The sequence below is a fragment of the Microcoleus sp. Pol12B4 genome, assembly GCF_036701385.1.
GTDB lineage: Bacteria > Cyanobacteriota > Cyanobacteriia > Cyanobacteriales > Microcoleaceae > Microcoleus.
Window position 1 is genome coordinate 1 of record NZ_JAUBQR010000029.1, and the last position, 41,340, is coordinate 41,340.

At 45.4% G+C, this 41,340-nt stretch carries 20 protein-coding genes; 7 read left to right on the forward strand and 13 right to left on the reverse strand.

Annotated elements, in window-relative coordinates; translation table 11 throughout:
- Positions 1-135: 135 nt before the first annotated feature.
- The 7 genes from QUA38_RS06390 to QUA38_RS06420 form a co-directional block, all read right to left on the reverse strand.
- Complete coding sequence (locus QUA38_RS06390) at positions 136-774, reverse strand: Uma2 family endonuclease (protein ID WP_333096424.1); 639 nt, start codon at positions 772-774, stop codon at positions 136-138.
- A 275-nt stretch (positions 775-1,049) separates the two neighbouring features.
- Complete coding sequence (locus QUA38_RS06395; RefSeq protein ID WP_445305031.1) at positions 1,050-7,622, reverse strand: CHAT domain-containing protein; 6,573 nt, start codon at positions 7,620-7,622, stop codon at positions 1,050-1,052.
- Between the two features lie 463 nt (positions 7,623-8,085).
- Positions 8,086-9,192 carry a hypothetical protein gene (locus QUA38_RS06400; RefSeq protein WP_333160207.1) on the reverse strand — a complete coding sequence of 369 codons (1,107 nt, stop codon included), beginning with the start codon at positions 9,190-9,192 and terminating at the stop codon, positions 8,086-8,088.
- A complete protein-coding gene (locus QUA38_RS06405; protein ID WP_333160209.1) occupies positions 9,189-11,042 on the reverse strand; it encodes a CHAT domain-containing protein in 1,854 nt (617 codons plus the stop codon). Before QUA38_RS06405 ends, QUA38_RS06400 begins: the two co-directional genes overlap by 4 nt.
- A gap of 31 nt (positions 11,043-11,073) precedes the next feature.
- Complete coding sequence (locus tag QUA38_RS06410) at positions 11,074-12,234, reverse strand: DUF1822 family protein (protein WP_333160211.1); 1,161 nt, start codon at positions 12,232-12,234, stop codon at positions 11,074-11,076.
- A gap of 18 nt (positions 12,235-12,252) precedes the next feature.
- Positions 12,253-13,044, reverse strand: coding sequence for a hypothetical protein (locus QUA38_RS06415; protein WP_333160213.1), 792 nt, complete (start codon positions 13,042-13,044; stop codon positions 12,253-12,255).
- A 159-nt stretch (positions 13,045-13,203) separates the two neighbouring features.
- A complete protein-coding gene (locus tag QUA38_RS06420) occupies positions 13,204-13,659 on the reverse strand; it encodes a hypothetical protein (RefSeq protein WP_333160215.1) in 456 nt (151 codons plus the stop codon).
- A 251-nt stretch (positions 13,660-13,910) separates the two neighbouring features.
- On the opposite strand from QUA38_RS06420, the gene QUA38_RS06425 reads away from it, so the two are divergent.
- Together QUA38_RS06425 and QUA38_RS06430 are read left to right on the forward strand one after the other, a co-directional pair.
- Positions 13,911-21,695, forward strand: a complete 7,785-nt coding sequence (locus QUA38_RS06425) for a hypothetical protein (RefSeq protein WP_333160217.1) — start codon at positions 13,911-13,913, stop codon at positions 21,693-21,695.
- A 343-nt stretch (positions 21,696-22,038) separates the two neighbouring features.
- Positions 22,039-23,148 (forward strand): hypothetical protein, encoded by a 1,110-nt coding sequence (locus QUA38_RS06430; RefSeq protein ID WP_333160219.1) that lies wholly within the window; start codon positions 22,039-22,041, stop codon positions 23,146-23,148.
- A 79-nt stretch (positions 23,149-23,227) separates the two neighbouring features.
- Here the strand turns inward: QUA38_RS06430 and QUA38_RS06435 are convergent, their stop codons facing one another.
- The 3 genes from QUA38_RS06435 to cobU form a co-directional block, all read right to left on the reverse strand.
- On the reverse strand, positions 23,228-25,297 hold the full coding sequence (locus QUA38_RS06435) for an AarF/ABC1/UbiB kinase family protein (RefSeq protein WP_333160221.1): 2,070 nt from the start codon (positions 25,295-25,297) through the stop codon (positions 23,228-23,230).
- A gap of 77 nt (positions 25,298-25,374) precedes the next feature.
- Complete coding sequence (locus QUA38_RS06440) at positions 25,375-25,797, reverse strand: hypothetical protein (protein ID WP_333160223.1); 423 nt, start codon at positions 25,795-25,797, stop codon at positions 25,375-25,377.
- A gap of 277 nt (positions 25,798-26,074) precedes the next feature.
- Positions 26,075-26,650: a bifunctional adenosylcobinamide kinase/adenosylcobinamide-phosphate guanylyltransferase gene (gene cobU / locus QUA38_RS06445; protein ID WP_333160225.1), complete on the reverse strand. Its 576-nt coding sequence runs from the start codon at positions 26,648-26,650 to the stop codon at positions 26,075-26,077.
- Positions 26,651-26,836: 186 nt separating this feature from the next.
- On the opposite strand from cobU, the gene QUA38_RS06450 reads away from it, so the two are divergent.
- Positions 26,837-27,808 (forward strand): glycosyltransferase family 2 protein, encoded by a 972-nt coding sequence (locus QUA38_RS06450; RefSeq protein WP_333160227.1) that lies wholly within the window; start codon positions 26,837-26,839, stop codon positions 27,806-27,808.
- A 101-nt stretch (positions 27,809-27,909) separates the two neighbouring features.
- Complete coding sequence (locus QUA38_RS06455) at positions 27,910-28,866, forward strand: glycosyltransferase family 2 protein (RefSeq protein WP_333160229.1); 957 nt, start codon at positions 27,910-27,912, stop codon at positions 28,864-28,866.
- An 88-nt stretch (positions 28,867-28,954) separates the two neighbouring features.
- On the opposite strand, the gene QUA38_RS06460 is transcribed toward QUA38_RS06455, so the two are convergent.
- Positions 28,955-29,752: a cation diffusion facilitator family transporter gene (locus QUA38_RS06460; protein ID WP_333160230.1), complete on the reverse strand. Its 798-nt coding sequence runs from the start codon at positions 29,750-29,752 to the stop codon at positions 28,955-28,957.
- Positions 29,753-29,807: 55 nt separating this feature from the next.
- Between QUA38_RS06460 and hpsU the strand changes: the two genes are divergently transcribed.
- Entirely contained in the window at positions 29,808-30,485 is a 678-nt protein-coding gene (hpsU, locus tag QUA38_RS06465; RefSeq protein WP_333160232.1) for a hormogonium polysaccharide biosynthesis acetyltransferase HpsU, read from the forward strand.
- Between the two features lie 19 nt (positions 30,486-30,504).
- Here the strand turns inward: hpsU and QUA38_RS06470 are convergent, their stop codons facing one another.
- Positions 30,505-31,833, reverse strand: a complete 1,329-nt coding sequence (locus QUA38_RS06470; RefSeq protein ID WP_333160234.1) for a response regulator — start codon at positions 31,831-31,833, stop codon at positions 30,505-30,507.
- Positions 31,834-31,838: 5 nt separating this feature from the next.
- Entirely contained in the window at positions 31,839-37,442 is a 5,604-nt protein-coding gene (locus QUA38_RS06475; RefSeq protein WP_333160236.1) for a PAS domain S-box protein, read from the reverse strand.
- A gap of 988 nt (positions 37,443-38,430) precedes the next feature.
- Here QUA38_RS06475 and QUA38_RS06480 point away from each other — a divergent pair.
- Entirely contained in the window at positions 38,431-39,942 is a 1,512-nt protein-coding gene (locus QUA38_RS06480; RefSeq protein WP_333160238.1) for a mechanosensitive ion channel domain-containing protein, read from the forward strand.
- Between the two features lie 10 nt (positions 39,943-39,952).
- Positions 39,953-41,101, forward strand: a complete 1,149-nt coding sequence (locus QUA38_RS06485) for a flagellar assembly protein H (protein WP_333160240.1) — start codon at positions 39,953-39,955, stop codon at positions 41,099-41,101.
- Positions 41,102-41,340 lie beyond the last annotated feature (239 nt).

The window sequence follows — 41,340 nt, forward strand, 5'->3', positions numbered from 1 at the left end:
TCGCATATCGGGTAGAATTGCTGGCACTACCAGCCTGTAATTGATATTTAAATTAGTTTATCATCTCTATTTTATCACAACAGAGTTTTTTTTAGTAGGTTAAAATTGTAAATTTTGTTTAATTTTATCCGCAACTCATAGGTTTGGCTTAATTTGGCTTTTTACCCAATTCCGAAATGCTTTTACTAATTCCAAATAATCTATTGTTTCTGCTTGTTCCAAAAATCTGACAATCTCTAATATCGGTAAGCTGGGAAATGCTAAACTGATATCGCCCTCAACGTATTCTCCATTTTCTAATCTGTTGATTCTGAGTCGCGATCCATTATAAATCCAAACTTCCGGCACTCCCAGAGCCGCATAAACCTGCAAGGTATTTTCTGAACGACTGGTAATATCAATTTCTACCACTAAATCCGGCGGCGGATCTTGATTCATGTCGATTCTTTTTTTGCCTTTAACGGCACTAATATTCTGGATGTAAAAACATTTATCTGGTTCTACACCGCTAAGTTCAGGACGTTTGAATGTGGTAGAACCAAGAGGTTCAATTCTCACCTCTAATTCTTCAGCTAAGGTTTCAACAAATCGACCCAATACTTCTTTGAAGCGTTCGTGTTCTGGAGAAGGTACCATAATTTCAAGATTGCCACGATTATATGTCAGCCGCAGTCGCCGCTGACTGAGTTCAGCCAGCAAAGTTTCGTAAGTTTGCCAACTGATACCCGATAGCTGGACAATTTGTTCCGGGGGGGAGAGAGTTTGAGCAGTCATCTGATTTTATATTTTAGATTTTAGATTTTAGATTTATCCCGCGAATAAATTAGGGGTCAGAAACCAAATTGTTTTGGATGATAGCGATTAAAAGGGCGGGTTTTTGAGATTGTCAATTATTGGCAGATATTTTTCGTGAACCCGCCCCTACCGTATTAGGGGTAATCCACCGGACATGATATAACACCAGTAAAAAAAGAATCCAAGTATAGGCCCGTGCTCCAAACCCATACATCCTCAGTCATTCCCAATTATAAAATCTAAAATGGTATAATCTACCAAGGACTGCCAATAATTGTGAATCCGGCCCAAAACTTCGGGTGAGAGAAATCTGCATTGGCTACTTGTGTGGCTTGATTAATGTCGATCGCGCCTTGAGTTCCCCGCAATTGACCGTCTTTTACTACAATTTGTTTGTGGATCATTGCCAGTTGAGCTTTTCTGAGCGCTTCCGCTTTAATGTTTTCTGATCGCAAATTGCCATAAAACTCGGTCATCAACGCCAAAGTGCCGATATCATTAACTTTCCACAAACTCGCCAAAGCTGATTTTACACCGCTGCGGACGGCCAGTCCAGCAAATCCCATTTCTGCTGTATTGTCCCCGATCGCAGTTTCGCACCCACTCAGCACTAATAACTCGACTGGTGGGCGATGGTACCACTTCGCCGATCTAAATTCATCCAGCGCCAAAGAGCGATCCCACAAATCAATCTCAGCTTCCTTGCGTCCGTTTTCGCCTTGAGGAAAACTGGCGTGAGTAGCTAAGTGAACGATTCCAAATGCCTGCTGTTCTCGCTGTTTTCTCAGGTTTTGCAGGGTAAATTCTTGATTGAGAAAAGAGCGGCCTTGCCACAAGGGAAATGCTGCTTGATTTTCCGTTTCTGTTCTCCTCCCCGCGATCGCAGATAATTCGATCGGCACCGCAGCCAAACGCTCTTTCTTGGTGTGTGGAAACTCTGAAGCACCCATTGCTAAAACTTGGGCATTCCGCAAACTTTGATAATTGGTGTTAGTCAAGCTGATGCTGGGAATTGAACCTAGACTGTATTTTTCTATTAAAAATTGGTTTCCGTCGTGCAAAGCTGCTATGGGCAATTGGCGCAAACCGGCATCAAATGCAAAAATGAGAGTGTCGATATTTAATGATTCTAAATTTTGAGAAATCGGTGCAACTAACCATTTGTAAAGTTCCTGGGCGCTTGGCAAATATCTTGTATCTTGTGAATCCAAAGGATTCCCTAAATAGTCCTGCAAAGATTTCACATTTTCCTTTAATTTTATTATTGTTGCGATGGCGACTTTTTTGATAATCGGAGGGCCATCGGGAACTACTAAAATTAGCCACAAGTCTCCTATACCGGCCACAACGTAAACAATTACAGCTTGCTTCCCGGTTTCCTCCTTAATTGTTTTAAGAGTTTCTCTCAGATATTGAACGTTGATTTTTTTATCCGTGAAATTTTCCCCATAATAATTTTCGTAGTCTTGTTCAAATAGCTGGTCAATTAGAGCAATAGCATCGTTAGCATTGCCTTGTTCTAAAGTTTGTTCGACGAGCGAGCGGCTAATTTGTGAGGGAAAGAAATTTGGGATATCTGCGGGTAAGGGATTTTCTGCGATCGGAGGGGGAATTGGCGCTGGTGCGGGAATTGGCGCTGGTGCAGGGGCAGGAGTTGGAGTTGGGGCTGGTGTTGGTGCGGGCGCTGGAGTTGGTGCTGGTGTTGGTGCTGGTACTGGATTAACGGGAGGTGATTCTATTTGCGGCAGAGAGATTTGGGGAATATTTGCCAACCAATTAGTAGGGTTTTCAGGAGGTTGTTCTGGAGGAGGCGTCTCGGCGGGAGCGGGATTTAAGACTATGTATCCCTCGGGTTGTTCGGTGGAAGAAGCGCCAAGCTGCGGCGGGTTTTCTGGAGGGTTTTCTGAAGCTGGGATAAAGGTAATATTGGGTGTTTCAACGGGCGGTATGTCGATCGATATTTGTCGATTATTGTCTAGTTGAAAGCCAACTCTGGTATTTCCAGTTTCAGGATTTAGCTCGAAAGAAGTTTCAGCACCCAATAAATCGCCAATTAAAAAAGCTAAATTTTGTTGGGGAGTTTGGCTTTGGCTGACAGCGGGCGCGGGTACGATCGCACTTGTAGGCACGGGTACGATCGAGCTTGCAGGTGCTGGCTGAGTCTGAGTTACAGGCTGGGTTACAGAGGCAATAGGGGCTGCGGGCGCGGGATTTGGTGCGTTTGAAGGTTGGGGGGCGATCGCAGGTTGAGCGCCGAGGGAGGAGGTGATTTGGGAAACAGAGGGAAGGGTAGGTCTCGAAGCTATGCGGGCAGCAGCGTTTGGGGTTGTGGGTGTTGAGGGCTGCGTGGGGCGCGCGCGCGGTGGCAGTACGAATGAATCGGGGATTGGTGGCAGTCGGATGTTGAGGGGAAAACCAGGTATCGGATCGGGTGTTGCCGAAGGTGCGATCGAAGTTTGGGGAATTGGGGCAGGTGGGATAAATATTTGGGGAATTGGGAAAGGTGCGATCGAGCTTTCGGGAATTGGGGCAGGTGCGATCGAAGTTTGGGGAATTGGGGCAGGTGCGACGGGTAAACGCGGTGGGAGTGGCGGGGAGGGTGTGCCTGCGGGCGCTGGAGTCGGTGTTGGAGAAGGCGCTGGAGTAGCTGCGGCTGTCGGTGCAGGCGATGCAGTATCTGCGGCCGTGGGTGCTGGCGTTGGAGTAGCTGCTGCTGTGGGTGCTGGCGTTGGAGTAGCTGCTGGTGTCGGTGCGGGTGTTGGAGTAGCTGCTGCTGTGGGTGCGGGTGTTGGAGTAGCTGCTGCTGTGGGTGCAACTATTGGCGGCGGTACGGAAATAATTTGAATGCGATCGACATCCTGTCTGTGGGTATAGAGATATTCGCGATCGGGCAAAATTGTTTGAATAGGATTAGAATTTCCCCTAGTAATTGCACCCGCCGTTCCATTTGTGGCAGAATCACCGACAATAAACGGCGTTAATCCTGCGCCTCCGTGGCGGATAATTATAGTACCGCCGCTGCTATCTCCAGGACTTCCAGCCGTAGAAATGCTAGCATTGATGCCGTTTCTGTCTGTGAAGGAATTGAGCGAGCGAAAAAACCTTCCCATCAGAATCTCCACATTTCCGCCGATACCGCTGCCCTGACTCTGAGCATCAATTTGATTCACAGTAATATTACCAGAAGTGCTGCGGTTATAAGCCGTGACATTCCCTGCATTCCCCTGCGCCGAAGAGTCAATTTTACCAACAGTAATACTTCCGGTAGCGTCGAGCAAGATACTGCCGCCATTACCAGCCGACGAGGTATTGATATCGCCCGCAGTAATATTAGTTCCAGCGCTCAAAGCGATATTGCCGCCATTGTTAGGAGAAGTCGCATCGAGATTTTTCGTTGTGATTTCTCCGTTCTCACTAAACAAAGAAATTCCGGCGGGTGAGGTAATTTTTTGAGCGGTAATATTATTCGTAGTAATAATGTTGATTGCACCGGAATTTTTGGTGATATCATCTTCAATATTGATGCTGTTGAGGGCAGTCGCTTTGCCAACATCCTTACCAAAATCCACACTTCCCGCCTGGGGTTCAACAGTAAGACTGTAAGGCCCGTCAACAGTAGACTTAAAAGTAATATCGCCAGTCTCTAAAATTTTGACCGAAAGGTCGTTACCTAATGTTACCGGAGCGTTAAAAGTAATGTTATTGCGGTTGGTTGCGATATTTCCCTTAGCAGTAATACTGTCCTTAGCCTGGACATCAATATTGCCACCAGTCACAGTAATACTGGGAGCGAAAGTGCGGGAATTAATATCAGATGTCGAAACAGTTCCGCCAGCATTTATGGTGATATCTCCGCCTTTACCCTTGGCCGCAGCGGTAATAATTGGGCCGGCAGTTGTGTCGATATTACCGCCGCTTTGAATGCGAAGATTCCCGCTATTGGCGTTGAACCCGCTTAACAATACAGCCGAGTTCCCAATTCCGGCTGTAGTGATATTGTTGGTGGCTTCTAGGGAAATATTGCCGCCGTTGTTGCCGCCCATTGCATTGATGATTCCGGCGGTAGTATCTATAGAACCGCCGCTCTTAAAGGTGATTGAGCCCCCGTCTTGAATGCCACTCGCTTCGATGTCACTGGTAGTAATGTTGCCCGTAGCATTTAAATTAACAGTGCCACCTTTTTTAGTTGTGAAATCGGGCGAAGAACTATTAAAACTTGTACTTAACAGACTTGTAGTGATATTGCCATTTTTATTCGTAAATTCAAGATTTCCACCCTGTAATCTTCCTCCTACTACCACCTCACCTATATTAATATCACCCTTGGTAGTAGATAAAGTAACGTTGCTGCCATTGCCATTCTCAGAAACACCTGTAATTGTAATTCCTACAGTCGATGTTTTGATGCCGCTGTCCGCTTGAAGCGTGACATTTCCAGCAGCGCGATCGCCCCTGACATCGATCGCTCCGACATCTATAGTACCGCCGCTCGTAAGTGCGATCGGGCCACCATCTAAACTCGCCAGTGCATTGAGATTGCCAGTCGTAATATTGCTGCCAGCATTTAAAGTAATTGAGCCACCATTCTCCGGGCGCAAAATATCCGCTCCAGACTGAAGACTGCTGCTTGAAATTAAGTCACCTGTAGTGATGCTGCCGTTAGTGGTAGTAAAGTTAATTATCCCCCCCTGTCCGCCCCGCAATGTGCCGTGGTTAGACACCTTACCTGTTTTAATATCACCATTGGCAGTAGATATTTTGATGTTGCCACCTCTATTACCGCTGTTAGAAGTAGCATCTATTTGGCCAGTATTAATAGTGCCATTTACACTTGTAATATTGATATTTGCACCATCTGCTTTCGATGCACCTATACTATTTGAGCCTATAATATCTAGATTAATGTTACGATTTGCCTGTAACGTTACAGAACCAGGATTGCCGGGGGAATCGTTGTTTCCAGTGCTTATATGTACTCCATTTGTAGGAAAAATAATAGCTCCCTGTTCGCTGATGATGGTAACATTACCACTACTGCCAGTAGGTATTACGCCCGGAACACCTCCTGCAAAACTCTCTATGCAAAAACTAGGGGAAGCACAGTCTAAAGTAATATCGTTTTTTGCTTTGAGAATAATATCACCCGCTCCACTGGGCCCGAAAGAATGTATATCGGCAGTAGTAATGCTGCCACCTGCATTCACAGTAATATCACCGCCACTGCCAAGGGCTTTTGTATTTATAGTAGTAAGTCTGCCTGTAGAAATGTTGCCCCCAGCAGTCAAAGATATATAACCAGCATCACCCCCAAAAGAGTCTGCCACAATCAGGCCCGTTTGAATGTTGCCTGTAGCTTGCATAATTACAGGACCTACGTTATTAGAATTACTTGCATAAGTATCAATTTTTCCTACTACTTGAATGTTACCACCCGATCGCAAAATTACCGATCGCGAACTTCCCAAGATAAATTCATCACCCGTAGTAGCACCAGCCAAAGTTGCATCTGGACTCGTAATTATGATATCTCCATTAAAAGTAATATTTCCAGTACCCGAAGTCGTATCTACCTTGATAGATGCACCCGTATATCCCCCAGAGGTATAGTCATTAGGCTGCATAATTGGATCGTACAAACTGGTAAAATTAGCAGGTTTGCCCGATCGATCGAGAATTGACATATTATTGCCACTGCGAAAGTGAGCATCTGTAGATATCATGCCATCACTCACTAAAGTCAGATTTCCACCGCTCACAAAAGGCGTTTGCGAAAGATGATTCAGCGCCAAAATATCGATACTTTGATTTCCCTGAATGTAGAGATTTCCGCCAGCATTCGCTACAAACGGATTGGCCACACTATCGCGCACCCGCACTGTATTGTCAGCCAGCAAATTCAAATCGCCAGTTGTACGCAACAGACTTTCAACTAATGTCAAATTGCGATTAGCTGACAGCGTTGCAGTTTCCGCAGTTACTTCTTTAGCAGTGACATCTCCATTCTCTACCTGCAAACCAGAACCAGTTAATTCTATTTGCCCTCCAGCGTTGACTGTCACCCCCGTTGCACTTTCCCCGCCACCCGTCAACAACTGCGGCAAAGATGCAACTGGCAACACCCAATTTTGAGGCAAACTGCCCGCTACAGATTGTGGCTGAATCTCCAAACTCAACAGATTTCCCGGTTGACTAATTCTGACTAAACTTTCACCCGGTACAGCCGCAACAGTAATATTTCCTCCCGGTGCAGAAAGTTGTCCCGTACTCAAAACCGTGCCGCCCAAGAAAGTTAAATTTTGCCCTTGTCCCACTGCCAAATTGCCTAAATTGACAATTCCTCCCGGTTGTGTATTTGTAAAAGCAAAAGTATTAGGATTTCCCACTAATTGAGTATAATTATTAGTACCAGCCACACTAAACCAGTTATTGCCAAAACCGATGCCCGTCGCAGTAGTCGCAGTGAAAGCAGCAGGCACGTTCAAACTGGCATTTGTGCCAAAAACAATCCCCGCCGGATTCATTAAAAATAAATTGGAATTGCCGCCAGTTATTTGAATTAATCCGTTAATCAGCGAAGCATCGCCGCCGACAACTCGCCCTAAAATATTGCGGATATTAGGATTTGATATAAAATTGGCAGTTTGCCCTTGAGTTAAACCAAATTCTTGGAAACTGTGAAACAGATTTGCACCGTCGCTGGATTGTTGGCCGCCGTTGATGTTGAATTGGTTGCCGCTGGGAGTAATTTGAGTATTAGTGCCGTCGGTTGCGGGGGTAATTTGGGCTGTGGCTGTTTGGGATGGGGCGAAAAGTCCTAATTCCCACATTGCTAAGGTGGTAAATGAGAGGAAGGTGAGGAAAAAGCGGGTTTTTTTGTGTGTTGATTTCATGGTTTTGTTAGTAGATGATATCTCGTACACTCTGATAATTGCGAAAGTCCGCCAGCGCCCTCTGACAGTCCCAAAGTCCGTCAATCCGCCAGGGATTTCAACCCCTGGCTAATAGCGAAAGTCCTCTGAAGAGGACTGTAGAAAAAGTTTAATGTCAGTCCACTTCAGTGGACTTTTGCTTTGAGGCAGGGAATGAATTCCCTGCCGGAATTAACGTCACATCCCGCGAGTCCGCCAGGGGTTTCAACTCCTGGCTAATAGCGAAAGTCCTCTGAAGAGGACTGTAGAAAAAAGTTTGATATCAGTCCACTTTAGTGGACTTTTGCTTTGAGGCAGGGAATGAATTCCCTGCCGGAATTAACGTCACAATTTGTGCCGGAATTAACGTCACAGCCCGTTACTATTTCCTGTCTTCCCTCCTTTGCAAATCCCGCAATTGTTTATCAATCTTTTCCGCCATTGGCAAATCTCCCAAAGTTGTATATCCATCTTTTGCCATTCGCAAATATTTCATAGCTTCCAGATTATTTCTCATGGCTGAATGAACTTGCCCCAATCCGTATCGAGCGGCTGTCAACTCCTCAATATCGTCAGGTTTCGCCGTATTAATTACCTTAGAATAGTAGACTTCAGCCTGGGGAACCAGTTGTAGCTTTTCTAGATACAAATCGCCCAATGTGCGATAAATGGGCGGTGTTTCCATGCCTATTTCTTGTAAGTTTTCTAAAATTTCTCTTGCTTCGGCAATCAAGTTTGTGTTAAGATAAACGCTAGAAATTGCTAATTTTTTAGCGTTTTCGTTAGGTACTTGTTTGTCGATCGCCCCAACCGCATCCTTAACAGCCTCAACTTGCTTCTCATCCAGCAAGCTAAACTCTGTATCTCCTTGTCCCACGGCACTTTCCGATGAAGCACCTGTATTTGCCTCCACAATCAACTTGTAGCTAGCGCCCGGTTTCAGCGCTGGTTCCCCCGGATAGACAGCCTCAGTACCGCTAACAGTCATTTCCCAGTTCAATTTCGCTCCATTTTCGCGGAGGCTCAACTTATAGCTAGTAGCACCAGCAACCGGATTCCACCGCAAAATTGGCTTGCTGTCGAGCAATTTTGTCCGCCGCGGACTGATAATATAAGGAATTGGCGCGCTATTCCAAGCAATTTTACCGTCGCCGCGATCGGGACATTTAATCAAGTCGGTGCTGCAATCAGATTTCGACTCTTGTTTGGCTAACAAACAGCTATTCAATAGATTTTCACCCGAGGCGATCGACTTAATTCCCCAATCTGCACATTGGATCGTGAGTTGGGCGTTTTGTGCTGTTCGCAATTTGTCTCCCGGATAAATCGGCGTACCGCTGGTAGGGCGGACAATTAGCCCGTTTTGGCGATCGATCGCAACTTCCCCGCTACTATGGATAATCAGTCCGTTGGATATTCTGTTACTCGCTGCTAGTGCGGTAGTTGCCATCGAGCTTAAAGCTATAAAAACTGCAATCCTGATTTTCACTTGATATTTCCTTTTGCTTGTAAACGTTGCTGGGCAATCTGGATACATTCATCTTGTTTCGGCACGCGGTAATCTGAATATTTAAGCGCCTGATTCCAGGCTTCTAAGGCTGCTTGCGGCTTACCTTTGATTTCGAGAACCTGTGCTAAAAGGCATTGAGCTTCAGGGCTATCGCCTCTGAATCCTATTGCTATTCTTAAATCTGCTTCAGCAGCGTCATATTGCTTTTGTTTAAACCGCGCCCAGCCGCGATTTTTAAAACAAGCGGCTTTTACTCCGTCGTATTCAGTATGTTCTAAACAGCGAGCGATAAATTTTAAAGCTTCTTGAGGTTGATTGTTGAGAATCAGCGATCGAGATAATTGAGAATTCGCCTCAGCAGAACCCCGCCGCGCTGCATCCTTCATTAATTTTTGCGCGTGCTCTTTTTCATTCAAGTCCTCATACAAACTAGCTAAGTTATAATGAGGGGTGGCATAATTTAAATTTAGTAAAGTTGCTAATTGGTAGTATTTTTCAGCAATAAATAGTTGACCCTCCTTATGGTTTTTCATACCAATTTGATTCGCAACTTGGGCAAGCATTGGGCCCATTAACATATAACCGATCGCGGTAATACCTAAACTTTTTGCCGCCCGCTGCATCCAATCTATGGGCCGAATTAACGATTGGTTGTTTGGTCGATCGCCCAAAACATCTCCTGCAGGAACCACAGGGCGATCGCACCCCAACTCTAGTAATTTTAATCCCTCAAAAGTTGGATGCTGACACAGCATTGGTATTCCGCTCGCCCCCGGAAATTGATGTTCATAGCGCAGCAAATCATCCTTAGCTTTTCGCACCGCCAAAAACAGAGGTTCTTTGAGTGCCAAATATCTAAACAAAGATTTCACAAATTCCTGAGCAATGAAATCCGGGATTGGCGCCCGCATCACAATTACTGACGGTAAATAAATGCCCTCACTAACCAAATCTGCTGCTATTCCCAGGCTCGAACAGGAATTGAAAATTAGTAACTGCAACCCTTTAAAAATAGCTTTTTTCAGGCCTTCTTTTAAATCCTCTAAACTAACAGTATTATTTTGAAGTTCTTGATTGATATATAGCAGTCCATTGGCAGCATTAATATCGCTATCACTATGTCCGGCATAAAATAAAACTTGCCAGCCTTTTTCATCAAACAACTGGTCGCGAAATTGTTGAGGTGTCGGTTCTTTAAGAAACGTTATTTCGCAGCGCTCGCCCAAATATTTTTTAAGCTCTTTTGTATCTTTTCCAACATCAATTCCCTTGCTGTTGCCTACAATACCTAAAATTCTACCTCGCGAAGGTAGAGGCATCCCCCCTATAGTTGCCTGTTGAGGAACTTTTCCATATTCTGGGGAACTGCCGATGATTTCCGAGTTGCGGTAGTCTTCGCGAAATTGCCACGCATCCCAAGGCAACTGCCAAATCAGAGAGTTATTACACTCTAGAAATATTTCAACGCATTCCGATGGATTGCTGATTTCTGTTCTGAGTTGCGCCTCAATTTTTCTGTAAAAGTCCTCAGCACTCAGCCACTTGTTCATCTCTTGCTTCAAACCTCGATATATAGCATCAGGCTTGTCTTCAGAAATATTTGTTGTACCTGCGGAATTGATTTTGAGCCGAGAACCGCTTCTGTTATATTGGGATGCGCCACAACTAGCGTTCCACCTTTTATGCAACTCCTGAATTTGAGGCGCTGGTGGCAAGCTTGCGAAACGTTGAGCTACAGTTTCTCCTTCTTTTTTTAACTCCGCTGTCACATGAGAAAAACCATTTTTTAAATCCCCATACCCCAAAGCAAAGATGACAGTCCAGCTCATAAATTGTATGCGATTGCAGTTAATCAAAGTATCATACCACAAAAGTTTCCGTTATGCTTAAATCATCTAAAGTTACTCGAATACTAAAGCTCTCGTCTGGCTCTACGTGAAAATCTTTCAGCAAAATGCACAAGTTCTGAACTGTTGCTTCTACCTCGTGTAGATTGTCTCCGGTGTCGGATATTAAGGAAAGTTTAATATTTGTTGGCAGGTAAGGTTCTCCGATCGCCGGATGCAGTTGGACGTGAACTCTCAGAGTGCGATCGTCCTCTTCAGCAATAGCAACCAACAAAGCAACACTCGTCCTTCCCAAACGCATTCCCAAGTCAATCAACTTTGCCCGCGTGACATCAGCTTCGGGAAACCTATTGATACTGCTTTGACTGCCTTGCAAGGCAGATTCGGCTCTCGAATTTCCACCTCCTCGGAAGGCAAAATTGGGGGTTTCGTCAGGAAAAAGTAGATCATCTAAATTTTGTTTACCTTGCTCAAATTGCTGCCAACCTGTTTCGGCAACATTCTTAAACCAATTGCCTAAATTAGATTTCACTGGGTTTTCAATTTCAGTAGGAGAAGTCTCCGGCTGCGGATTAAAGATTGATTCAACTGACTCCCACTCTGATGTAAATACATTCTCCAGCCACTGACGCAGATTGACTTGAGATTCAGATATATGTTCGAGGTGGAGCAAGAAGTCATCCAGGGAATGCAACTCGCTCAATACTAATTCCCCCGTACCGGCAGTTGGGGAAAATCCCAGCAATTTTGCTTCCTTTTCATCCTCCTCAATTTCTACTACCAGATAACCGATGCGTTCCTCCCTTACTTCGGGGGGAACGTGACAAGTAGGCGATAGGTTTTGCGGCGAATTGATGCGATTATTTTCTCCATGTTTCGGCAAAGTTATCAGCGGACGGCATTCAATTTTTCCTAGATTTTTGATATATAAATCAGCCACATTTTCCAATAAGCGAACAACTGGATTCCAGCTATCGCAGTTAGTTAAATCTGTTTCAATATCTAAAAGCGTCAAGTAATCGCGGACGGCCAACACAGCCAAAGTGTTGAGATAAACTTGTTCTTTTTTGTGGGGGTGACGCTGTTCGGAAGCAAATTGCCGTGCTGAACGAATTGTCTTTTGGGTAATTGGCAGTGCCAAGGATTGGTTTTCGATGCTGTTACTCTGTGCCATTGTTAACTCCTTTGATGATTAAAATTCGTAAATTTCGCGAAATCTTTGCAAGTGAGGGCGACATTGAACTCGGTGAAAGGCATACAGGGTAGGATACGAGCAAGAAAGCTCTGCTGCTAATACGGTGAAACTTTTGCCGGCTGATAAACCTTTTAATATAACTTGACAAGTTATATCTGGTCGCCCTCTAACGTGTTTACTCAACACCCGATCTGGATCGGTATCAATCCAGGCTTGAAGTTCTGTAAAAAGCTGAGCTGTTTCGAGAATGTGAGTTCGATCGCGATCGGGTAAGTCTTCGATTTTTTCGATTTGTTTTCCATCTTTGAAGATTTTTTTGCTACTGGATCTCCTGTTATTTTCTCTATCTACTCTCGAAGCCAAATTTTGCAGCCGTCGCTTGAAATAATAATTGAACCAAGTAATGACATTGCCGCGAGCGCGATCGTACTGAGTTCCAGTGCGGGATTCGCACAAATTGCTAGAGAAAAACTCCCACTGTTCTTGCAAAGCATCTTCATAGTAAGGTAGATTTTCCTTCCAGATCAGGCCGGAGTTTTTCATCTTAGTCAGAAGCTGGTGCAACAAACGGCTGCGCTTCAAACCGGGAGGATGCTGGCAAATTTGGGTGACAAGCCGATCGAGATCTTGATATAGAAGTTGTCTGTGGGATAATTTCGATTCTCCCTCACCCTCAACAGCATTGGTTTCGTTCTCGGATAATTTCGATTCTCCCTCACCCTCAACAGCATCGGTTTCGTTCTCGGATGGGCGGTCTTCCCCCTCGGAGGGGATGTACTCATCATTCATAGTTCAGTGCGGCCGCAACTTTGTTCCTACATTTACTTATCAGGGTAAGTTGGAGGAATTTATGCGAAATTCTGAAAGTTTTTTTGAGCGAATGGTTGAAAGTCTTGCTGTGCCGTGGATTGGGTCGTTCAATTAGATGTGAATTTTTGTTAAGACGCATCAAAACCTGCATAAACCGGGTTTTGGCGATTTATGCAGGTTTGTAAGGAAGTATTCTGCGAAAAACCCGGTTTCTGACCACCAGTGCGTAACATCGATCGCCCTTAAATCCCCAAAACAACCGTTGTTCCGTACTTTCACCCAGTGTTTGCCAAACTCGACAAAAAAAACTTGAGAGTTTTGCATAAAACTACTGAGCTCACCTCGATAAGTAAATAGGAACAACAAAAAGGCTTTAGGGGCGATCGCCCTTAAATCCCGAAAACACCCGTTGTTCCGTACTTTCACCAGTGTTTGCAAAACTTTATCAAAAAAAACTTGAGATTTTTGCAGAAAACCACTGAGCTCACCCTGATAGATATACAGAAGGAAAATTACGAAGTTCGATAGCACTTGTTGAGATTTATTCAAAAGTGCGATCGCCCGTAACTTCCCGATCGAAATCCGAACCAACATCCCAACGGATATTGGAAAGGGCTTCTTCCGATGTTGGTTTAATCTATTTCCACGGTTGCATTTATTGAGTTCATTTGAACTGGTAATTGCGACAACAGAGTTGAAGTGCGATCGCGCTTCGCGACACTTCAGTTTGGGTAAATGACGGATATACGACAGCTAGAGAGTGCAGAAGTGTGATCGGGCTTGTCGATAGAGTCGCTTTGTCAATTTTCAGAACACATTGTATCTACTACGCGAGGATAAAAATCATGGCTACTTCTAACAACTCTTTCAACACCGCGATCGAAACTTCTTTGCAACATGTTTACAGCATTTTGAATAATTTTGCCAATGGTGATGATTTTGTTGCCAAAGTTCAAAGTATTTTCGGCACAAATTTTGATGCTGGTAAGTTAGAAGAGATCCGCCAGCAGTGGGTTAACAGCAATTTTGCATCTCTGCCTGCGATCGAAATTCGCACTGGTTCTGAACTCCAAGGGGCTAATGCTGTTTATGCGGGTTCAAATAACACCATTTATGTTTCCGAAAACTTTTTGACCAAAAATACTGATAATCTTCAAGGGATTACCAGTGTTTTATTGGAAGAAATTGGTCATTCTGTGGATTGGAGTATTAACACTTATGATACTCCTGGGGATGAAGGTGCCATTTTTTCCGCAACAGTTTTAGGTCAACATTTAGATGCTTCTACTTTGGATGCAATTAAACAAGAGGATGACTCTAATCTTTTAACTCTCGACAATTCTATTATTGTTGTTGAACAGTCAATAACAACAGGAACTTATTCCGATGGTATCGACTTCGGCCGTTATGCTTTTAAGGCTGAGACAGCAGACTATATAGAAAAGTTTTCTGGAATACAAATTGAGAATTCTTATGACTATGACTCTGAGGATTCTTTGATTCTAAAGACAGGATACCCTGGGTTTGAGAAAACTTTTTTTGATGAAGGTGGCTTGAAGGCTGGAATCAAGCTAGGAGGTGGATCGTTTGGCGCAGGGTTTAAAGCATATGCAGGTATAAATTTAGGTGAAATAGATTTCGATCTTCCATTGCAAGCTCTTTTGAATGCAAGTGATTCTGGGAAAAAACTTCTGTTTGACTTCACCACTATCTTTGATGCAAAGCTTGGCTATACAATTCCTTCTGCTTATGCAGTTTTAGATGCTATCTTTGACTACAATATTGGTTCACTGAGTGCATCTGCAAGTATTGCTGGAGTGGGTACAGAGCAAACCATTTTTGGTGGTATAAGTGGAGATTTTACACACAGAATGGTTAACATCAATACGTTAAATAATCCAGTAATACAAGTGAACCTATTGCCAGGACAAGTTAATTTTCTAGCTCCTTCAATTAGTGTTAATACAATTCCCCTATTGGGTGGTTTGGCAACTTTTAAAGCAAGTCCCCTCCCCAACTTTAACTTTAGCTTGGAAAATTTATCTACAGAAGACCAGTTTTCTATCAAGGCTAGCAATCAAAGACCTCCCAATCCTGAAGATATTCCTCCTGGCGCACCTAATCCCGATCCATCTCTTCCAGATGAGTTGGCTCGCTTAACCCTAAATTTTGATAAACTTCTAGCAAAAATACCACAGTTAGCATTTCTCGCTCAGAGCATAGAAACTGGACCATTTAGTGTTGGATACAGGCTACTACCTATGGAGCTTACTGGTATAGTAAGTGCAATTTATGAACTTGAGGTAGGAATTAGAAATACTGAACCCAAAATAATTGGCGGTGAATTTCTAGATGTTACCACCCCATATTCTGAGCTTGATGAATTACTCGCCAAGGATCTAGACAATGATTCCAAGATGGATGTTAAATTTGAACTGAATCCAGATATTTTCTTCAAGCCAAACTTTGCATTAGATTTAGAAACACAGTTTAATGTAGATATCGGGAGGCTTACCGCAAAAGTAGACTTTAGTAGTACAGTCTTCAGCAATCCCTTGCTAAAAAATGTCAGTGCAAATGTTAACCTTATTGACCTACCTGAAATCGTTATTGATGGGTTGAGCCGTCGCATTGATATTTTCAAGTCAGATTTCAGCATACCTTTCAACGATCTTTATGCAAAGTTTAATGGGGGTGTGGCACCAGAATTTAACAAGATTTCTGTCCAAATACCATTTAATGCCATTTATCCAAATGTAGGAACGGCTGGAGATGACGTTTTAAATTTACCTGAATCTGCTGGTGATGAAAATCTATATGGTGAAGCAGGTAATGATGTCCTTTACGGCAATTCATCCGCCAATAGAATCATGGGTGCCGAAGACAATGATTCTATTTATGGAGGTGTTGGTAATGACAGTCTTCATGGCGAACAAGGAGATGATATCTTGCAAGGCGAACAAGGCAATGATTTCTTGAAAGGAGGAATTGGCACAGATACAATCAGTTACGCTAATTCAGTTAGTGGTGTTATTGTCAACATTGATGAAAGCACCAACTACGAACACGTACAAACAGCAGAAATATTTGACATTGAACCTAATTTTGCAATTGGTTCAGGAAAAGCATCAGATGGCTTTGGTTCAGCAGACAATATTGTTGAAGTTGAAAATATTGTTGGTTCTTCTTACGACGATATTTTAATCGGCAATGCTTTAGATAATGCCATTGAAGCAGGTGCTGGCAACGATCTTATTGTTAGCAGTGCTGGCAACGACCGAATAGAAGCAAATGGAGGAATTGACACTGTAAGTTTCCGTCGCGATCCTAGCGGTGTTTCCGTCAGCCTGAAAAATGGTATTGCTACAGATGGATTTGGCGGGCAAGATAATATTTCTGGTCTAGAAAATGTTGTCGGTTCTAGCTTTGGCGATCGCATTGAAGGTGACGATGGAGTTAATATAATCACCAGTGGTGCTGGCAATGATATTGTTTATGCCTTAGCTGGCGATGATATTGTTTATGCTGGCACAGATAACGACGAAGTACGTGGTGGCGACGGTAAAGACATCCTCTTCGGCGAAGCTGGCATCGACACTCTACAAGGAAATGAAGGTGAAGATATCCTCGACGGCGGGATTGATAGCGACCTTCTCTACGGCAACGCTGGCATCGACATTCTCTACGGCCGTGAAGGCGACGACATCATCGACGGTGGTAGCGAAAATGACCTACTTTACGGCGAACAAGGAAACGATAAACTCTACGGCCAATCCGGTAACGATATTATCCAAGGCAACCAAGGCGAAGACTACGCCGAAGGTGGCAGCGGCCGCGACAGCATCCAAGGCAACGAAGGCAACGACATCCTCTACGGACAAGATGGCAGCGACACCGTAGAAGGCAACGCCGACGACGATTTCATCGACGGTGGCAGTGGCCAAGACTCGCTTCTGGGCAATACCGGAGATGACATAATTTACGGACAAGCCGGCAACGATGTCATCCAAGGCAACGAAAACAATGACTGGCTAGAAGGCGACGACGGCCAAGACATCATTGATGGCGGGGCCGACGACGATGATATTTACGGACAAGCAGGGGAAGACAACCTTTTCGGCAGTCAAGGCCAAGACTACATCGATGGTGGTGACGGCAAAGATACCCTGTTTGGCGGCTTCGATGACGACGTACTTTTAGGCCAAGCCGGCGATGACACTCTCAACGGCAACGCAGGCAACGACGAATTATTTGGCGGTACTGGCAATGACTCGTTAATCGGAGAAATCGGCGATGACTTAATTGATGGAGGAGAAGGAGTCGATCTCGTTAATTACATCAATTCTCCCAGTGGCGTTATCGTTAATATTGACGAAAATAGCGACTACGATAACAACACCAACCAACGTTTCAAAGAATTCGTCACCGCAGTTAATCCCAGCGAATATTACACCGAACTCGAACGGGATTTTGAAGTTGCCGCTGGTACTGGCAAAGACGGTTTTGGCACTACAGATGCTTTGAGAAACTTAGAAGACATCATCGGTACTCGCTTTGAAGACATCCTAATTGGCAACGAAAAAGATAACCGAATTTGGGCATTAGAAGGCAACGATTTATTAATTGGCAATGCCGGCAATGACTCATTTTACGGCGGAGAAGGCATCGACATTCTCAGCTACCGCCGCGACCCGAACGGCGTTACTGTGAATTTACAAACAGGCGATGCTATCGACGGTTGGAAAGGCCAAGACAAAATTGCCGACATTGAAAACGTCGCCGGTTCTCGGCATGACGATAATATTACCGGCGACGATACGGTTAACGTTATCACCGGCGATGCTGGGAACGATCGCATTTACGGACTCGGTGGCCACGACCAACTCTACGGCGAATTCGGCAACGACCTAATCTACGGCGGCGAAGGCGGCGACAGCATCTACGGCAACCAAGACCGAGACACCCTATACGGTGAAGCGGGTCAAGACTACATCCGAGGTGGCGATGCCGACGACTTAATCTACGCCGGTAGCGATGACGACACCGTTGCCGGAGACGCTGGCTACGGCAACGACACAATTTTTGGCGAAACAGGCAAAGACTTACTCTACGGCGGCGCTGGCGACGACTTTGTGTACGGCGGCGAAGACAAAGACACCATCTACGGCGAAGGCGAAAACGACAAACTCTACGGAGAAGGAGACACCGACCTAATCTACGGTGGCATCGGCGACGACGAACTCTCCGGCGGCGACGATGCCGACACCCTCATCGGCGAAGCCGGCAACGACACTCTCGCAGGCGATGCAGGCGACGACACCCTAGACGCCGGAACAGGCAACGACTATCTCTACGGCGGTACCGGCAAAGACACCCTAAATGCTGACCTCGGCAACGACCAACTTTACGGCGGCGACGATGCCGACATCCTCCTCGGCAAAGAAGGCGACGACAACCTCTACGGCGAAGCGGGCGACGACACCCTCGATGCAGCCGAAGGCAACGATTCCCTCTACGGTGGAGACGGCAAAGACATTCTCGATGCCGGAATTGACAACGACTATCTCTGGGGTGGTCAAGACGATGACACTTTATCAGCCCAAGCTGGCGATGACTACTTGTTTGGGGAATCTGGCAACGACATCCTTGATGCAGCAGAAGGTAACGATTCCCTCTACGGCGGCGACGGCAAAGACACCCTGTTCGGCGAAGCTGGCAACGATTTATTAGAAGGTGGTTTCGGCGACGACTCACTTTTAGCAGGCGACGGTAACGATACCCTTCTCGGTCAAGCTGACAGCGACACTCTGTACGGCTTCAGTGGCGATGACATCCTGGAAGGCAACTCAGGAAAAGACCGACTTTTTGGGGAACTCGGCAACGATACTCTCAATGGTGGTACGGAAAACGATACCCTCGAAGGCGGTGACGGTAACGACATTCTGGACGGTGGTGATAATAACGACAGTTTGTTCGGACAAGTCGGTGATGATACGGTTATCGGCAACCGTGGCGATGACATTGTTGACGGCGGTTCCGGCAATGATTTGCTTGAGGGTAATCAAGGGCGCGATCGAATTTACGGTCAATCCGGCCTCGACACCCTGTTCGGTGGCGACGATAGCGACACTCTGTGGGGAGGCGATGACGCTGACAACTTGCTGGGAGAATCCGGCAGCGATACCCTGTTCGGCGGTTTCGGCAACGACCAACTCGACGGCGGGGAAGATAATGACAGCCTCTACGGGGAAGGTGGCGATGATACCCTAGCTGGCGGAACAGAGGATGATTTCGTAGATGGGGGCACCGAAAACGATACTCTCTCCGGCAATGACGGCCGTGACAAATTATACGGCCGCCAAGGCAACGACTTTTTAGAAGGCAATGCCGATAACGACCAACTGTGGGGTGGAGATAACGAGGATACGCTGTTAGGACAAACTGGAGACGACCAACTGTGGGGTGAATCTGGCAATGACAGCCTTGATGGTGGCGAAGGGGCTGATCGACTTTTTGGTCAAATCGGCAAAGATACCCTCTCCGGTAACAATGGCTACGACTACTTAGAAGGTGGCGGAGACGATGATAGCTTGACTGGGGGCGCTGGGGGCGATCGCATTTACGGAAATGACGGCAACGACATCGCCGACGGCAACAGCGGCGACGACTACATCGACGGCGGCGCTAACAACGATACTTTAGCAGGGGGAGAAGGGCGCGATCGCATTTTCGGTCAAGCCGGCAACGACAGCCTCGAAGGCAACGACGAGAACGACTTCATCGATGCCGGAACCGGAAATGACACCCTGTGGGGCAACGACGGCGACGACGAACTCTACGGCCGAGAAGACCTTGATTTCATCGACGGCGGCCGCGGCAGCGACCAAATCTACGGCGGAGATGCAGCCGACACCCTCCTCGGACAAACCGGAGAGGATAACATCGACGGTGGTTCCGGCGCAGACTCGATTCTCGGCGGCGATGGCAACGACAACATTTGGGCAAAAGCCGGCAACGACTTCATCAACGCCAACGCCGGCAACGACAACATTTGGGGCGACGAAGACGACGACCTGATTTTTGGAGAAGCAGGCGAAGACAAAATCGACGGCGGTTCCGGCTACGACAGCATAGACGGCGGCGCGGGCAACGACCAACTGTTCGGCGGTACCGGCAACGACCAATTATTAGGAGGTGCCGGCAACGACAAAATTGACGGCGGTACCGGCAACGACCAATTATTAGGAGGTGCCGGCAACGACTTGATGTTTGGCAGTCAGGGGCAAGACACCATGCTAGGCGAAGTAGGGGAAGACACCCTCTACGGTGGCGATGAAACCGACTTGATGGACGGCGGCGCCAGTAACGACTTGGTTATCGGCGACTCCGGCGACGACACTCTGACTGGTGATTCCGGCGACGACACCCTCGTCGGCAGCAGTGGCAACGACTGGATGGGAGGAGGTAACGGCGACGACTTAATGTTCGGTGAATGCGAGGACGACACCATGTTGGGAGGTGCCGGTAAGGACACCCTTGACGGCGGTTGTGGCAACGACTTGCTAACTGGGGAAGCTGGCAGCGACAACCTCTTGGGTAACGAAGGCGATGACAGTCTCGATGGTGGCAGCAGTAATGACACCCTCGATGGCGGTAATGGCAACGACTTCTTAAATGGTGACAGCGGCAACGACAGCCTTAACGGTAACGATGGCGATGACAGTCTCTACGGCGGCGAAGGTAACAACGTGCTCAAGGGCGGAAATGGTCAAGATTCGCTGATTGGAGGCAGTAGTTCCGACATATTTGTGCTGGCACCAACTTCGGGACTTGATAACATTTTCTACTTCCAGGCCGATCGCGATTACTTCGGACTCACACAAGACCTCACTTTTGACCAATTACAAATAGTTCAAGGTGGCGAAAATTATACTAACGATGCTTTGATTAGCATCGCAGGCACCGGCGAACATTTAGCTTGGGTGAAAGATACTCAATTTAGTGCGATCGACAGTTCTCGGTTTATTTCCATCATCCCCGGAGCCCCGCTGCCTGGAGTTTTCAATACTCCCTCGGATATCGATCTTTTAACCGGCGAACCTGTTGATAGTGACGATGTTCTAAGTGCGATCGACAGCGGTTCTAGCACTAGCCCATCAAGCACGACTACTGAACCAATTAGTCAGCCAAACAGCATGACTACTGCATCAATTAGCCAGTCAAACAGCACGACTACTGAATCAATTAGTCAGCCAAACAGCACGATTACCGCGCCAGCAGCCAACCCACAACCGCTAACAACAGCTACTAATCCAGTCATTTCGACAGCAACTGATGGCACAACTACCACCGATGACATCTTGCTAAATGGCGGTCCAACTCCAACCATGAACAGCTTTAGTGGCATTGATGATGACATCCTAATCTACGACTCTAACAGCTTGTTAACATCTCTAACCAGCGCTCAAAGTCAGCCAATTATTCCTTTGCAAGCGGTGAGTGTTGGTAGTGCGATCGCTCCTACTGCTAATAATTATGCTAAGGACAATAGCCTCTTAATTACTCCGGCTGCAACTCCCAGCAACCCACTATCAGTTAGTGATTCCAGTGGCATTCCTAACTTGAATTAATCGCCGATCGCTGGCAATCCATCGAATACATAAAAACCCGGTTGCTTCAGTAAGCCGGGTTTTTTTATGGGTTGTTTTCAAGCACCAGCAATTCTGCGATTAGACTATACAGTTCCCAGGCCGATAGTAAATACATTTTGCGATCACCCTTGAGTGCGATATCAATCACAAATGTAAAATCTTGTTACAAGTTACTTGACATCAGTCATTAAATCTATTTTGGAATGACTATAATTGGGAAAACGTAATGCTGTCATTCGCTCTAGGTTGCGAAGGGGATCGAACCCTTGCCAGAAAGCCATTGAGGGCGTCAGTCTTGTCTATAAGGAAATCCGAAAATTCCATGCACAAACTAACTAGAATTTTATTCACTACAGCTTTAACCCTAAGTATCTTGTGTTCTCCCACAGCAGCTTTCGCCAAAGCAAAAATTCAGATAGCCATCCTTTTAGATTCTAGTAATAGCATGGATGGATTGATTGACCAGACTCGTACTCAACTTTGGCAAATTGTGAATTTTTTAACTAAAGTAACCAAAGATGGCGAAGTACCAGATTTAGAGGTTGCTCTGTACCATTATGGTAATGACAGCTTACCTTCCTCGGAAGGTTTTGTCAGATTATTAACTGGGTTTACTCCTGAATTAGATTTAGTTTCCGAAAAGCTATTTAGTATCAAAACCAACGGCGGTCAAGAATATGCTGGCTGGGTAATTCGTTCAGCAATGCAACAATTAAACTGGAGTAAAAATCAGGAAGATTTTCGCGTGATTTTTATTGCGGGTAATGAACCATTCGATCAAGGTCCAATAGTTTGGAATCAATCTGTCAATCTCGCGGTTAAAGGAGATACACTCGTTAATACAATCTACTGTGGTTCAGCCGAAAGTCAGGAACGAAGACTTTGGGCATCAGGAGCAGAGTTAGCAAAAGGCAGTAGCTTCAACATTAATCAAAACCAACAAATTGTGGTAATTAAGTCCCCTTACGACGACGAAATTTCTACTTGGAATACTAAACTCAATCAAACCTACATTCCCTACGGTAGAGAAGGAAGAATAGGACAACAACGTCAAGCAGTTGAAGATAGTAATGCTGGCAGCAATAGGGTGTTGCGTAGTGCGTCAAAAGCTTCTGAATACTATGATAATGCTTCTTGGGACTTGCTCGATGCTCTCGAAAACGGAACAGTTAAACTAGAGGCAATATCAGATGATAATTTACCCGAAATTATGCGAGGGATGACGCTAACAGAAAAAAGAGCATATGTAGCTGGAAAGAAAACCGAAAGAGAGGCGATTAAAAAAACGATCCGCGACTTATCTCAAAAGCGTACAGCATATATTGAACAACAGCGGAAATCTAGTACCAATAGTGGTGAAAATACTCTCGATCGCGTAATAATTCAAAGTCTCCGCCAGCAATTAGCCGCTAAAGGATTCAAACTTAATTAAAAGAACGCAGACAAAATTTCATCTGCGTTCATCTGTGTTTATCTGCTAATATCTGCGGTCAAAAAAACGCCCCCTCCAACTACTTCGCCGCAGGTAAAGACAACTGAGGCGAAGCTTTAGGGTAGCTTCCATTCACGGGAATCGCATCCGGTTCTTGCGAAAGCAAAAACTCGCGAATAACCCTAGCAACTGCTCTTTGAGCTAAACCGCCGACTACTTTCTGCCCCATATTCTGCACTTCCGGTTTCACCAACAACTGCGGAAGTAGCTGCAATACTTTCATCGTGTCAAAACCGGGAGTTGATTGCAAAATATCCCAAATCCGCTTGATGTGTTCTAAGTTTTTTTGTTCAGTCGGTGAAACCACAGGTTGATTTGCCTTGACTCCAAACCATTCGCCGACGACTGCTTTAGCGTTAGCAAAAGCGTTGGTGGAAAGTGTGTCGAGACTTTTGACTAATTCCAGGACAATACGATCGCGAATGAAATCTCCTCTTTCGGAAAATAAATATTCTAATGCTTGGTTCAAGATTTTGCTCACATCGTAATCCTCGCTCTCGCGGGCATTTTTGAGCAAGTTTTCTAAGCGGTTCCAGCGGAATTCGCCTTGTTTGAACAGCAAATCTTGCAGGGATGCTCTCAATTCCGGTGCGGGGTCGCTCAACAGCCGTTTTGCTACGTAAGGATAAGCTTTGCTCAACACTTTGAATTCGGGGTCAACGTTGATGGCAATCCCTTCTAAGGTGACGAGCGATCGAATAATCAAAGCATAGTAAGCTGGAACCCGGAAAGGATATTCGTACATCACCGCCGAAAGCTCGTCAGTAATGCTTTTGAAATTCAGTTCGGCAACGCTAGCACCCAAAGCATTGTTAAAGACGCCCGCCAAAGCCGGAATAATTGGCGTCAAATCCGTATCTGGTGTTAAAAACTCCAACTTGACATAATCTTTTGCCAAACCTTCAAAGTCGCGGTTCACCAAATGCACCACAGCTTCCAACAAGCCGTATCGCTGATAAGGTTTAACTTCGCTCATCATCCCGAAATCGAGATAAGCTAATTGACCATCAGGAGTTGCCAAAAGATTGCCGGGATGCGGGTCGGCATGAAAGAAACCGTGTTCTAGAAGTTGTCGGAGAGAACACTGCACTCCCACTTCAATTAAGTAAGGAGCATCTATTCCTTGAGCTTTAACTGCTTCTAAATTCGTAAGTTTGATGCCGGTGATCCACTCCATTGTTAAGACGCGGCGGCGGGTATATTCCCAGTAGATGCTGGGAACATAAATGTCTTTGATGTGACCGTATAGTTGGGCAAACCGTTCGGCATTTTGACCTTCGTGGGTGTAGTCCATTTCTTCGTAAATGCGCTCGCCCAACTCGTCCATAATGCTTGCGAGGTCACTGCGAATTATTTTGAAGTTGTTTTGTGCCCAAACTGCAACGCGCCGCAGGATGTAGATATCTAAGCCGATGTTTTCGGCTAAACCCGGTCGCTGCACTTTGATTGCGACTGTTTCCCCGGTTTTGAGTTTGCCTTTGTAGACTTGTCCGAGAGATGCTGCTGCGATGGGATCGGGGCTGATTTCTGCGTAGATGTCTTTGGGGTGGGCGCCCAATTCTTCTTGGATGAATTGATATGCTACTTCGTTCGGAAATGCTGGCAATTGGTCTTGCAGCGTTGTTAGTTCTTCTAAATATACTGGCGGTACTAAGTCGGGCCGTGTTGAGAGTGCTTGTCCGATTTTGATAAAAGCTGGGCCGAGTTGGGCCAGAATTTCTCGCAGTCGGACGGCGCGACGCTTTTGGTTGGTGGCGGTACGACCTGTTTTGCCGTCGAACCACACACTGAAGGCAAAGCTAAAAAATGTCCAAACAACACTCGACAGCCTTCCCCAGACTTGTAGAGGTCGATTTCGGTACAGGGCTGCGATCGCCACGGGATCGTACCTAACAGCATCTCCTGCCAACTCGAAAGCTATGTCTCTGGCTGATTTGAGCCGATCGTCTGTTACGACATCCGTCTCTAGTGATACTGGTACTGCTTGCAGGGGAATTGTATTTGCATCTTGGAGATTGCCGAGTACAGCCTGAGTCCCTGAATTTACATAAGTTTGCGGGGAGGCTGGCGATACTGTCTTGACATTCATAAATCAGACCTAGTGTGAAGCATTGTAAATATATTGTAACAATTTAAGGAAGAAGACCCTTCTTCCTTCTTATATACTTACTCGCCGCTGGATCTTTTGAGTCGATCGCGAATGCCTGATAGTTGCGATTGACTGCTGACGGGCGATCGAGGTTGGGGCATTTCGGTATCGGGCCAGTTAGGTAAGTCGTTACAAGGACAAAACTCCGGGGGCATTCCGGTTTGGTTGAACACTACGGGCATAGCGCAGCGCGCGCAGGGACTGATTTCCCAAGCTGGCGTCAGCAGTTGGGCAATTGTTTCGTTGGTGCCTTCGAGGTAACAGTCTCCGCTGTCGCGGGAGATGATTTTTTGCCAGCACTCTTCAAATTCCTGGCTGTAGCGATCGCCCGCATTTACCGATTTGGGCAGCAGCGCTTCGGAACCGTTGCGAATTAATACTTTTTTGCCTAACTGAAACCAGTAAGCAATATATTTTCTTACTTCACTATCTGATGCCATAACTTTTAGTCAACCCTTCAACTAATTGATTATTTTAGACTTTTAATTTGAAATTAGCACTCTTTCTTAAGAGACATTTTACCTTTTACATAATTTCAAAACTTGGCTCTTCCTCATGTCAAATTGTTGTGCGATTGGCCCTATGGACTATGTTTTTTGACTAATTTATGTGAGTTTTGAGTTTTCAATCTTAGTTAAAATCATACCTGATTTACAGTTTAAATTGTCGTTCGGGAAACCGATATTTTTTCTCCCTTGTCGATCGCGACTCCGGCTGTTAATTTTTCGCTAGGGGCGGCAGCGGTGTACCCAGAGCTCTTAGATCCAAGGCGTAACCTCCGGTGGCGAGATAAACATTATCGGCGATCGCCCCGATGTGGCGCACGAGAGTGCCGAGGCGATCGCGAAACAGCCGCCCCGCCGGATAAGCAGGCACAACACCCCATCCGGTTTCTTCCCCTACCAAAATTACATCAGCCGCCGCCGACTTCAAACAGGCTAGCAAATCTTGCTGCGTAGTCGCCCAAACAGCAGCTTCTTGTTCCAAAAGATTTGCCGTCCAAGTTCCCAGGGAATCAATCAACAAGCAATCTGAGGGCTTGCTAGCCCGCACAACTGTCGATAATTCGATCGGCACTTCTAGAGTTGTCCAATCAACTGGACGGCGATTTCGGTGTTGTTCGAGGCGACGAAGCCACTCCAAATCGGCTTCATCAACGCGACTGGTAGCCACATAGATTATTTGTTTGCCCGAACCCGCCGCCAGAGTTTCGGCCCATTCACTTTTGCCACTTCGGGCAGGCCCAGTTACTAAGATTAATTGTCTAGATGTGGTGGGTTCTGAGTTAGTCATTAGTTATTAGTCAGCAGTCATTAGTCAGATACAAATGGTTAAACACAATTACCAATTACCAATTACCAATTACCAATTATCATTTAAACTGCCAACTACCAAATGCTTTTTAAGCGATAATAGCATTGATGAGACAATATCAGAGTAAGTCGATCGAGAACCCCCGTATTTCCCAAGCTGTTATTTATGCCAGATCATCCTCAAATATCAGCGATTATTTGCACCCACAATCGTGCCGCCTATTTAGGTGGGGCGATCGACAGCTTGCTGGTACAGGATTTTCCCGACAACTTTGAAGTAGTAGTAGTGGATAACGCTTCTAGCGATTATGCAAGCCCCGAAAGTTCGACTTCGCGCACCCGCGAGGTGGTAGAAGCAAGACAGGGCGATCGGCGTCTCAAGTACCTCTGGGAACCCGAAATCGGTCTGTCAGTAGCCCGGAACACAGGCGCTAAGCAAGCTCGCAGTGAAATATTAGCTTATCTCGACGACGACGCTATTGCTGAGCCGAATTGGCTTAGGGTGCTGCACGCGGCTTATCAAAGCAATCAAAAACTCGCCGTTGCTGGTGGCAAAGTCAATTTGCTCTGGCCTTCTGGAGTCAGCCCGCCCGAATGGCTGTCACCCGGATTGGCCCAGAACTTGGGAGCATATGATTTAGGCGATACTTGCCTGTACGTGACTGCTCCCGGTTTGACTCCCAGGGGGGTAAACTACTCGATCCGGCGCGCTTTTCTCGAACAAATTGGCGGCTTCGATGTCAAACTCGGTAGAGTCGGCACAAAATTGTTGTCAAATGAAGAGTTGCGCGCGACAGAATTAGCATTAGAGCTAGGTTGGCAAGTAGTTTATCTACCGGAGGCCCTGGTGCTTCACCATGTCGCGACAGAAAGGCTCAATAAAGCTTGGTTTCTAGAGCGCGGGTGGTGGCAAGGCATCAGCGAGTGTTATCGCGAACAATTGTCCGATCGAGCCGGTATTGCTCAGCTTGGGCGGGGGGGTGAAAGAATCTTGAGGGGTGTCTGGAAGTCTTTTAAATATATTAGAGATCCAGGGCTGCGCTTTGAAAATTTCGTTTTTGCCTGGGGTCAAATCGGTTATTTGAGCGCAGCCATCCGCCGCCTGATTTTTGCACCGAAATCGACCAGCAGGCATTAGGCTATAGGCAATATCCCTCGCTGCTCAAGTCGTCGGCGCGGCTGTGCCGATCGCACTTCATCTACAAAAACTCGACCGCATTCAGGTTCAAGCACTCGATTATGACATCTAGTTCATCCAAGATTCCGGTTTCAGTTCTCATTCCGGCAAAAGACGAAGAACTTAATCTACCTGCGTGTCTGGCCAGCATTGCCAGGGCGGATGAAGTTTTCATGGTTGATTCCCAAAGCAGCGATCGCACGGTAGAAATTGCCATCAGCACCGGCGCAAAAGTAGTGCAGTTTTACTTCGACAAGCGCTGGCCGAAAAAGAAAAATTGGTCTTTGGACAATCTACCCTTTCGCAACGAATGGGTATTAATTGTCGATTGCGACGAGCGCATTCCCCCGGAACTTTGGGACGAAATCGCGCAGGCGATCGAAGACCCCAATTTTGACGGCTACTACCTAAACCGCAAAGTCTTCTTTTTAGGTCAGTGGCTGCGTTACGGCGGCCGATATCCCGACTGGAATTTGCGTTTGTTCAAGCATCAAAAAGGACGTTACGAAAATCTCGGTACTGAATCCGTCCCCAATACTGGCGACAACGAAGTTCACGAACACGTCATTTTAGCTGGTCAAGTCGGCTACTTAAAAAATGACATGATCCACGAGGATTACCGCGATTTATTTCACTGGATAGAACGGCACAACCGCTATTCAAATTGGGAAGCTCGCGTTTATTACAATATTATTGAAGGGCGCGACGACAGCGGCACTATTGGCGCTCACTTATTTGGAGATGCAGTCCAGCGGAAACGCTTTCTAAAAAAAGTTTGGGTGCGGCTGCCGTTTAAACCCATGCTCAGATTTATTTTATTTTACTTCATTCAGCTCGGCTTTTTAGATGGAAAAGCTGGCTATATTTATGCAAGGCTATTGAGTCAATATGAGTATCAAATTAATGCCAAACTTTACGAGTTGCGTTGTTGTGGCGGTCAGTTGAATGTGGCGGAACCTGAGCCGCCTCTGTCGCCACCAGTAGTTATAACTCAGGAGACAGAAGTGAAATTGCCTTAATATTTTGGAGGCATGGAGGAATTGGAAATTAGGAATTGGTAGTTGGGAATTGGGAAAGTTACCCCCTACCGAGTGGCTTGAGGGATTTTCATTTAATAAGTTCTTCGAGGGATGGAAAAAGTAATCTTTCTGCGCTCACTTTTTCGCAATCACACGGCTGTTGACTGGCGGATATTGCTGATACTTTTCCCAACAGCAATTGGATGCTTTCAATTAGCAATGGTAGGGTTAATAAAATTATTGATGCTGACACCAGCAAGCTAATCAAGCCGTCAGCCCAATTCCAGTGTAGCCACGCTACGGCGATCGCCGCTAAAATTACTCCAACCGATGAAAATATGTCGGCTACGGCGTGCAGAAACGCGCTTTTGAGATTCAAGTCGCCGTGACAGCAGGAATGCAAGCAACAAGCATTAATCGAGTTGATGCTTAAACCCACTATGGCGGTAATTAACATCGGGAGCCCTTCTACTTCGGGAGTTGGGGACTGCAAGCGGGCGATCGACTCTGCGGCTATCCAAAGGGCGATCGCTACTAAACTGATACTATTAATTAAAGCAGCAATGATTTCTCCTCGTTCAGGGATTGACGGTTGTGCGAGCGTACAATCTACGGATTTACTTTTGCGTTTGACTGAGGAGTACCAAGTGGCTGTCAAAGTTATTGCTAAAGCTGCTACATCTGAAAAGACGTGACCCGCATCTGCTAATAGGGACAAACTATGAGAATTAAGTGCGGCGATTAACTCTGCTACAAAAAAGCTGCTAAGCAGTACCAATGCAGTTTGTAAAAGTCGCACTTTGCCAATTCTGGGATTTGTATTATCGCATTGTGCGATATCCTTGGCGTTTTCCGAGTCAAAATTGTCCCTAACTAGAAATGTCATGCAGCAGTCCTTAAGGTTAAACTTGATTTTAAATTAAACATTAAATTAACTATCAATGACCGATTATATACCAAATCCGCACCAAGATCCGGAAAATTTAATCGCAAATTCCCGAAATTCTGAAATAAACGATCGTCCAATTAGCGACAATCAGCTAAATACTTTGACAGGGGAATCTTTGGTTGATTTGCGGCTGTACAACCAATCAAATTTTGATCGGGGAAAGCCTGGTTGGCTAATTTTGGTTTGGTGGTTTGTGCAGGCGATCGCATTTCCTCTCACTCCACACCCTTTTAATCGCATCAGAAGGGGGTTGCTGCGGTTATTTGGAGCGAAAATAGGTCGGGGTGCGATCATTCGCCCCACCGCTCGTTTTACCTATCCTTGGAAAATTGCAATCGGAGACTACAGTTGGATCGGAGATGATGTTGTATTGTACAGTCTCGATCGAATTGCGATCGGTAAACACTGCGTCATTTCTCAAAAAAGCTACCTCTGCACCGGCACTCATGACCCTCAAGACCCAGCCTTTAGCTTAATAACAGCACCTGTAATCATTAATAACGGCGTTTGGATTGCCGCCGACTGCTTCATTGGCCCAGGTGTCGAAATCGGTGCAAATGCGTTAATTGGATCTCGCAGCAGCGTCTTTAAAAATATGCCTGCAGGCTTTATTTGCACAGGAACACCTTGTCGTCCCCGCTATCGGCGAGAAATTAACCAAAGTTCATAAGAGACATTGCAACGGGAAACTAAGCAGCTTTACAAGCTTGCTGCCGAATTGGAATTTCAATGACGAATTCTATTCCCTTTCCTAATCCAGGCTGGCAGTATAATCTGCCCCCATGCTTTTCAACGATAATTTGGTAACTGATAGATAACCCCAACCCAGTTCCTTTACCGATCGGTTTGGTGGTAAAAAAAGGATCAAATATTTTCGGTTGTAAAGTTTCGCAAACTCCTCGACCGTTGTCACTAATATGAATAGCCACCCAATTCTCGTCAATTACTTGTGTAGAAATTTGAATTCGGTTCGGGTGTTGTTTGATTTCTGCAAAGGAACGCTGCTGGTTTGATTCATCTAAAGCATCAATGGCATTGGAAATAATATTCATAAACACTTGATTTAATTGTCCGGCATGGCATTCTACTGGTGGAAGCTGACCGTACTTTTTTATTAGCTCAATCTCAGGATGCTCTGGTTTTGCTTTTAAACGATGATGCAGGATGGTGAGTGTACTATCAATTCCTTCATGAATATTTACAGCTTTCACCTCTGCCTCATCTAGGCGAGAAAAGATTCGCATAGACTTGACAATCTCCTGGATGCGCTGCGTTCCTAGGTTGATTGAGTTAAGAACTTTTATAAAATCTTCCTCTACAAATTCCAGTTCTATTTCATCCATTGCTGCTTGAATCCGAGGGGTGGGATTTACATAATCTTCTTGATAGAGGTGTATAATTTTTAGTAAGTTATGAGCATACTCTTGGGCATAACCCAGATTGCCAGAAATGAAATTTATAGGGTTGTTTATTTCATGAGCAATCCCAGCGGCCATTTGCCCTAAGCCGGACATTTTCTCGCTTTGGATTAACTTAAGTTGCATTTGTTGTAAATCTTCATAGGCTTGGCTAACTTCTAAAACTTTCTGCTCCAATAAGGTATTTTTTTCTTCTAATTTTTCAGCTAAAACATGAATTTTTAAATGCAGCTTGACGCGAGCTAATACTTCCTCCTGTTGGAAAGGTTTGGTAATATAATCTACAGCCCCAAGCTTAAACCCCTCAACTTTATTAGCCGTATCCGAGAGCGCAGTCATAAATATAACGGGAATCTGTTTAGTTTCTGGATTAGCCTGTAATTGACGACAGGTTTCAAATCCGTCAATTTCGGGCATCATGACATCTAGTAAGATTAGATCTGGTAGAGCATATTTAACTCGCTCTAGTGCCATTTTTCCAGATTTCGCAACCCGAACTTCAAATCCTGCTTGGCTTAAGGCATCAGATAATACACCTAAGTTAGCTGAATTGTCATCAACTATAAGAATCGTACTATTTGCTTGAATTTCTGAATTCATAAACCTTACTTGTAGGACTGAATAAACGTTATAATCTCTTCGTCTTGAAAGTCCTTTGCCATCTGATGCAATATTTTAGCAAAGGGAATGTATTTTGGGTCTATTGCTTCAAGTAATACCGCCTGCTTAACTATTTCTAGGAAATTTCCTTTCATAGCCAGCTCGTATAGCATTTCCATTTCTGTAGCAGGCGGGGCAATGAGCTCGTTGGTGTCTGAGCCGATCGCCAGTGGCTCTTCATTAGCTTCATAAACCCATTCCAAATCAAGATACTGTTGCAATTTTTGTAGTAGTTCCGTGGCTTGAACAGGTTTGGGAATAAAAGTGTTGCCTCCTGCTTCTAAACTTCTGTATTGATCGGCTTCAAATACGCTGGCAGAAGAGACAATAATCACGATGTCTTTGAAGTTTTCCGATTCTCGAACCCGCTTAATTAGCTCGAAGCCATCTAGTTCGGGCATTAGTAAGTCAGTAACGATTAAATCTGGCTGCACCTCTAGAATTTTTTCCCAGCCTTCCTGCCCATCGTTCGCTTCAGACACCTCAAAACCGATCGGACTGAGCAAATTGCTAATTACCGAACGGTTAGCCCATTTGTCATCAATAACCACAATCTTAGGTTGGCGGTCTTTGATGCCGATAATCTGCCCGCGATGGTCAATTTGAGAAGTTTTTACCCATTCATCGGCTTGAGATAGATTGACATCAAACCAAAAAATACTGCCAACATTCATCTCACTTTTAACCTGAATGGTACTGCCCATTAGTTCTACAATCCTTTTGCTAATTGCCAGTCCCAATCCGGTGCCTTCCGTCTGCCGCCTGCGATCTCCTACCTGCTCAAAGGGCTGAAAGATAGCTTGGAGTTGATCTTGTGCAATGCCGGTACCTGTATCGCGTATTTCAAAGCGAATTTTTTCTTCTGTGGCAAAACTGACTATAAAAGTAACAGTGCCCTTATCCGTAAATTTAATAGCGTTGCTTAAAAGATTAATTAACACTTGCCGCAAGCGTTTTTCATCCGCACGAATACCAATCGGGAGTTCGGGGCTTGATGGAAAATGAAACTGAATTCCCTTTAGTTCAGCTCGGATACGACACATTTCTGCGACACCTTGCAGGAACGCCGGGAAATGAAAATCCGTGGGCATGAGTTCCACTTTCTGTGCTTCAATCTTCGACAAATCGAGAATATCATTGATTAAGGTCAGTAAATGGGAACCGCACTGATAAATAACATCAATGCGCGATCGCTCTTCTTCATTCAAGACTTTGGAACGCTGAAGAATCTGCGCGTACCCCATGATGCCATTAAGCGGAGTCCGCAACTCGTGGCTCATGTTAGCAAGGAATTCACTTTTGGCCCGACTAGCTGCTTCTGCGGCTTCCCTGGCTTTTGCCTGTACGATTTCTGCTTGTTTGCGATCGTGGATATCGGTGCAAGTGCCAATCCACTCCCGGAGGCTGCCATCTTCATTCAGAATTGGCACCCCTCTAGCTTGAAAATAACGATAGTTTCCATCCGCTCTGCAGAGTCGAAATTCCATCTCATACAGGCTGTTCGTTTGCGCTGCTTCCATCCAGACCTGAGCCGTTTGTTCGCGATCTTCCGGGTGAATTGCATCCAACCAGCCAAAACCAACCACCTCAGCTTCACTTTGTCCGGTGTAAGCTCTCAGAGTCGGTGTATCTGGGCATCTTCCTTCAGCATCCGCTGTCCAGACAATTTGGGACGTAGCAGCGATTAGCGATCGATAGCGTTCTTCGCTTTTTTTGATAGCATTTTCGGCTTGTTTGCGATCGTGGATATCATTGCAAGTACCAACCCACTCGCGGATGTTGCCATTTTCATCTACAATTGGCACTCCCCTACCTTGAAAATAACGATAGTTTCCATCCGTTCCCCGGATTCGATATTCTATGTCAAACAGGCTTTTTGTTTGCACTGCTTCCATCCAAGCCTGACTCGTTCGTTCCCGATCGTCCGGATAAATTGGATCTAACCAGCCGAAACCAAGCACTTCAGCTTCAGTTTGCCCGGTGTAAGCTCTCCAACTCTGTAGATCCGTGCCTTTTCCTTCAGCATCCGTTGCCCAGACGATTTGGGATGTCGCCACCATTAGCGATCGATAGCGTTCTTCGCTTTGTTTGATCGCATCTTCCGCTTGTTTGCGATCGTGAATATCGATGGAAGTGCCAACCCACTCCCGGATGCTGCCATCTTCATTCAGAATTGGCACCGCTCTAGCTTGAAAATAACGATACTTTCCATCCGCTCCGCGGATTCGATATTCTATTTCATACAGGGTTTTCGTTTCCACTGCTTGCATCCACACCTGATTCGTTCGTTCGCGATCGTCCGGGTGAATTGCATCTAACCAGCCAAAACCAACCACTTCGTCTACGGTTTGTCCAGTGTAAGCTCTGAAAGTTGGTAGATCTGGGCATCTTCCTTCTGCATCCGTTATCCAGACCATTTGGGACGTAGCAGCGATTAGCGAACGATAGCGTTCTTCGCTTTGTTTTAGAGCATCTTCGGCTTGTTTGCGATCGTGGATATCGGTACAAGTGCCAATCCACTCTTGGATGCTGCCATCTTCATCCAGAATTGGTACTCCTCTAAGTTGAAAATAACGATAGTTTCCATCCGCTCCCCGGATTCGATATTCTATGTCATACAGGCTTCTCGTGTGCACTGCTTCCATCCACACCTGAGCCGTTCGTTCCCGATCGTCCGGGTGAATTGCATCTAACCAGCCAAAACCATCAGCCATCTCAGCTTCGGTTTGTCCGGTGTAAGCTCTCCAACCCGGTTGATCCACGCATCTTCCTTCAGCATCCGCTGTCCAGACAAGTTGGGACGTAGCAGCGATTAGCGAACGATAGCGTCCTTCGCTTTGTTTGATAGCATCTTCGGCTTGTTTGCGATCGCTAATGTCATTATTAATTTCGAGTTGGGCACAAGGCTTTCCTTCCCCATCGCGCTGCAATGTCCAGCGACTTGCCACTATAATATGCCGACCATCACGGGTGGTGTGGTTCAGTTCTCCTTCCCAACTTCCCTGCTGGAAAAACTCCGCCATTATGGTTTCTAATGGTTGAGAAAAGGCTGTTTCCAAGAATGTGTGAATGTACTGCCCGACTACTTCCGCTTTTGTCCAACCATAGAGCTTTTCTGCACCTTGGTTCCAGTATATGATGCGGTCATCCATATCCCGAATAATGATACTATTGCTCGCTAAGTCGAGTATTTCTAGGGTTTGACGCAGTGTTTGCTCGGCTTGTTTGCGATCGCTAATATCTCGTGTTGTGGCGATGATGCCGAGGATATTGCCCTTAGCATCCCGCCAAGGAGCTTTTGTAGTGAAAAAGGTCGCCGTGGTTTCACCCTGAGAGACATCTTCCTCGTAACTCTCAGTGATTCCTGCTTCCATGAGTTGGCGATCCTTCGCCATTATTGCACGGGCACTGTCAGGCGGCAGTAATTCCAAATCATCTTTGCCGATGATTTCCTCAATTGGCTTGCCTATGAAGTTTGCCAAATTGGAGTTAATGGCAACATGACGCCCTTCCCGATCTTTAACGACAATGAAGTCTGGTGTACTTTCCAAAATAGAGTTTAGCAGTGCATTACGATCGCGCATCTGGGCTTCAGCTTGTTTGCGATCGTTAATGTTTCGCGCTATGGCGATAATACCGAGAATATTGCCTTGACCGTCTCGCCAAGTGGCTTTTGTGGTTAAAAAATAATTGCTGGTCTCACCATTTGAAATTTCTTCTTCGTAGGTTTCAGTAGTGCCTGCTTCCATAATCTCCCGGTCTTTTGCCATTATTGGAACGGCGGCCTCCGGGGGCATCAGTTCCGAATCATCTTTACCCACAATCTCCTCTATGGGTTTACCGTCAAAGAAGAAGTTTGCCACAAAGGAATTAAGGGCAACATATCGGCCTTCCCGGTCTTTAACCACAATGATGTCTGGCGTACTTTCCAAAATAGAGCTCAGCAAGAGGTGGCGATCGCGCAGCACAGCTTGCTGTTCGCGCAGAGCTTCTTCAGCTTGTTTGCGATCGGTAATATCTGTATTAGCTCCAACCCATTCCCGAATTGAACCATCCGCGTTCAGAATTGGTACACCACGACAACTCATGTAGCGATATTCCCCGTCATAGCGACGCATACGAAATTCAATTTCATAGAACGATCGATTAGCAACAGCCGTTGACCAGACAGTGGTCATAGACGAGCGATCGTCTGGATGGATAGCGTTGATCCCACCCCCTCCCTTATAATCATCAAATGTCTGTCCTGTAAATGCACTCCAAGTAGGTTGCTCGCTCGCCATTTCGCCGTCGGCATTGCAGATCCAAATAATTTGAGCGCTAGCTTCCATCAAAGAACGAAATCTTTCTTCACTTTGTTTGAGGACATCTTCTGCGTTTTTGCGATCGCGAATATCCCGCGTAATAGTGGCAATCCCTACCGGTTCATTAGTCTCTGGATTTTTGACCAGAAATAGGGTGTAGTCTACCGCAATGGGTTGACCGGTCACGAAATGTCTGAAGCGGTAATCACTCCGCCACCCCCCCTCTTGCATTAGAGTAGGCATAACACGCTGCTGTACAAAGTCCAAATCTTCTGGCATGAAGAAGTCGGTAAGGTGTTTAGTTCTGGCTTCGTCCAAACTACTGAGTCCAACCAAATCCAGACCAGCCTGATTCAGTAGCATCGGGCGACCATCCATTGAGGCAACGCCAATAAAGTCACGGCTGTTCTCGATCGTTGTAGCGAGCAATTGCCGTTCTTCCTCTGCTTTTTTGCGATCACTAATGTCCCGTGCAATAGTGGAAATAAACTCGACTTCGCCTGTTTCCGTTTTGTGGACGATTAAAACTTGGGAAACTGGAATTTCTTTCCCATCCTGTGACAAAAATACGGTTTCACCAGCCCAGCTACCCTCTCTTAAGGCGGTTGGAAAGACTTCATTTTGGAATTTTGTCGTTGCCGAGGGAGCTAATACAAAATCTACACTAAACGGAGATCGTGCCTCCTCTGGAGGTACCCCGATCATTTTCTGTCCGGCTTTGTTGAGGTACACGTTATGCCCTGTTGCATCCGCAATCCCTACGAAGTCGGAAGTTGCTTCCAAAATTGCCGTCAGTCTTGCCTGCTTTTGTTCGGCCCGCTTGCGATCGGTAATTTCAATTACAATCCCACCAACACCAAAAACCAGGCTATTTTCATCCCGCAAAGGATAGTAAGATCCTTGCCAGTAGCGCACGATTCCTGGTTCTTTCGGCGTTTCACCCACTAATTCATGGTCGAGAATGGGCTTGCCCGTATCCAGAATGCCTTGCAGCATTGGTTCCAGAGTCGAAGCCACTTCTGGCAGCACTTCACGCACTGACCTACCAATATGGTCTGCCACACAAACCCCATTCATCTGGGCGAGAACTTCGTTAATTTGGACGTACCGGAGTTGGCGGTCAAAAATCAGCATTCCGGCGTTGGCACCTGCAAAAAAAGCGTCGAAGTGAGCCTGTCGCAATACCTGTGCTGTTGTGTTCTCTTGCTGTTGCGGTTGGGTTTTCTCTGGTGGGAATTTGCTCATGTTTGCTCGTGCATTTCAGCTATTATTCTAAAACTTCTTTCCAATGGCGCGATCGCAAGGTTTTCCTTGTTTCCTATTTGGGTACTGAATAAAACCTTCAGTAGGGCGACCATTCGGTTTTCAATCGGCGATATATGTATACCTTGCGACAATATTTCGGTTAACTCTTCGGATGTATCGCCAACCAATTCTATTGCTCATCAATTCTATTCCTAATCAATCCTATTGGTAAAACCTTGGTGACAACATAAGCTAGGGAAGCGTTTGTCAATCAGCAATTATGCTCAGGATTTACTCAGGTTTTGGGTGGAAAACTTAGATTTGGGCGATCGAGCAATCATGTCGGGCGCTATATTTATTTCCACCTAACCCCAAACCGCAAATTTTCCACTCCTGAACAAGCAAGTATTTTCAGTAATTTTACTGATTGACAAATGTGATTAAGTTATAGTTTGTCCTCCCGGTCGGTAGAATGCCTAGTATTCTTGGAACGTTATCAATTTTAGCTAGATTCAGTTAAATTTTCACTTAGATATACACAAAACGCACGCAACTAGCAGATTAATAGCAATATGTCTCCCACCAGTTAAAGTCATTGTAATACTTGCATATTTGACTTGTCCACTTAAAGAGTCATTCAATAATCCCTGCTTAAGTTGATAACGGGACTTCAAAAAAAAATTAGTGGAGAGTATGATAAGCTCGAATCGAGTTAATGTTGACTAAAGTTAGTAGAGTGATCACTTTAACAATAGATGAGTCTGCTATTGTATCGCGAAAAAGTGGCGCACTAACCGCAGGCCTGCGAAGACCAGGTATCCGAAAAATTGGCAATAGGGAGAACTGCGTAGTATGAGGAACCACATCTCTATGTAACGACTTCACTTTTTTCACCCCTAAAAACAGGTTAAAAGTTATGATTACGAGTTCAGTATTTTATTTTTAAATTGGGTACTGAGGACTTTATTTTTTACTACTCCCTTAAAAAATGACCACACAAAAAACCTTAGAGTCTGAATTTAAATTGAATACAATACCAGAAGAAGTATTGACACAGCTATCGCAAATATTTACCGCTACCCTATTTAAAATAGGTGAAAATCCTGTATCCTTGCAGTCACTGGTGGAACTGATTGTATTGTTTATGGCTATCCTGGTCATAGCACGCTCTTTTACGAACTTTCTTAAGGAAAACTTGCTTGTCAAACTGGGAATTGACGAGGGGAACCGGGAAGCTATCGCAGTTATTATTGGGTATTTAATAGTAGCTTTGGGGGTGATAGTTGCCATCCAAAGCATCGGCTTCAACCTTGCTTCCTTTGCAGTAGTTGCGGGGGGGCTGGGAGTCGGAATTGGCTTTGGCATCCAAGATTTAACAACTAATTTTGTCAGCGGCTTAACGCTGCTTTTAGACAGACCCGTGAAAGTCGGAGACTTTGTGGAATTAGAAGGATTAATGGGAATCGTCAAAAAAATCTCGATTCGATCGACCATCCTCCAAACTACTGAGGACTCCAGCGTCATAGTTCCCAACAGCAACATGATTAGCAACAAAATTGTTAACTGGAGTTACGAAAACTCCCTACTCTGTCTGCGAGTTCCCGTAGAAGTAGCGGAGAATAGTAACCCGCTGTTAGTGACAGAAACCCTGTTAAATATTGCTTACGCGGAAGCGGGAGTTTTATACGAACCGACTCCGAAAGTATTGTTTGTGGAGTTTGGTGATGATAGTTTTAAATTTGAACTTTTAGTTTGGACGGATAGGCCGATTGAAAGAGAAGTAATTAAAAGTTCTTTGAATTTTGCCATTGAATACAATTTCCGCCAGCATAAAATTGACTTCCCCTTCAATAACAGAGAAATTTATTTGCAAAATCCCGAAGTTCTGTTGTCAATCTTCAACCAAAAAGAAACTGCAATTGACATCAGGAATACTTCCTCTGAAAAAAAGCAAAAAATGCCTATTTTTGGAGACGAAATGAAAAAGCTATCCTCCCTTAGCTGTTTGCTGCGAGAGGTAGAATACTTTGAAAATCTGACGGATCTTGAATTGCGGCAATTGATTGAAGTTGGATACCGCAAACGGCTGCGACCGCAAGAATATTTGTTTCATGAAAACGACCCAGGAGATGCTTTTTACATGATTCTTTCAGGTTCAGTAGAAGTTTTTGTAGAAGCTATTGACAAACACCTGAATAACCTGGGTACGGGTCAGTTTTTTGGGGAACTTTCTTTGATGTTGGGAATCCCCAGAACTGCTTCAGTGAGAGCTTTGGAAGAAACAATTTTGTTTGCTATCAATAAAGAAGGTTTTCAAAAAGTTTTAACTGAACGACCTGATTTATCGGAACAGATTATTAAAGAAATAGTCAAACACAAAGAAGAACTAAGCGAAAGACAGCAATTATTGCGAGAAATGGAATTACTAGATGCAGAAGAAGAAGAGGAAAATCCTGTAGAATGGGTGAGAAAACGGTTAAAAAATCTATTTAGTGTTTGAAATAATTTCTATGACGCGATTTATTCACGATCGCTTTGCCAAAGAATACCTGGAGGAATTGCTTTCGCCGATCGGAACGGTCAATGTCGGCAGAGATGTGACTTCCGAAGTTCGAGAAATCGATGTTTATTTCACTCCCAGCACCGCAATTCCCGAATACTCAGAAACCCTGGGATTGTTGGGAAAATTGGCAAACACAACTGCAATTTTTGAACCGTTTCGCAATCCGGCAAACGTCAGCGAAATTTGTAGCTGTCTGGGCAAGTTATTGGACGTGCGAGGTGAATCGGAGCGAAAATTTAGGAGAGAAAATACTCGCTATGATGACGCTCAGTTACCCAAACTGTGGATTTTGATGGCCACAGCATCGAAATCTTTGGTAGATAGCTTTAATGCGATACCAGACACAGAGAATTGGATGCAGGGAATCTATTTTTTGGGTGAATCTTTGCGAACTGCAATTGTGGCGATTCACCAGTTGCCAGAAACTCCAGAAACTCTGTGGTTGAGGATTTTGGGCAAAGGGGGAGTGCAGCAAAGGGCTATTTCCCAATTAAGCGCTTTAGCTGCCGACGATCCGTTGCGGATTATCGCGCTAGAATTGCTGTATCGGTTACAGTCAAATTTAGTAACCGATGCGCCACAAGAATTAGAGCCAGAAGAGCGGGAGTTAATTATGGCTATTGCACCACTTTTTCAACAACAAATACAAGCAGCACAGCAACAAGCTAGAGAAGAAGGGCTAGAACAGGGACTAGAAGAAGGACTAGAACGGGGACTAAAACAAGGGCTAGAACGAGGCCGACAAGAACAACAGCGCTTAATCTTAGAAAATTTTCTGCGAGTTAGATTTGGAGAATTAAGTCCCAAAATGACTGCTTTTCTATCTCCAACATCAAGGTTGGCTGCGGCGGAATTTACAGTGCTGTTGCTGGCAATCTCGATGCTGACCGTTGATGAAGCTGGGCGGGAAGCAGCGGTTAAATTGTTAGCTGAAAGTGCGTTGCAAATGCGATCGCCTGAATTGGGCGATCTTCTGCCTACAGCCGTTACTAATTTATTGGCATTGCCTGTGGCAGAATTGACCTTGTTTGTAGAACAACTGCCACAGTTATCGGCTGATGAATTGAGGGACAGGTTAGGAAAAACACCTGACTAAAACCTGTGATCGCAGCCATAAAGGGATCTCGCTCTTTATGGCATTTAAATAATTATCCAATAAAATTCCTAAATTCTGTTGATCGCACTTTAGGAATTGGACTGCGGGCCTAAAATCAAGTGCAGCAGACCGTCGATCAGTCGATCGCGCTCCATTGGGATAGGTTGAGTCGAGGGGGGATATTATTCCCCGCCCCTCTCAGTTAGATCTGGGCGTGCGAGTTTCCCCGCACCCAGCTC

Excerpts from the sequence above, each read along its gene's own strand:
- QUA38_RS06405 (WP_333160209.1), bottom strand. The coding sequence starts at position 11,042 with ATGAGCTGGACTGTCATCTTTGCTTTGGGGTATGGGGATTTAAAAAAT.
- QUA38_RS06440 (WP_333160223.1), bottom strand. The coding sequence starts at position 25,797 with ATGGCATCAGATAGTGAAGTAAGAAAATATATTGCTTACTGGTTTCAG.
- QUA38_RS06410 (WP_333160211.1), bottom strand. The coding sequence starts at position 12,234 with ATGGCACAGAGTAACAGCATCGAAAACCAATCCTTGGCACTGCCAATT.
- QUA38_RS06475 (WP_333160236.1), bottom strand. The coding sequence starts at position 37,442 with ATGAGCAAATTCCCACCAGAGAAAACCCAACCGCAACAGCAAGAGAAC.
- hpsU (WP_333160232.1), top strand. The coding sequence starts at position 29,808 with ATGACCGATTATATACCAAATCCGCACCAAGATCCGGAAAATTTAATC.
- QUA38_RS06435 (WP_333160221.1), bottom strand. The coding sequence starts at position 25,297 with ATGAATGTCAAGACAGTATCGCCAGCCTCCCCGCAAACTTATGTAAAT.
- QUA38_RS06460 (WP_333160230.1), bottom strand. The coding sequence starts at position 29,752 with ATGACATTTCTAGTTAGGGACAATTTTGACTCGGAAAACGCCAAGGAT.
- QUA38_RS06420 (WP_333160215.1), bottom strand. The coding sequence starts at position 13,659 with ATGTTGGTTCGGATTTCGATCGGGAAGTTACGGGCGATCGCACTTTTG.
- QUA38_RS06455 (WP_333160229.1), top strand. The coding sequence starts at position 27,910 with ATGACATCTAGTTCATCCAAGATTCCGGTTTCAGTTCTCATTCCGGCA.
- cobU (WP_333160225.1), bottom strand. The coding sequence starts at position 26,650 with ATGACTAACTCAGAACCCACCACATCTAGACAATTAATCTTAGTAACT.
- QUA38_RS06425 (WP_333160217.1), top strand. The coding sequence starts at position 13,911 with ATGGCTACTTCTAACAACTCTTTCAACACCGCGATCGAAACTTCTTTG.
- QUA38_RS06395 (WP_445305031.1), bottom strand. The coding sequence starts at position 7,622 with ATGTGGGAATTAGGACTTTTCGCCCCATCCCAAACAGCCACAGCCCAA.
- QUA38_RS06480 (WP_333160238.1), top strand. The coding sequence starts at position 38,431 with ATGACCACACAAAAAACCTTAGAGTCTGAATTTAAATTGAATACAATA.
- QUA38_RS06470 (WP_333160234.1), bottom strand. The coding sequence starts at position 31,833 with ATGAATTCAGAAATTCAAGCAAATAGTACGATTCTTATAGTTGATGAC.
- QUA38_RS06390 (WP_333096424.1), bottom strand. The coding sequence starts at position 774 with ATGACTGCTCAAACTCTCTCCCCCCCGGAACAAATTGTCCAGCTATCG.
- QUA38_RS06430 (WP_333160219.1), top strand. The coding sequence starts at position 22,039 with ATGCACAAACTAACTAGAATTTTATTCACTACAGCTTTAACCCTAAGT.
- QUA38_RS06485 (WP_333160240.1), top strand. The coding sequence starts at position 39,953 with ATGACGCGATTTATTCACGATCGCTTTGCCAAAGAATACCTGGAGGAA.
- QUA38_RS06450 (WP_333160227.1), top strand. The coding sequence starts at position 26,837 with ATGCCAGATCATCCTCAAATATCAGCGATTATTTGCACCCACAATCGT.
- QUA38_RS06415 (WP_333160213.1), bottom strand. The coding sequence starts at position 13,044 with ATGAATGATGAGTACATCCCCTCCGAGGGGGAAGACCGCCCATCCGAG.